62 protein-coding genes (1 of these 62 running past the window's edge) are annotated in these 54260 nt (G+C 71.1%); 39 read left to right on the top strand and 23 right to left on the bottom strand.

What is annotated here, in order from left to right; all coding sequences use genetic code 11:
• The 11 genes in view from F0L68_RS10315 to F0L68_RS10265 are tightly spaced (at most 58 nt apart) and all read left to right on the top strand, a layout consistent with a single transcriptional unit that may run on beyond the window.
• Positions 1–138 carry the end of an NADH-quinone oxidoreductase subunit A gene (locus F0L68_RS10315; protein WP_149849277.1) on the top strand. The gene continues 234 nt to the left of window position 1, outside the view, so only the last 138 of its 372 coding nucleotides appear in the window; its start codon lies off the left edge, out of view; it ends in the stop codon at positions 136–138.
• Positions 129–671: an NADH-quinone oxidoreductase subunit B gene (locus F0L68_RS10310; protein WP_438672265.1), complete on the top strand. Its 543-nt coding sequence runs from the start codon at positions 129–131 to the stop codon at positions 669–671. Before F0L68_RS10315 ends, F0L68_RS10310 begins: the two co-directional genes overlap by 10 nt.
• Positions 661–1242 (top strand): NADH-quinone oxidoreductase subunit C, encoded by a 582-nt coding sequence (locus F0L68_RS10305; protein WP_149849276.1) that lies wholly within the window; start codon positions 661–663, stop codon positions 1240–1242. Before F0L68_RS10310 ends, F0L68_RS10305 begins: the two co-directional genes overlap by 11 nt.
• Complete coding sequence (locus F0L68_RS10300) at positions 1239–2207, top strand: complex I subunit 1/NuoH family protein (RefSeq protein ID WP_149849275.1); 969 nt, start codon at positions 1239–1241, stop codon at positions 2205–2207. Before F0L68_RS10305 ends, F0L68_RS10300 begins: the two co-directional genes overlap by 4 nt.
• On the top strand, positions 2204–2725 hold the full coding sequence (locus F0L68_RS10295; RefSeq protein ID WP_223198658.1) for a NuoI/complex I 23 kDa subunit family protein: 522 nt from the start codon (positions 2204–2206) through the stop codon (positions 2723–2725). The genes F0L68_RS10300 and F0L68_RS10295 overlap by 4 nt, the downstream gene beginning before the upstream one ends.
• Positions 2722–3252: an NADH-quinone oxidoreductase subunit J family protein gene (locus F0L68_RS10290; RefSeq protein ID WP_149849274.1), complete on the top strand. Its 531-nt coding sequence runs from the start codon at positions 2722–2724 to the stop codon at positions 3250–3252. The genes F0L68_RS10295 and F0L68_RS10290 overlap by 4 nt, the downstream gene beginning before the upstream one ends.
• Positions 3252–3614: an NADH-quinone oxidoreductase subunit NuoK gene (gene nuoK / locus F0L68_RS10285; RefSeq protein WP_149849273.1), complete on the top strand. Its 363-nt coding sequence runs from the start codon at positions 3252–3254 to the stop codon at positions 3612–3614. The genes F0L68_RS10290 and nuoK overlap by 1 nt, the downstream gene beginning before the upstream one ends.
• Positions 3611–5410 (top strand): NADH-quinone oxidoreductase subunit 5 family protein, encoded by a 1800-nt coding sequence (locus tag F0L68_RS10280; protein ID WP_149849272.1) that lies wholly within the window; start codon positions 3611–3613, stop codon positions 5408–5410. Before nuoK ends, F0L68_RS10280 begins: the two co-directional genes overlap by 4 nt.
• Positions 5411–5468: 58 nt before the next feature.
• Positions 5469–6953 (top strand): complex I subunit 4 family protein, encoded by a 1485-nt coding sequence (locus F0L68_RS10275; protein ID WP_149849271.1) that lies wholly within the window; start codon positions 5469–5471, stop codon positions 6951–6953.
• 3 nt (positions 6954–6956) lie between these two features.
• A complete protein-coding gene (locus F0L68_RS10270) occupies positions 6957–8462 on the top strand; it encodes an NADH-quinone oxidoreductase subunit N (protein WP_223198657.1) in 1506 nt (501 codons plus the stop codon).
• Positions 8459–8692 (top strand): pepsin/retropepsin-like aspartic protease family protein, encoded by a 234-nt coding sequence (locus F0L68_RS10265; RefSeq protein ID WP_223198656.1) that lies wholly within the window; start codon positions 8459–8461, stop codon positions 8690–8692. The genes F0L68_RS10270 and F0L68_RS10265 overlap by 4 nt, the downstream gene beginning before the upstream one ends.
• Positions 8693–8744: 52 nt before the next feature.
• On the opposite strand, the gene F0L68_RS10260 is transcribed toward F0L68_RS10265, so the two are convergent.
• From F0L68_RS10260 to F0L68_RS10230, 8 genes are all read right to left on the bottom strand, one after another.
• The gene (locus tag F0L68_RS10260) at positions 8745–9893 is read right to left on the bottom strand and encodes an NADH-quinone oxidoreductase subunit D (protein ID WP_149849270.1); all 1149 of its coding nucleotides are present in this window, start codon (positions 9891–9893) and stop codon (positions 8745–8747) included.
• A 124-nt stretch (positions 9894–10017) separates the two neighbouring features.
• Entirely contained in the window at positions 10018–10290 is a 273-nt protein-coding gene (locus F0L68_RS10255) for a hypothetical protein (protein ID WP_149849269.1), read from the bottom strand.
• Between the two features lies 1 nt (position 10291).
• Positions 10292–10396, bottom strand: coding sequence for a DUF6893 family small protein (locus F0L68_RS45505; RefSeq protein ID WP_438672264.1), 105 nt, complete (start codon positions 10394–10396; stop codon positions 10292–10294).
• Between the two features lie 24 nt (positions 10397–10420).
• Positions 10421–11062, bottom strand: coding sequence for a DUF6084 family protein (locus F0L68_RS10250; protein ID WP_149849268.1), 642 nt, complete (start codon positions 11060–11062; stop codon positions 10421–10423).
• Between the two features lie 2 nt (positions 11063–11064).
• A complete protein-coding gene (locus F0L68_RS10245) occupies positions 11065–11706 on the bottom strand; it encodes a DUF5947 family protein (RefSeq protein ID WP_149849267.1) in 642 nt (213 codons plus the stop codon).
• Complete coding sequence (locus F0L68_RS10240) at positions 11703–12581, bottom strand: NifU family protein (protein WP_149849266.1); 879 nt, start codon at positions 12579–12581, stop codon at positions 11703–11705. The genes F0L68_RS10245 and F0L68_RS10240 overlap by 4 nt, the downstream gene beginning before the upstream one ends.
• Before the next feature lie 51 nt (positions 12582–12632).
• The gene (locus F0L68_RS10235) at positions 12633–14399 is read right to left on the bottom strand and encodes a nickel-dependent hydrogenase large subunit (RefSeq protein ID WP_149849265.1); all 1767 of its coding nucleotides are present in this window, start codon (positions 14397–14399) and stop codon (positions 12633–12635) included.
• 19 nt (positions 14400–14418) lie between these two features.
• Positions 14419–15498 (bottom strand): NADH-quinone oxidoreductase subunit B family protein, encoded by a 1080-nt coding sequence (locus F0L68_RS10230; RefSeq protein WP_149849264.1) that lies wholly within the window; start codon positions 15496–15498, stop codon positions 14419–14421.
• 458 nt (positions 15499–15956) lie between these two features.
• Here F0L68_RS10230 and F0L68_RS43440 point away from each other — a divergent pair, with 458 nt between their 5' ends.
• From F0L68_RS43440 to hypF, 15 genes are all read left to right on the top strand, one after another.
• Positions 15957–16343: a helix-turn-helix domain-containing protein gene (locus tag F0L68_RS43440; protein WP_223198655.1), complete on the top strand. Its 387-nt coding sequence runs from the start codon at positions 15957–15959 to the stop codon at positions 16341–16343.
• 83 nt (positions 16344–16426) lie between these two features.
• Positions 16427–16984, top strand: coding sequence for a YceI family protein (locus F0L68_RS10220; protein WP_149849262.1), 558 nt, complete (start codon positions 16427–16429; stop codon positions 16982–16984).
• Positions 16981–17292, top strand: coding sequence for a muconolactone Delta-isomerase family protein (locus F0L68_RS10215; RefSeq protein ID WP_149849261.1), 312 nt, complete (start codon positions 16981–16983; stop codon positions 17290–17292). Before F0L68_RS10220 ends, F0L68_RS10215 begins: the two co-directional genes overlap by 4 nt.
• Positions 17293–17350: 58 nt before the next feature.
• Positions 17351–17785, top strand: a complete 435-nt coding sequence (locus tag F0L68_RS10210; protein WP_149849260.1) for a helix-turn-helix domain-containing protein — start codon at positions 17351–17353, stop codon at positions 17783–17785.
• Positions 17786–17822: 37 nt separating this feature from the next.
• On the top strand, positions 17823–18449 hold the full coding sequence (locus tag F0L68_RS10205; protein ID WP_149849259.1) for a D-sedoheptulose-7-phosphate isomerase: 627 nt from the start codon (positions 17823–17825) through the stop codon (positions 18447–18449).
• On the top strand, positions 18446–18664 hold the full coding sequence (locus F0L68_RS10200) for a hydrogenase assembly protein HupF (protein ID WP_149849258.1): 219 nt from the start codon (positions 18446–18448) through the stop codon (positions 18662–18664). The genes F0L68_RS10205 and F0L68_RS10200 overlap by 4 nt, the downstream gene beginning before the upstream one ends.
• Positions 18661–19356: a D-sedoheptulose-7-phosphate isomerase gene (locus F0L68_RS10195; RefSeq protein ID WP_149849257.1), complete on the top strand. Its 696-nt coding sequence runs from the start codon at positions 18661–18663 to the stop codon at positions 19354–19356. The genes F0L68_RS10200 and F0L68_RS10195 overlap by 4 nt, the downstream gene beginning before the upstream one ends.
• A complete protein-coding gene (locus F0L68_RS10190; protein ID WP_149849256.1) occupies positions 19353–20714 on the top strand; it encodes a hypothetical protein in 1362 nt (453 codons plus the stop codon). The genes F0L68_RS10195 and F0L68_RS10190 overlap by 4 nt, the downstream gene beginning before the upstream one ends.
• Entirely contained in the window at positions 20711–21283 is a 573-nt protein-coding gene (locus F0L68_RS10185; protein WP_149849255.1) for a hydrogenase maturation protease, read from the top strand. Before F0L68_RS10190 ends, F0L68_RS10185 begins: the two co-directional genes overlap by 4 nt.
• Position 21284: 1 nt before the next feature.
• Positions 21285–21557, top strand: coding sequence for a HypC/HybG/HupF family hydrogenase formation chaperone (locus tag F0L68_RS10180; protein ID WP_149849254.1), 273 nt, complete (start codon positions 21285–21287; stop codon positions 21555–21557).
• A gap of 12 nt (positions 21558–21569) precedes the next feature.
• Complete coding sequence (hypD, locus tag F0L68_RS10175) at positions 21570–22697, top strand: hydrogenase formation protein HypD (protein WP_149849285.1); 1128 nt, start codon at positions 21570–21572, stop codon at positions 22695–22697.
• A complete protein-coding gene (gene hypE, locus F0L68_RS10170; protein WP_149849253.1) occupies positions 22694–23812 on the top strand; it encodes a hydrogenase expression/formation protein HypE in 1119 nt (372 codons plus the stop codon). The genes hypD and hypE overlap by 4 nt, the downstream gene beginning before the upstream one ends.
• 11 nt (positions 23813–23823) lie before the next feature.
• Complete coding sequence (gene hypA, locus F0L68_RS10165) at positions 23824–24204, top strand: hydrogenase maturation nickel metallochaperone HypA (protein WP_149849252.1); 381 nt, start codon at positions 23824–23826, stop codon at positions 24202–24204.
• Positions 24159–24983, top strand: coding sequence for a hydrogenase nickel incorporation protein HypB (gene hypB, locus F0L68_RS10160; RefSeq protein ID WP_149849251.1), 825 nt, complete (start codon positions 24159–24161; stop codon positions 24981–24983). Before hypA ends, hypB begins: the two co-directional genes overlap by 46 nt.
• Positions 24980–27397, top strand: coding sequence for a carbamoyltransferase HypF (gene hypF / locus F0L68_RS10155; protein ID WP_223198654.1), 2418 nt, complete (start codon positions 24980–24982; stop codon positions 27395–27397). Before hypB ends, hypF begins: the two co-directional genes overlap by 4 nt.
• 36 nt (positions 27398–27433) lie before the next feature.
• On the opposite strand, the gene F0L68_RS10150 is transcribed toward hypF, so the two are convergent.
• Positions 27434–28561, bottom strand: coding sequence for a HesA/MoeB/ThiF family protein (locus tag F0L68_RS10150; protein ID WP_188316493.1), 1128 nt, complete (start codon positions 28559–28561; stop codon positions 27434–27436).
• 259 nt (positions 28562–28820) lie between these two features.
• On the opposite strand from F0L68_RS10150, the gene F0L68_RS10145 reads away from it, so the two are divergent.
• Together F0L68_RS10145 and F0L68_RS10140 are read left to right on the top strand one after the other, a co-directional pair.
• Positions 28821–32087, top strand: coding sequence for an AfsR/SARP family transcriptional regulator (locus F0L68_RS10145; RefSeq protein WP_149849249.1), 3267 nt, complete (start codon positions 28821–28823; stop codon positions 32085–32087).
• Positions 32084–32521 carry a VOC family protein gene (locus F0L68_RS10140; protein ID WP_149849248.1) on the top strand — a complete coding sequence of 146 codons (438 nt, stop codon included), beginning with the start codon at positions 32084–32086 and terminating at the stop codon, positions 32519–32521. Before F0L68_RS10145 ends, F0L68_RS10140 begins: the two co-directional genes overlap by 4 nt.
• 71 nt (positions 32522–32592) lie before the next feature.
• On the opposite strand, the gene F0L68_RS10135 is transcribed toward F0L68_RS10140, so the two are convergent.
• Together F0L68_RS10135 and F0L68_RS10130 are read right to left on the bottom strand one after the other, a co-directional pair.
• Positions 32593–33075, bottom strand: a complete 483-nt coding sequence (locus tag F0L68_RS10135) for a hypothetical protein (protein WP_149849247.1) — start codon at positions 33073–33075, stop codon at positions 32593–32595.
• 47 nt (positions 33076–33122) lie between these two features.
• On the bottom strand, positions 33123–33998 hold the full coding sequence (locus F0L68_RS10130) for an alpha/beta fold hydrolase (protein WP_149849246.1): 876 nt from the start codon (positions 33996–33998) through the stop codon (positions 33123–33125).
• A 243-nt stretch (positions 33999–34241) separates the two neighbouring features.
• On the opposite strand from F0L68_RS10130, the gene F0L68_RS10125 reads away from it, so the two are divergent.
• Positions 34242–35510: a hypothetical protein gene (locus F0L68_RS10125; protein ID WP_149849245.1), complete on the top strand. Its 1269-nt coding sequence runs from the start codon at positions 34242–34244 to the stop codon at positions 35508–35510.
• On the opposite strand, the gene F0L68_RS44525 is transcribed toward F0L68_RS10125, so the two are convergent.
• On the bottom strand, positions 35507–35689 hold the full coding sequence (locus tag F0L68_RS44525) for an alpha/beta fold hydrolase (RefSeq protein ID WP_276313843.1): 183 nt from the start codon (positions 35687–35689) through the stop codon (positions 35507–35509). The two genes, F0L68_RS10125 and F0L68_RS44525, sit on opposite strands and share 4 nt — an antisense overlap.
• Before the next feature lie 197 nt (positions 35690–35886).
• Positions 35887–36399 carry a PadR family transcriptional regulator gene (locus F0L68_RS10115; RefSeq protein ID WP_188316492.1) on the bottom strand — a complete coding sequence of 171 codons (513 nt, stop codon included), beginning with the start codon at positions 36397–36399 and terminating at the stop codon, positions 35887–35889.
• 90 nt (positions 36400–36489) lie between these two features.
• Between F0L68_RS10115 and F0L68_RS10110 the strand changes: the two genes are divergently transcribed.
• Positions 36490–36864, top strand: a complete 375-nt coding sequence (locus tag F0L68_RS10110; protein WP_188316491.1) for a hypothetical protein — start codon at positions 36490–36492, stop codon at positions 36862–36864.
• A gap of 152 nt (positions 36865–37016) precedes the next feature.
• On the opposite strand, the gene F0L68_RS10105 is transcribed toward F0L68_RS10110, so the two are convergent.
• The 3 genes from F0L68_RS10105 to F0L68_RS10095 form a co-directional block, all read right to left on the bottom strand.
• Complete coding sequence (locus F0L68_RS10105) at positions 37017–37925, bottom strand: DMT family transporter (RefSeq protein ID WP_149849283.1); 909 nt, start codon at positions 37923–37925, stop codon at positions 37017–37019.
• 193 nt (positions 37926–38118) lie between these two features.
• Complete coding sequence (locus F0L68_RS10100) at positions 38119–39357, bottom strand: MFS transporter (protein WP_149849242.1); 1239 nt, start codon at positions 39355–39357, stop codon at positions 38119–38121.
• A gap of 112 nt (positions 39358–39469) precedes the next feature.
• Entirely contained in the window at positions 39470–39958 is a 489-nt protein-coding gene (locus tag F0L68_RS10095) for a MarR family winged helix-turn-helix transcriptional regulator (protein ID WP_149849241.1), read from the bottom strand.
• Between the two features lie 115 nt (positions 39959–40073).
• Here F0L68_RS10095 and F0L68_RS10090 point away from each other — a divergent pair, with 115 nt between their 5' ends.
• Together F0L68_RS10090 and F0L68_RS10085 are read left to right on the top strand one after the other, a co-directional pair.
• On the top strand, positions 40074–40367 hold the full coding sequence (locus tag F0L68_RS10090) for a DUF1330 domain-containing protein (RefSeq protein WP_149849240.1): 294 nt from the start codon (positions 40074–40076) through the stop codon (positions 40365–40367).
• Positions 40368–40470: 103 nt separating this feature from the next.
• Positions 40471–41283: an ArsR/SmtB family transcription factor gene (locus tag F0L68_RS10085; RefSeq protein WP_149849282.1), complete on the top strand. Its 813-nt coding sequence runs from the start codon at positions 40471–40473 to the stop codon at positions 41281–41283.
• Positions 41284–41574: 291 nt separating this feature from the next.
• On the opposite strand, the gene F0L68_RS10080 is transcribed toward F0L68_RS10085, so the two are convergent.
• Both F0L68_RS10080 and F0L68_RS10075 read right to left on the bottom strand, forming a co-directional pair.
• Positions 41575–42012 (bottom strand): hypothetical protein, encoded by a 438-nt coding sequence (locus F0L68_RS10080; RefSeq protein WP_149849239.1) that lies wholly within the window; start codon positions 42010–42012, stop codon positions 41575–41577.
• Positions 42012–42326, bottom strand: a complete 315-nt coding sequence (locus tag F0L68_RS10075) for a hypothetical protein (protein ID WP_149849238.1) — start codon at positions 42324–42326, stop codon at positions 42012–42014. The genes F0L68_RS10080 and F0L68_RS10075 overlap by 1 nt, the downstream gene beginning before the upstream one ends.
• Between F0L68_RS10075 and F0L68_RS10070 the strand changes: the two genes are divergently transcribed.
• The gene (locus F0L68_RS10070) at positions 42298–43263 is read left to right on the top strand and encodes an SGNH/GDSL hydrolase family protein (protein ID WP_149849237.1); all 966 of its coding nucleotides are present in this window, start codon (positions 42298–42300) and stop codon (positions 43261–43263) included. The two genes, F0L68_RS10075 and F0L68_RS10070, sit on opposite strands and share 29 nt — an antisense overlap.
• A 117-nt stretch (positions 43264–43380) precedes the next feature.
• On the opposite strand, the gene pip is transcribed toward F0L68_RS10070, so the two are convergent.
• Positions 43381–44343: a prolyl aminopeptidase gene (pip, locus tag F0L68_RS10065; RefSeq protein WP_149849236.1), complete on the bottom strand. Its 963-nt coding sequence runs from the start codon at positions 44341–44343 to the stop codon at positions 43381–43383.
• Between the two features lie 166 nt (positions 44344–44509).
• Here pip and F0L68_RS10060 point away from each other — a divergent pair, with 166 nt between their 5' ends.
• On the top strand, positions 44510–45064 hold the full coding sequence (locus F0L68_RS10060) for a DUF6292 family protein (protein ID WP_149849235.1): 555 nt from the start codon (positions 44510–44512) through the stop codon (positions 45062–45064).
• On the opposite strand, the gene F0L68_RS10055 is transcribed toward F0L68_RS10060, so the two are convergent.
• On the bottom strand, positions 45036–46025 hold the full coding sequence (locus F0L68_RS10055) for a PHP domain-containing protein (RefSeq protein WP_149849234.1): 990 nt from the start codon (positions 46023–46025) through the stop codon (positions 45036–45038). The genes F0L68_RS10060 and F0L68_RS10055 overlap by 29 nt on opposite strands.
• 79 nt (positions 46026–46104) lie before the next feature.
• On the opposite strand from F0L68_RS10055, the gene F0L68_RS10050 reads away from it, so the two are divergent.
• Positions 46105–46911 carry an N-formylglutamate amidohydrolase gene (locus tag F0L68_RS10050; protein WP_223198653.1) on the top strand — a complete coding sequence of 269 codons (807 nt, stop codon included), beginning with the start codon at positions 46105–46107 and terminating at the stop codon, positions 46909–46911.
• A 41-nt stretch (positions 46912–46952) separates the two neighbouring features.
• On the opposite strand, the gene ligD is transcribed toward F0L68_RS10050, so the two are convergent.
• The 3 genes from ligD to F0L68_RS10035 form a co-directional block, all read right to left on the bottom strand.
• Entirely contained in the window at positions 46953–47978 is a 1026-nt protein-coding gene (ligD, locus tag F0L68_RS10045; protein ID WP_149849232.1) for a non-homologous end-joining DNA ligase, read from the bottom strand.
• Entirely contained in the window at positions 47975–49078 is a 1104-nt protein-coding gene (locus F0L68_RS10040) for an ATP-dependent DNA ligase (RefSeq protein WP_188316490.1), read from the bottom strand. Before F0L68_RS10040 ends, ligD begins: the two co-directional genes overlap by 4 nt.
• A gap of 88 nt (positions 49079–49166) precedes the next feature.
• Positions 49167–49772 carry a TetR/AcrR family transcriptional regulator gene (locus tag F0L68_RS10035; protein WP_149849231.1) on the bottom strand — a complete coding sequence of 202 codons (606 nt, stop codon included), beginning with the start codon at positions 49770–49772 and terminating at the stop codon, positions 49167–49169.
• Positions 49773–49846: 74 nt separating this feature from the next.
• Here F0L68_RS10035 and F0L68_RS10030 point away from each other — a divergent pair, with 74 nt between their 5' ends.
• The 4 genes from F0L68_RS10030 (at position 49847) to F0L68_RS10015 (ending at position 54211) form a co-directional block, all read left to right on the top strand.
• Positions 49847–50257 (top strand): DUF4345 domain-containing protein, encoded by a 411-nt coding sequence (locus F0L68_RS10030; protein WP_223198652.1) that lies wholly within the window; start codon positions 49847–49849, stop codon positions 50255–50257.
• 94 nt (positions 50258–50351) lie between these two features.
• Positions 50352–51146 carry a PIG-L family deacetylase gene (locus F0L68_RS10025; protein WP_149849230.1) on the top strand — a complete coding sequence of 265 codons (795 nt, stop codon included), beginning with the start codon at positions 50352–50354 and terminating at the stop codon, positions 51144–51146.
• Positions 51147–51629: 483 nt separating this feature from the next.
• Complete coding sequence (locus F0L68_RS10020) at positions 51630–52766, top strand: hypothetical protein (RefSeq protein ID WP_149849229.1); 1137 nt, start codon at positions 51630–51632, stop codon at positions 52764–52766.
• A 35-nt stretch (positions 52767–52801) separates the two neighbouring features.
• The gene (locus F0L68_RS10015) at positions 52802–54211 is read left to right on the top strand and encodes an acyl-CoA synthetase family protein (RefSeq protein WP_149849228.1); all 1410 of its coding nucleotides are present in this window, start codon (positions 52802–52804) and stop codon (positions 54209–54211) included.
• Positions 54212–54260: the final 49 nt, after the last annotated feature.

Genomic DNA, 54260 nt, shown 5'->3' with positions numbered 1-54260 from the left:
TTCCTCTTTCCGTGGGCCACCGTGTTCGACGCGCCGGGCTTCGGCCTCGCCACCCTCGTGGAGATGTTCGTGTTCCTCGGCTTCGTCGCGGTCGGCATCCTCTACGCGTGGCGCAAGGGGGTGCTGTCGTGGGTGTGATCGACCTGCCGGATCCGAGCGTCGGGCTGCTGACCCAGGTGCCCAAGCCGATGAAGTTCGTGCTGGACTGGGGTCGGCGCTATTCGTTGTGGGTCTTCAACTTCGGGCTGGCGTGCTGCGCGATCGAGTTCATCGCCACCTCGATGAGCAAGCACGACTTCATCCGGCTCGGCGTGATCCCGTTCGCGCCGAGCCCGCGCCAGGCCGACCTGATGGTGGTGTCCGGCACCGTGACCGACAAGATGGCGCCCGCAGTGCAACGGCTCTACGAGCAGATGCCGGAGCCGAAGTACGTGATCTCCTTCGGGGCCTGCTCCAACTGCGGCGGCCCGTACTGGGACTCCTACTGCGTCACCAAGGGCGTCGACCAGCTCGTGCCGGTGGACGTCTACGTGCCGGGCTGCCCGCCCCGCCCCGAGGCCCTCCTGCACGGCATCATGCGACTCCAGGACCGGATCGCCGCAGACGAGCAACCGGCCAGCCGCGAGACCGCGCGCTTTCCCCTGCTGCGCAGGCAGACCGATGACTCCTGAGCAGCTGCGCGAGGACCTGCTCGGCTGGTTCGGGCCGGCCGCGACCGCCGAGATCGGGCACGGCCAGCTCACCGTCGACGTCGAGCCCGACGCGTGGCTCGACGCCCTGACCCACGCCCGCGACGCGCTCGACTGCGCGTTCTTCGACTGGCTGACCGCGGTCGACGAGCTCGACGCCGGCATCCGGATCGTCGCGCACGTGTACTCGCCGAGCCGACGACACGGGCTGCTGCTGCGCACCATGCTGCCGGCGGCCGACCCTGCCCTGCCCAGCGCGGTGGGTGTCTACCTCGGCGCGAACTGGCACGAGCGGGAGACGCACGAGATGTTCGGCGTGCGGTTCGACGGCCACCCGAACCTGATCCCGTTGCTGCTGCCGGACTCCTTCGACGGCAACCCGCTGCGCAAGGACTTCGTGCTCGCCTCAAGGGTGGCCAAACAGTGGCCGGGGGAGGTCGACCCCGGCCAGTCCGTCGGCGACCTCCGGCCCAAGCGCAGGCGCAACCTGCCGCCGGGCGTGCCGGACCCGGCCACCTGGGGGCCCGACGCGTCGTCGGCGTCCGGGCCATGACCGTCGCCGGGGTGCTCGACGTCGTGCTGCGGCTGGTCCTGGTGGTCGGCGCGTTCCTGCTGCTGCCGCTGCTGGTCGGCCAGCTGGAGCACAAGGCCATGGCGCACATGCAGTCGAGGGTCGGCCCGATGTACGCGGGCGGGTTCCACGGGTGGGCGCAGCTCGTCGCGGACGGCGTGAAGTTCGTGCAGAAGGAACACGTCGTGCCGACCGCCGCCGACCGCACGGTGTTCTCGCTCGCGCCCGCCGTCGCGCTGCTGCCGTACCTGCTGGTGCTCGCCGCCGTGCCGGTCGGCCCCGGCCTGGTCGCCGTCGACCTGCCGGCCGGGCTGTTCTTCGCCTTGGCCGTGCTGAGCGTCAGCGTGCTCGGCTCGATCATGGCCGGCTGGTCCAGCGCCAACAAGTACGCCCTGCTCGGCGGTATGCGCACGGCCGCGCAGTTGCTCGCCTACGAACTCCCCCTGGTGCTGGCCGGATCCTCGGTCGTGATGGCGGCCGGCACGCTGTCGCTGTCCGGCATCGTGCTGGCCTGGCGGCCCTGGTGGCTGGTCTGGCAGGCCGCCGCCGCCGTGGTGTTCTTCGTGTCGGGCCTCGCCGAGCTGGCCCGGCCGCCGTTCGACATGCCGCTGGCGGACTCGGAGATCGTGCTCGGGCCCCTCACCGAGTACACCGGCCTGCGGTTCGCGCTGTTCATGCTGGCCGAGTACGCCGGCATCGTCGTGCTCTGCGCGCTGACCGCCGTGCTGTTCCTCGGCGGCTGGCGCGGGCCGTTCGGCGACGCGTCGCTCGGCCCGATCTGGTTGCTGGCCAAGATCTTCCTGCTCGCGTTCGTGGTCATCTGGGTGCGGGTGAGCACGCCGAGGCTGCGGTCCGACCAGCTCCAGCGGCTCGCCTGGCTGGTCCTCGTGCCGATGTCGCTCGGCCAGCTCGCCCTGACCGGCGTGGTGAAGGTGGTGACGAGTTGAGGTTCTACGGCAAGGGAATTCTCACCGGGCTCGCCGTGACGTTGCGGGCGATGACCCGACGCGCGGTCACCAGGCAGTACCCCGAGGTACGGCCGGACCTGCCGCCGCGCAGCCGCGGCGTCATCGCGCTGCTCGAGGAGAACTGCACCTCCTGCATGCTGTGCGCGCGCGAGTGCCCCGACTGGTGCATCTACATCGAGTCGCACAAGGAGACGCTGCCGCCCGCGACCGAGGGCGGCAGGGAACGCAGCCGCAACGTCCTCGACCGGTTCGCCATCGACTTCTCGCTGTGCATGTACTGCGGGATCTGTATAGAGGTGTGCCCGTTCGACGCGCTGTTCTGGACGCCGGAGTTCGAGTACGCCGAGCACGACATCGCCGAACTCACCCACGAACGCGACGTGCTGCGCGAGTGGATGTGGACGGTCCCGCCCCCGCCCGCGCTGGATCCCGGAGCCGAGCGCCCGAAGGAGGTCGTGGACGCGCTGCGAGCCGCGGCGGAGGGTCGACCGGCATGACCGGCGCCGAGCTCGTCTTCGTGCCGCTCGGCGCGGTCGCGCTCGGCTCCTCGGTGCTGGTCGTGACCACCGACCAGCTCGTGCGGGCCGCGCTGTGGCTGGTGGTCGCGCTCGGCGCGCTCGCCGGCTGCTTCCTGTTGCTCGCTGCGGAGTTGGTGGCCTGGGTCCAAGTGCTGATCTACGTCGGCGCGGTGGTGGTGCTGCTGTTGTTCGGGATCATGCTGACCCGCGCGCCGATCGGCAGGTCGGTCGACCTGGACAGCGGGAACCGCGTCGCGGCGCTGGTCGTCGCGCTCGGCACCGCCGGCACGCTGGTGACCGTCGTCGTCGGCGGGTTCCGCACCGCGAGCATCGACCTCGGCGACGGCTCGGCGGGCTCGGCCGGCACCGTCGGGGCCGGCCTGTTCCGGTACTGGGTGCTGCCCTTCGAACTGCTGTCCGTGCTGCTGCTGGCCGCGCTGGTCGGCGCGATCGTGTTGTCCCGCAGGGACATCGGGCCGCGAGCACGGGACGGCGGCGAGGACTGATGCACGTCGTCTACCCGGTCGTGCTCGCCGCGCTGCTGTTCTCCGTCGGCGTGTACGGCGTGCTGGCCAGGCGCAACGCGATCCTGGTGCTGATGTCGGTCGAGCTGATGCTCAACGCCGTCAACCTCAACCTGGTCACCTTCGACGCCTGGCTGAAGGACACGCTCGCATCGGGGCAGGCGCTCACCCTGTTCGTGATCGCCATCGCGGCCGCCGAGGTCGGGCTCGGCCTGGCGATCGTCCTGCTGGTGTTCCGCAACCGGTCCAGCATCGCCGTGGACCAGCTGCGCGACCTGGCCGACCGGGACGCGCCGTCGGCGGTCCCCGGCGAGACCGTGGCGGAGCGGGAGGCGGCCCGGTGACCGCGGCGCTCGCCGTGCCGGTGGTGCTGGCCCCGTTCCTCGCGGCGGCGGTCGGGCTGCCGCTGGGCCGCCGGCTGCCGCCCGGCATCGTCGCGATCGCCGGCACCGCGGTGAGCGCCGTCCTCGCGATCGCCGTTGCGGTGTCCTCGCGGCCGGCGGAGACATTGGCTCGGCTCACGCCGACCGGCGGCATCGCGGTCACCGTTGGAGTGCGGGTCGGCGGCCTGTCGGCGACGGTCGCGGTGATGGTCACCCTCGTCGCGCTCGCCGTGCAGGTGTACTCGGTCGGCTACCTGCGCGGCGATCCAAGGTATCCGTCCTACGCGGCGCTGGTGTCGCTGTTCACGGCGGCGATGCTCACCGTGGTGCTCTCCGCCGACCTGCTGCTGACCTACGCGGGCTGGGAGGTCATGGGCGTCTGCTCGTACTTCCTGATCGGCCACCACTGGGAGCGGCCGGCCGCCTCCTCGGCCGCGGTGAAGTCGTTCCTGATGACGAGGTTCGGCGATGTCGGCTTCCTGTTCGGCGTCTTCGTGCTCGGCACGGCGGCGGGCTCGTTCCGGATCACCGACGTGTTGGCCGCGGTGCCGACCATGTCGCACACCACGGTGCTCGCCGCCGCCCTGCTGATGGTCGTCGGCGTGGTCGGCAAGTCGGCCCAGTTCCCGTTGCACAGCTGGCTGCCGGACGCCATGGCTGGCCCGGCTCCGGTCAGCGCGCTGATCCACGCCGCCACCATGGTCGCCGCCGGCGTGTACCTGGTGGCGCTGCTGTTCCCGGTGTTCCTGGCTGCGCCGCTGGCGCTCGACGTGCTCGCGGTGCTGGCCGTCGTGTCCATGCTCGGCGCCGCGTTGGCCGCGTTCGCGTCGGCCGACCTCAAACGCGTGCTGGCGTACTCGACGATCAGCCAGCTGAGCCTGATGTTCGCCGCACTCGCGGTCGGCGGCCGCACCGCGGCGATCGCGCACCTGGTGTCGCACGCGGCGTTCAAGGCGCTGCTGTTCCTGTGCGCAGGCGCGGTGATCACGGCCGTTGGTGGCGGCCTGCTGACCGACCTCGGCGGCCTGCGCCGCGCCATGCCCGTGACGTTCGCGACCATGACCGTCGGCTTCGCCGCCCTCGCCGGCTTCCCGCCGACCAGCGGGTTCTTCAGCAAGGACCTGGTCGTCGCGGCGGCGGGCCACGCGGCGAGCGGCGAGGCGGCCCTGGTCACCGTTGCCGTCGCGTGGCTGGTCGCCGTCGCGGTGCTGCTCACGGCGGGGGTGACGGCCGCCTACGCCACCAGGGCGTGGCTGCTGACCTTCTTCGGCACCGAGCGGCCCGCGCGAGAGGCGGGCCCGGTGCTGACCGGTCCGCTGCTGGCGCTGGCCGCGCCCGCGCTGCTGCTCGGCCTGGCCGCGCTGCGCTGGCCGGAGCTGCGTCCCGAGTGGGGGAGTGCGTTGGCGTCCGTCGCCGTCGTCGTCCTCGGCGCGGGTGTCGTGCTGGCGCGCTGGCGGGCCGCGCCCGGCCGAGACCCCGCCGACCTCCTCGGCCGGGCACGTCCGCTGCTCGCCAGCGCCTGGCACACCGACGATCTCTACGAACGCACCGTGGCGAGAGCGGTGACGGGCCTCGCCGAACGGGTGGTGGCGGTGGACGACCGAGTGGTCGGCCGCGCGGTGACCGGCTCCGGCCGCAACGCCGGCCGGCTCGGCGGGCTGATCAGGTTGTCGCAGAACGGGAATCCACAGCTCTACCTCACCGGGCTGCTCGCGGGAGTCCTGCTGATCGCGGTCGGGGTGGTGGTGTTGGCGTGACTGGGTCGTTGGTGGTCGTGCCGCTGCTCGGTCGTGTGGTCGCAGTCGGGGTGATGGCATGACCGTGCTGCTGCTCGTCCTGCCGCTGCTCGGCTGCCTCGCCGTCCTCGGCCTGCCACCGAAGCGCGCGGCGGCGTTCGGCGTCGCCGTCACCTCCGCGACGCTGGCGACCGCGCTCCTGATGGCCGCGACCTTCGACTACCACCGCTCCGGCTTCGCCCAGTTCTCCGTGAACGCGCCGTGGATCCCGCTCATCGACCTGCGCATCCACCTCGGCGTCGACGGCATCTCGCTGCCGCTGGTCGTGCTGACCGCCCTGCTGTGCGCGCTGTGCGCCGGATACCTGGCCCGCCCGTCCGGCCAGCCCGAGCGGCCGCGAGCCCTCGTCGCGCTGCTGCTGCTCACCGAGGTGGGCATGCTCGGCACCTTCGTGGCGCTGAACCTCCTGCTGTTCTTCGTGTTCTTCGAGGTCGTGCTCGTCCCCATGTACGCGGTCATCGCCGGCTGGGGCGGCCAGCGCCGGGCGGCGGCGGCCCGCCAGTTCATCCTCTACACGCTGCTCGGCTCCGGGGTGCTGCTGGTCGGCCTGCTGCTGCTCTACAGTCGAACGTCCACAATGGACATGGTGGTCCTCGTCGGTCGGGCGGGCACCGGGCTGAGCCACGGCGTCCAGGTGCTCGGCTTCCTGCTGATCGCTGGCGGTCTCGCCGTCAAGGTGCCGGTCTGGCCGCTGCACTCGTGGCTGCCGGACGCGCACACCCAGGCCCCAACGGTCGGCTCTGTCCTGTTGGCCGGCGTGCTGCTCAAGATGGGCACCTACGGCATGGTGCGGATCGCCGTGCCGATGCTGCCGGAGGGCGCCGTCGCGCTCGCGCCCGCGCTCGGCGCGCTCGGGGTGGCCGGCATCGTCTACGCGGCGCTGGCCTGCCTCGCGCAACGCGACCTCAAGCGGCTCATCGCCTTCTCCAGCGTGGGACACATGGGATTCGTGCTGCTCGGCATCGCCACCCTCACCCCGGTGGGCATCAACGCGGCCCTGCTCGGCAACATCGCGCACGGCCTGATCACCGGCCTGTTGTTCTTCCTGGTCGGCGGGATCGCGCAGCGGTACGGCAGCACCGACATCGACCGGATCGGCGGCGGCCTGCTGGCCAAGGCGCCCCGGCTCGGCTCGCTGCTGGTGTTCGCCGCGGTGGCCAGCCTTGGGCTGCCCGGGCTCGCCGGCTTCTGGGGCGAGATGCTGGCCATGCTCTCGGCGTTCCGGCCGGCCGGCGGCCTGAATCCCGCCCTGTATCTGGTCTTTCTCGCGGTGGCGGGGCTCGGGACGGTGCTCACGGCCGCCTACTTCCTGGTGATGCTCCGCCGGGTCGCGCAGGGCGTCGTGCCGCCAAGGTGGACCGCCGAGCGCTTCGGCGACGTCACCGCGCGCGAGTGGGTGGCGTGGACCCCGCTGCTGGTGTTGGTGCTCGCGATCGGCCTGTGGCCGAGGATCGTGCTCGGCGTGACCGACGGCGCGGTGCGCGTCCTGCTGCGAGGTGGGTGAGCCGTGCAGACGATCCAGAGCGTGGACTACCTCGCCGTCGCACCCCCGCTGATGTTGGCGCTGACCGCCGTCGGCGTGCTCGTAGCGGACGCCTTCCTGCCGGCCCGCCGTTCGCCGTGGATCGGGGGTGCCGCGCTCACCGGAGTGCTGCTCGCGCTGGCGGCCGACCTCGTCCTGGCGGTCGGCGTGCTGCCGCAAGACCGGCCGCGCGGCACGTTCTGCGTCGGCGCGTCCTGCTCCTACTCCGTCGACCGGTTCACCCTGCTGTTCCAGGCGGTGCTGCTCGTCGCGGGCACTGTCGTGCTGCTGCTGGCGAACGGCGAGGTGCGGCGAGCCGGGCTCCCGGCGGGCGAGTTCCACTTCCTGCTGCTCACCGCGCTGGCCGGCGCGCTGACCATCGCGGCCGGCCGGGACCTGGTGATTCTGGTTGTCGGGCTGGAGGTCGTCTCGCTGCCGGTGTTCGCCCTGGTGGCGCTGCGCCGCTACGACGGCCGATCGGCGGAGGCCGGGCTGACGATGTTCCTCGTCTCGGTCACCTCGACGGCCGTCATGCTGTTCGGCGTCAGCCTGGTCTACGGGGCCACCGGGTCGATGTTGCTCGACACCATCTCCGCGGCGCTGCGTCGACCGGGCACCCCGCACACCGTGGCGGCGACCGGGGTCGTGCTGGTGCTGGTCGGCTTCGGCTTCAAGGTATCGGCCGTGCCGTTCCACTTCTGGGCGCCCGACACCTACCAGGGCGCGCCGATCGCGGTGGCGGCCTTCCTGTCCGTCGTGTCCAAGGCCGCGGGATTCGCCGGCCTGGTGCTGGTGCTGACCGTAGGGTTCGGGTCCTACGCCGGGGTGTGGGGCCCGCTCGTCGCGGTGCTCGCCGCCGCGTCGATGACCGTCGGCAACCTGGTCGCGCTGCGCCAGCGCGCCGCGATCCGGCTGCTCGCCTGGTCCTCGATCGCGCAGGCCGGGTACATGCTCGCGCCGCTCGGCGCGGCGGCCGGGCTGGTCGGCGAGCCGAGGGTGTTGGGGGTGCTGGCCGCCGCCACGGTCGGCTACGTGGCCATCTACGCGGTGATGAACCTCGGCGTGTTCGCGGTGCTGTCCTTCGTCGGCTGGATCGACGGCCTCGGCGGGGGACGCCTCGACGACTATCGCGGCATGGCCCGCTCGCACCCCGCGCTGGCGCTCGCGCTGGCCTTCTGCCTGGCCTGCCTCGCCGGGCTGCCGCCGGGGCTCGCCGGCCTGTTCGCCAAGATCGTCGTGTTCCGAGGGGTGCTGACCGGCGGCTACGGCTGGCTCGCCGTGCTCATGGCGGTGAACACGGTACTCGGCCTCGCCTACTACCTCGCCTGGGCCAGCCGACTGTTCGCGCCGGGCCCGTCGGAGAGCACCGCGGCCTTCGGCCCGGTGCCCCGGCACGTGGCGATCGCCGTCGGGTTGGCCGTTGCCGGCACCGCGCTGATGTCCGTGCTGCCCCAACTCGTGCTCGGCGTCGCGCCGACCCTGGGCGGGTGATGGCCGTGCCGGACGTGCAGGGGACCGTCGCGACCTTCGCCAGGGACACGGGCGGCGGCACGGTGCTGCTGGACAGCGGGGCCGAGTTGTCCTTCGACGGCAACGCCTTCGCGCGCAGCGGGCTGCGCATGCTGCGGCTCGGTCAGCGCGTGCTGCTCAGGGTGGTGGACGGCCGCGTCACGGCGATCACGCACATCTCGTTCCCGCTGCCCCAAGACCCGCTGCCCTGAGACCCGTTGCCCTGAACCGTTTCCCGGTGCGGCGGCCGGGCGAGGCGCGCCGTCACTTGTCGATGTCGCCGACCACGAAGAACATCGAGCCGAGGATCGCGATCATGTCGGCGACCAGCGCGCCGCGCATCAGGTCGGGAGCAACCTGGATGTTGTTGAACGACGCCGACCGCAGCTTCAACCGCCACGGCGTGCGCTCGCCGCGCGAGACCAGGTAGTAGCCGTTGACGCCGAGCGGGTTCTCGGTCCACGCGTAGGTGTGTCCCTCGGGCACCTTGAGGTTCTTGGGCGTGCGCACGGAGATCGGGCCGGGCGGCAGCGCCGCGAGCCGGTCGGCGCAGGTCTCCGCGAGGTTCAGCGAGACGCCGACCTGGTCGAGCAGGCACTCGAACCGGGCGAGGCAGTCGCCAGCGGTCCTGGTCACCACCGGCACGTCCAGCTCGTCGTAGGCGAGGTAGGGTTCGTCCCGCCGCAGGTCGAAGTCGAGACCGCTGGCCCGCGCGATGGGTCCCGACACGCCGTACTGGGCCGCGACCGAGGCCGCGAGTACGCCGACCCCGCGCGTCCTGGCGTGGAAGATCTCGTTGCCACGGATCAGGTTCTCGATCTGCGCGGTGCCGGCGCGGACCTCGGCGACGGCGCGCCGGACGCGGTCGAGCCAGCCAGCCGGCAGGTCGTCCCTGAGCCCGCCAACGCGGTTGAACATGTAGTGCATCCGGCCCCCGGTGGCCTCCTCCATCACCTGTTGCAGCGCCTCGCGCTCGCGGAAGGCGTAGAAGATCGGGGTGATCGCGCCGAGTTCGATCGGGTAGGAGCCGAGGAACATCAGGTGGTTGAGCACGCGGTTCAGCTCCGCGAGCAGCATCCGGGTCCACACGGCCCGCACCGGGACCTCGATGTCGAGCAGCCGTTCGACCGCGAGCACGACACCGAGTTCGTTGGCGAAGGCCGACAGCCAGTCGTGTCGGTTGGCCAGCACGAGGATCTGGCGGTAGTCGCGCACCTCGAACAACTTCTCCGCGCCGCGGTGCATGTAGCCGACGATCGGCTCCACCTCGGTGATCCGCTCGCCGTCGAGGGTGAGCCGCAACCGCAGCACGCCATGCGTTGCCGGGTGCTGCGGACCGATGTTGAGCACCATGTCCTCGGTGGCCAGCTCCGCGGCGCCGGAGCCGATCGCGACGGTCCGTTCGGTCGTCATGTCGATCCCGCCCTCGTGAGGCTCGGCGCCCGGTCGGCGCCCCGCACGCGGGACGGACCGCCGACCGGTGGGCTTCTGCCGCCGGACGGGATGCCTGCTGTCGGCCTGGCCGCGCCGACCAAGCCTACGCCGCTCGCCGCCTCTCGGGGTCCGACGACGTCGTCTCGGCCGCCCTGCGCGCGAACGCCTCCACCGCGTCGTGCAGCATCGCGCCTGCGCCGCCGTTCATGACCCGCTTCGCCGCCGTGCCCGCCACCGACACCCCGGCGCGCACCAGCTGCCGCACCTCGTCGGAGTTCCTGATCGCCTCGATCGAGTCGAGCGTCTTCTTCACGCCGTTGCGCCCGTGGCTCGTGCCGAGCAGATAGCCGACGACGAAGCCGATTAGTGTCTGCATCTCACATCTCGCGAATCTCTAGGTAGCGCTTGATGTCGGGCAGCGACTGGATGATCGCGGCAACGGCCACCGCGAGCACCACTGCTTTGACCAGTCGTGTCAGCATGATGTTCCCTTCGTTCGTCGATGGTCAGGCCTGTCGCTCCTCGATCCGGTCGAGTAACGCGGTGAGCGTGCTGTCCCAGGTGGTCAGCGCGTTGCTGGACTTGAAGCGCTGCAACGCGTCCAGCGTCTCCCGGTGCACGGACAGCCAGGCGCGGTTGGGGAAGTGCAGGTCGACGGTCTCGCGCCACACGCTCACCGGTAGTCCGAAGGACGCCTCCTTGCTCCACGGCACCTGCTGCACGTTCAGGCGGCCGTCGCGGGTGCCGAAGACCGTTCCGCTGAACAACAGCAGCAGCGGGATCACGCCGTCGGTCAACCCGTTGAAGTACTTCGTGGACGCGATCTCCAGGTCGTAGGTGCAGGGCACCGGAAGCTCCTGGGTGACGCTTCCGGTGAACCCGGGCACCATCGCGGTGAGCATGGTGAACTGCAACGGTTTCAGCGTGTCGGCCCATCGGTCGGTGTCGCCGAAAAGGTCGTGCAGGCGTTCGGCCTCCTGTGCCGAGTAGCGACGCCGGTGCGGCTCGACCCGGATCTGGCAGCGCAGCGCGATCGCGTCGATCCGCTCGCCGCTGGTCTCGGTGATCCGCAGCCGCAGGGCGAACCCCGGCACGACGGCATAGCGATCCGCCACCGCGTCGACGCAGTCGAAGACCAGTTCGGCCACTGTCACTCCTCGGGATACAACGGCCGCGCCCTGGCGCGGAGGTCGGCAAAGAACTCGTCGATGTGCTCGTGCGCCTCCTGGCCTCCGTCGAAACCCTTCCAGTACAGGCGGACCGTGCCGACGAGCTGGTAGCAGGAGTCGATCGGCACCAGATAGGTCTCGACGGCGCCGTCGACCTCGCGGACCAGGATCGCCTCGACCTCGGGCTGTGCCTCGGCGAGCAGTGGGTGCTGCTCGCCGAGTCTCGCCCACGCCGCCAGGTCGAGCAGGCACTCGGTCGCCCCGGCCGGGCTCGGATAGAAGGCCGCGAGCCCGCTGTCGCCGCGCAGGAAGAAGGCCGAGTTGACCGGGACGCCGAGCCCCGTCCACGCGGCCGGCGACAGCGGACGCGTTGGGTCGTGCAGCACCCGCTCCGGCACCGCCCGGTACCTGCCGCCTGCCGCGTCCGGCCGGGTGAACAGCAGGAAGCACGCCCGGCAGGCGCACATCAGCGAGCGGTGCTCGATGTCGACGACGTGGCCGTGCCGCGCGCCGACCTCGGTGCCGCACATCTCGCACTTCTCTGCCGAGGGCTGCTCCCGCACCGGGGCGAGCGCCTGCTCGGGTGTGCCGACGAACCGCCGCAGGCCGACGCCCCCGGTCACGACGCCACCGCTCTTGGCACCGCCACCCGGACGCCCTGGCTGTCCGAGAGCAGCGGCAGCGGATCGAGGCACCGGTCGGATCCGTCCAGGCCCCTGCCGGCGAGGCGCACGTCGAACCGCGCCCCGCATTCGGCGCAGCTGAGCACCTCTGTGTCCACAGTGGACTCAGCGAGGCTGGCGCCGCACGCGGCGCACGCGTCCCGGTAGGCGTACAGCGTGCCGCGCACCGAGCACAGCAGCACCTCGACCCCCTCGACCACCACCCGCACCGGCCGCCTGGTCGGCGGGCCGAGGTCGGGCAGGGTGCTCCAGGTCGACTGGCCGGTGGCGGACGGCGCAGGATCCACGCGCCAGCCTGGTGGCGGTCCCATGCCGACCTGGAGCAGTTGGGTGGCGGGAGCGGGCTCGGTAACTCCGGCCACCTCGACGCCGGTGATCTCCGGTGCCGCCTCCTGGATCGCGCCCTCGATCGCGAGCCGGACGGTCAGCGTCGAGGAGGGGCAGCCGTGGCAGCTGCCCTCCAAGCGCAGCTGCGCAACGCCCGCGTCGTCGACACCGAGGTACTCGACGCCACCGGCGTGCGAGCCGAGATACGGGCGCACGCCGTCGAGGGCGCGCTGGATCCTGGCGTCCACGTCGAGCGGGTGCAGGTCGTGCAGCACCAGCAGGCTCGCCACGAGGCCGTCCTCGGCGAGCCGGTCCAACAGGCCGGGATCGCGTTCGCGCACCAGCGCCACCACCCGCTCCAGGCCCCCGCCGTACATCTCCACGAGCAGGCGGACCAGTTCCTCTGCCGTCTCCTTGTCCCGGCCGGCCCGCAGGCCGGCGAGCAGCTCCTCGATGCGGTCGCCGACGGTACGTGCGTTGCGCCCCATTGCTCACAACCCCTCACGGCCCCCGGTGCGCGCCGGGGGCCGTCATCGGCGTCAGTACTCCGCGTTGAACGCGTGAGGCGTGTGCAGCTTCCTGAGCACCGTGCCGGTGCCGAGCGACATGTGCACGCCGCAGGGCAGGCAGGGGTCGAAGCTGCGCACCGCGCGCATGATGTCGATGCCCTTGAAGTTCTCCGGGGAGTTCTCCTCGAAGATCGGCGTGTTCTGCACCGCGTCCTCGTACGGGCCGGGGGTGCCGTAGCTGTCCCGGACGCTGCCGTTCCACGGCGTAGGCGGGTACGGGTGGTAGTTGGCGATCCTGCCGCCCCTGATCACCATGTGGTGGGACAGCACGCCGCGGACCGCCTCGGTGAAGCCGCAGCTGACACCCTCGTCGGGCACCGTGAACGGCTCCCACGTCCTGGTGTTGCCGCCGCGGATCTCGCCGAGCGCCTTCTCGCAGAAGTGCAGGGCCAGCCCGGCCGCGTACGCCTGGAAGTACGTCCTGGCGCGGTTTCGCTCGATGGCGTTGCTCCACTGTGGAATCTTCCACTCGAAGCTGACCGCGGGCTTGAGTGCCGTGCGCGGCAGGCTGATCTGCACGCTGTGTCCGGTCGACTTCACGTAGTCGGTGTCGACCAGGCCGGCGAGCGCCGTCGTCCACAGCCGGGCGATGGGGCCGCCGCCGGTGTCCAGCGGCAGGTGGTCCTTGCCGTCGAACCAGCGCGGCGACATCGTCCACGAGTACTTGTCGTCGAAGTCGCGCTTGGCCGGCCGGGGAATCGTGTGCTGGTTCCAGGGGTGCCGCCGGTCCACCGGGTTGCCGAGCGGATCGCGGGTCACGAACATCTCCTGGTCCTCCCAGTCCTCGTAGAACGAGGAACCGAGCAGGATCCTGATGCCAAGGTTGATGTCCACCAGGCTGGTGGTGACGAGCTTGCCGTCCACCACCACCCCGGGGGTGACGAACATCTTCCTTCCCCAGTTCTCCATGTTCTCGTAGGTGAAGTCGCAGTGCTCCGGGTCGTTGAGGCTTCCCCAGCATCCCAACAGGATCCGCCGCTGGCCGACCTTCTCGTAACCAGGCAGCGCCTCGTAGAAGAAGTCGAAGAGGTCGTCGTGCATCGGCACGACCTTCTTCATGAACTCCACGTAGCGCATCAGCCTGGTGAGGTAGTCGGTGAACAGCTGCACGGTGGCGACCGTGCCGACGCCGCCCGGGTACAGGGTGGACGGGTGCACGTGCCTGCCCTCCATCAGGCAGAACATCTCCCTGGTGTAGCGGGAAACGTGCAGCGCCTCGCGGTAGAACTCGCCCTCCAGCGGGTTGAGCGACCGCATGATGTCGCCGATGGTCTTGAAGCCGTGCTCGCCGGCGTGCGGCGACTCGGTCCGGTTGGCCAGCTCCAGCACGCCGGGATTGGTCTCGGCGACCATCTTCTCGCAGTAGTCGACGCCGACCAGGTTCTCCTGGAAGATGTTGTGGTCGAACATGTACTCGGCGGCCTCGCCCAGATTGATGATCCACTCGCCGAGGTGCGGCGGCCGGACGCCGTAGGCCATGTTCTGCGCGTACACCGAGCAGGTGGCGTGGTTGTCGCCGCAGATCCCGCAGATCCGGCTCGTGATGAAGTGCGCGTCGCGGGGATCCTTGCCCTTCATGAAGATGCTGTAGCCGCGGAAGATCGACGAGGTGCTGTGACACTCGACGACTTCCTTCCTGGCGAAGTCGATCTTCGTGTAGATGCCGAGACTGCCGACGATCCTGGTGATCGGGTCCCAGGCCATCTCGACGAGGTCGGCGTCCTTGGACGTGGTCATCGTTGCGCCCTCCGCTCGTTCACCAGGTGGCCTTGTATCCGGTCAGCAACGCGTCGCCCTTCTTCCGCCACTTGGGCTCCTCGTCGACGCTCTTCATGGTGAAGTTCCGCAGCGCGCGGATCACGGTGCCGTACATGCCGCTCGCGGCGGCCGACACGCGCGCGCCCGGCGGCTCGTCCATGAAGGGCATGAACTTGTCCGGGAAGCCCGGCATCGTGCAGGCGATGCAGATGCCTCCGACGTTGGGGCAGCCGCCGACCCCGTTGATCCAGCCACGCTTGGGCACGTTGCACTTGACCACCGGACCCCAGCAGCCCAGTTTCACCAGGCACTTGGGGGAGCCGTACTCCTTGGCGAACTGGCCCTGCTCGTAGTAGCCCGCGCGGTCGCACCCCTCGTGGACGGTCGCGCCGAACAGCCACGTCGGACGGAGTGCCTCGTCCAACGGGATCATCGGCGCCTGGCCGGCGGCCTGGTAGAGCAGGTAGAGCAGCGTCTCGGACAGGTTGTCGGGATGGGTCGGGCAGCCTGGCACGCACACGATCGGGATGCCGGCCTTGGAACGCCAGTCCCAGCCGAGGTAGTCGGGCACGCCCATCGCGCCGGTCGGGTTGCCGGCCATGGCGTGGATGCCGCCGTAGGTCGCGCAGGTGCCGACCGCGACGACGACCAATGCCTTGGGCGCCAACCGGTCCAGCCATTCGCTGGTGGTCATCGGCTGGCCGGTTGCCGGGTTGTTGCCGAAGCCGCACCAGTAGCCCTCGGACTTGATCGCCTCGTTGGGGATCGATCCCTCGACCACGAGCACGAACGGATCCAGCTCGCCCCGGTCGGCCTTGTGCCACCACTCGATGAACGTGTCCGCGCCCTGTTCCGGGCCGCACTCGAAGTCGATCAGCGGCCAGTGCACCGCGACCTTGGGCAGGCCGGGCAGCGCGCCGAGCGCGATCTCCTCGATGCTGGGCTGGGTGGCGGCGGTGAGCGCAACCGAGTCGCCGTCACAACCAAGGCCGCCGTTCATCCACAGCAGGTGGACCACCGGTTCGGAATCGGTTGACTCGGCTGTCGAGGCTTCGCCGGTCTTGTCGGCCGTCGTCATTGATGACCACCTCCTCGCGGCCGAACCGGCCGCATGTGAAGCCGACAACTCGCCAACGGAAGCGGAGTGCACCGCCCTGCGTTGGTCGGAATGTCATACGGGTCATGGGACTTCAACGGAAAGTGTGTTCCGTGAAGTCCGGCCGAGGCCACGGTAGACCCGTCCCGCGTTACCGGCAAGACTGGGCGACACATAGGTCGGACACAACTGTCCTTGCTGTGGTCGAAGCGAGTGTGGGGCGGATATCCCCTGGACAGGTACGCTGTGCAGACCGGGAAGGGGGCTGGATTCGAGTGAGCGAGTCGGGCAGTCAGCCGCCGGAAGAGTCCATCGAAGTGCTTCCCGTCGTGGTGCTGTCGAAGACATTTCCGGCCCGTCCTTCGTCGATTCCGGAAATCCGAGATTTCGTCCGCCACTGCCTTTCGGACTCGCCGCTGACCGACGAGGACAACCAACAGGTGCGCCAGACGGTCTTCCGTGCCCTGCTCGACGCGGCCGGCCCGACGGGGACGATCCAGATCTCCTTCCGGATCTTTCCCGAGCACGTCGAGGTGGACGTGCTGCACTCGCACTCCGGGCTGCCGGGCGAGCCGACGCTGGCGCAGCTCAGCGGGGTAAGACCGGCGCCAGCGACCGCGGAGCCGCCGCAGTCGCCCCCGCCCGCCACGTTCGCGGCGTGGATGTCCGAGGTGCTGCGGAAGGCGGGGCTCACGCACGAGGCCGCCGCGCGGCAGCTCGGCGTCTCGGTGAAGACCGTCAGCCGGTGGGTCGGCGGCGAGACCGAGCCGAGGCTGCGCGACCTGCGGCGCATCCAGGAGCGGTTCGGCGACCACCCGCTGTCCTGACCGGATCCGCCGCGCCGGCACCGAATCCGCGATATCGACACAGTGCTTTACGGCCGTGCGCGGCGCGTCCTACGGTGCCAAACATGGCGACAGAGGCGCGAACGTACCGGATCGGACCGGACAACGGCAGGCTCGTCCTGCACACCAGACGTGCCGGACTCGCCTCGGTCCTGGGCCACGACCTCACCATCGAGGTGGATCGCTGGTCAGGGGAGATCACGGTGGCGGAGAACCCGGCCGACAGCACGCTGCTGGTCACCGTCGAGACCGGTGCGCTTCGCATCATCGCGGCCACCGGCGGGGCCAAGCCGTTGTCCGAGCGGGACAAACGGGAGATTCTCCAGCAGGCGCGGAAGATCCTTGACTCGGACCGGACGCCGACGGCGACGTACGCCTCGACCGCGGTCGCCGCGGACGGCGCGTCGGGCGGGACCGTCGACGGCACGTTCACCCTGCTCGGCCGGGGCCTCGGCCTCCGGCTGAAGGTCACCGGATCGGGGGACGGCCGCTACCTGGCCACCGGCGAGGTGGTTCAGTCGGACTACGGCATCAAGCCGTACTCCGCCATGTTCGGCGCGCTCAAGCTCGCCGATTCGGTCGGGATCCAGGCCGAAGTCGACCTTTCGGGAGACGCCGGGTGAAATTCCTCGTGCTGTGGCGCATGGAACTGTCGCTGCTGTCCAGCGAGATGGCGGCGGCGGTCGCCAGAATGCCCCGCTACGCCAACCCGCTCGAACAGCGCGGGATCGTGATCGCGCGCTATCACCTGGTCGGCCAGCACGGCGGCGCGTGGATCTACGAGGTCGGCTCGAACGAGGAGCTGGAACATTTGCTCGCCATGTCCCCGGTCTACAACTTCGCCCGTTACGAGGTGCATCCGCTGGCCGAGATGCCGGACCCGCTCGCGGCTGATCCACTCGCATCCGAGGAGCGTCAACCGAATCCCTGATTGACTGACCGCGAAAACGCGCGAACACTTGTGTCGATTCTCGGGACAGAGGTGTCCGATGAGCACACCGAAGCCGAACCCGTCTCGCGAACGGCACTGGGTCTGCGCCCAGCGACTGCGCGAACGCCGACTGGCACTGGGCCTGACCCAGCGCGAGGTGGTCGCGCGGCTCCAGCAGCGGGGCAACCTGACCACCAACCGGGCGCTGAGCGCCATGGAGAACGGGCGGGGCCTCGACCTCGGACTGCTGCCCGAGCTGGCGCACTCGCTCTGCTGCACGGTCACCTACCTGCTCGGGCTGACCGCCGATCCGCACGCGTGGCAGCCCGAGGGAACCACTCATCGCGTTGAGCCCGCCCAGGACCCGGTGTGGCACGCGGCGGGGATCCTCGGCCCGGAACTGCCCGCGGGCTTCGCCGCGCCGGGCAGGGTCCGCCGCCGCAACGGATCCGCCGGCTCGGCCAACGGATCGCTCAGTGAACACATGGCCTAGCGAACGGACCGAAGTACCAGCACGGAAGGCATGGATCGTGACAAGGACGTCGCGTCCCGGCGGTGTCGATGTCGTCGGCGAACTGTCGCACCGCCGCACCGCACCGTTGACCGATCTCGCCGAGCACGCCGAGGATGTCGCGCTGACCTGTCACGCGATGGCCCGCCGATTCCACCGGGGCGGGAAGCTCGTCGTGTTCGGCAACGGCGGACCGAGCACGGACGCCCAGCACGTCGCGGTCGAGTTCGTGCACCCGGTGATCGTCGGCAAGCGCGCGCTGCCGGCCATCTCGCTGACCTCCGACGTCGCCACGCTCACCGGCGTCGCGAACCGGGTCGGGCTCGCCGAGGCGTTCGCGCACCAGATCCAGTTCCTCGGCGAGCCCGCCGACATCGCGCTCGGACTGTCCACGGACGGCCAGTGCCGCAACGTCCTGCGTGGACTCCGGCAGGCGCGCGACCTCGGGCTGCTCACCGTCGCGCTGGTCGGCGGCGACGGCGGCCAGATCGCGGCGGACCGGGCCGCCGACCACGTGCTCGTGGCCAGGTCGACGGATCCCCGCGTGGTCAAGGAGGTCCACGTGACGATGTATCACGTGCTGTGGGAACTGGTGCACGTCTTCTTCGAACAGCCTGGGGCACTCGATCCGGGGATGGTCACATGAGCACGCCCGAATGCCATGACGAGGTCTGCGTCACCTGCTCGGACGCGGCGACGCGGGTGACCGTGCTTCGCCTGCTGGACAACGAACTCGCGGTGGTGCGCACCGAGCGCGGCGAGGAGGAGGTGAGCGTCGCGCTGGTCGCGGCCGGGGTCGGCGACACGATCCTGGTGCACGCCAGCGAGGCCATTGCCGTCGTGGCGGGCGGCGCGTCGTGAAACCGGGCGACGGGTCGTCCGCGCCGGCCGTCGACGTGCAGTCGTTGTACCCGTTTCTGTACGCGCAGGAGTCCAATGTGGACTCCGTGATCGAGCAGGTGCGCAGTTCCACCGTGGACAAGGCGATGGAGATCATCGAGCTGCGCACCAGGGTGCTGGACCGGGAGGGGCCGAGGCTGCTGGAGTGCGCGGCCGCGATGGCCGAGCGGTTCGCCGCGCGCGGCCGGCTGCTGGCCTTCGGCAACGGCGGCAGCGCGACCGACGCCCAGGACCTGGCCAGCCTCTTCCTCAGCCCGGCGGGCGGCGGCGGGCCGCTGCCGGCGTTCGGGTTGACCAACGACATAGCGGTGATCACCGCGCTGTGCAACGACATCGGCTTCGAGGTCGTGTTCGCCAGGCAGATCGCCGCGTTCGGCCGGGCCGGCGACATCGCGGTCGGGCTGTCCACCAGCGGCAACTCGGCGAACCTGCTGCGCGCCTTCGACGAGGCCGCGCGGCGCGGCCTGTTCACCGTCGGCATCGCGGGCTACGACGGCGGCAGGATGGCAGAACTGGACAGCATCGACTACCTGTTCGTCGTGCCGTCGCCGTCGGTGCACCGGATCCAGGAGGCGCAGACCACCCTCTACCACGCGCTGTGGGAGCTCACCCTGCTCGCGCTCGGCGACGCGGCGGAGCGGGTGGATCGATGACCGCCGCGATGGACCGGGCCCGCGCCGTCGCCGACGCGGTCCTCTACGAGGGCTACCTGCTCTACCCGTACCGCGCGTCGGCGGCGAAGAACGCGGTGCGCTGGCAGTGGGGCGTGCTGATGCCGCCCGCGTTCGCCGACGGCGGCACCGGCGAGCACGCGTGGTCGCGCAGCGAGCTGCTGGTCGAGCCCCGCGACGGCGCCAGCCTGCACGTCCGGCTGCGGTTTCTCCAGCTACAGGCCAGGATCGTCGAGGGCGTCGACGGCGACGGGCACCGGCCGGTGCCCTTGGTCACCATCGACGGCCGCGAGCACATCACCTGGGACGAGGCCGTCGAGCGCGAGGTCGACGCGGTGCTGCGGTTCGCCGACCTGGTCGGCGGCGACGGCCGCGTGCCGTTCGAGGTGGCCGGCGGCACGGACGTGGAACCCATACCCGGCACGGACTCCGCGCGGCTGGTGCGGCGGCGCGAACCGTTGCGCGGCGCGCTGCGGCTGCGGGCGGCGGCGCTGTCGGGGCCGTTCGGCGGGCTGAAGCTGACCGTGCGGGTGGAGAACACCTCGCCGTGGCCGGCGCACCGCGGCGCGACCAGGGCCGACGCGTTACGGCACGCGCTGATCGCCGCGCACACCCTGCTGTCCGTGCCGGGCGGCGAATTCCTCTCCCTGGTCGATCCCCCGGAGTGGGCCAGCGTCGCGACCGGGGAATGCGTCAACGAGCGGACCTGGCCGGTGCTGGTCGGCGAGGAGAACCAACGCGACACCGTGCTGTGCTCCCCGATCATCCTCTACGACCACCCAAGGATCGCCGAGCAGAGCGCGGGAAATCTCTTCGACGGCACCGAGATCGACGAGATCCTGACCCTGCGCACCATGACGCTCACCGACGAGGAGAAGCGCGCGGCGCGCGCCACGGACGAGCGCGCTGCCGACCTGATCGACCGAGTCGAGAACCTGCCGCCCGAGGTGCTCGACCGGCTGCACGGCACGGTGCGCTATCTGCGCGCCATGACCGGCCGGCCGGACCGAGGGCAGGAGCGGGCCGACGTGACCGCGCGCCCGGACGTCCCCTGGTGGGATCCCGGAGCGGACGCGTCGATGTCCCCGTCGACCGACAGCGTGCTGATCGCCGGCGTGTCGGTCGCCAGGGGCTCCAGGGTGCGGCTGCGGCCGGCCAAGCGGGCCGACGCGCACGACATGTTCCTGGCCGGGCGCACCGCGGTCGTGCAGGCGGTGCTGCTCGACGTCGATGACGTGTGGCACCTCGCGGTCACCCTGGAGGACGACCCCGGCGCCGACCTCAACCTCGCGCACGGGCGGTATCGCTACTTCGGCGCCGACGAGGTCGAGCCGTTGTGAGGCCCACGGTGCTCGTCGCGGGCGTCGGCAACATCTTCCTCGGCGACGACGGATTCGGCGTCGAGGTCGCCCGGCGACTGTCCGAAGTGGACATGCCGGACTGGGTGCGGGTGGCCGACTACGGCATCCGTGGCCTGCACCTGGCCTACGACCTGGTCGGCGGCGAGTACGACCTGACCATCCTGGCGGACGCGACCTCGCGCGACGAGCCGCCGGGCACCGTCTACGTGGTCGAGCTGGACACCCCGGCGCAGGCAAATCCGCCAGCCGGAGAGGAGACCGCCGCCGCGGCGAGGTTCCTTGACGCGCACGGCATGCAGCCGGACGTGGTGCTGAACCTCGTCGCGATGCTCGGCGGCGAACCCGGCCAGGTCCTGCTGGTCGGCTGCGAGCCCGCCGCGCTCGAACACCGGATGAGCCTGAGCCCCGTGGTCGAACGGGCGGTCGACGTGGCGGTGCGTGCCGTCCTCGACCTGCTCGACGAGCACGGGCCGCCGAGCGAGACGCACCCCGTCATAGAGACACACTCCGTCATCGAGAGACACTCCGGCATAGGGAACAGGTGGTGACATGTGCCTTGGGATTCCAGGGGAAGTGATCGAGATCCTGACCGATCGACCCGACCTGGCAAGGGTCGACGTGAGCGGCGTGAAGCGCGCGATCAACATTGGGTTGCTCACCGAGGAGAACCTCAGGCCCGGTGACTGGGTGCTCATCCACGTCGGCTTCGCGCTGTCCAAGATCGACGAGGACGAGGCGAAGGCGGCGATGGACTTCCTCGAAGGCATCGGCAAGGCCTACGACGACGAGATCACGGCCCTTCGGGATTCCCAGATCGTATAGGAGTTGAGCGGCATGCGTTTCGTCGACGAGTTCCGGGACGCGGACAAGGCGAAGGCGTTGTCCGCCAAGATCGCCGGCCTGTGCGAACCGGGCCGCCAGTACAAGTTCATGGAGGTCTGCGGCGGTCACACCCACACCATCTACAAGCACGGCCTCGAGGACTACCTGCCCGAGGCCGTCAGCCTCGTGCACGGGCCCGGGTGCCCGGTGTGCGTGATCCCGATGGGGCGCATCGACGACGCGATCCACATCGCCCGTCAGCCCGGGGTGCTGATGACCTCCTTCGGTGACATGATGCGAGTGCCGGGCAGCGCGGGGAACTTCTTCGACTCCAACGCCGAGGGCACCAACATCCGGATGGTCTACTCGCCGCTCGACTCCCTCAAGATCGCCCGCCAGAACCCGGACCAGCAGGTCGTGTTCATGGCGATCGGATTCGAGACCACCGCTCCATCCACCGCCATGACCATGCTGCGGGCCGCGCAGGAGGGCATCGAGAACTTCTCGATCTTCTGCAACCACATCACGATCATCCCCGCGATCAAGGCGATCCTCGACTCGCCGGACCTGCGGCTGGACGGCTTCATCGGGCCGGGGCACGTGTCCACGGTCATCGGCTGCCGCCCGTATGAGTTCATCGCCGAGGAGTACCACAAGCCGATCGTGGTCGCCGGCTTCGAGCCGCTGGACATCCTCCAGTCGATCTACCTGCTGATGCGGCAACTGTCCGAGGGCCGCTCGGACGTGGAGAACCAGTACTCCAGGGTGGTGCCGTGGGAGGGCAACCTCACCGCACTGCGCGCCATCGGCGAGGTGATGGAGCTGCGCCCCTACTTCGAGTGGCGCGGCCTCGGGTTCATCTCCCACTCGGCGTTGCAGGTCCGCGCCAAGTACGCCAGGTTCGACGCCGAGCTGGCCTACGACGTGCCGGGCGTGCGGGTGGCCGACCCGAAGGCGTGCCAGTGCGGCGAGGTGCTCAAGGGCGTGCTCAAACCGTGGGAGTGCAAGGTGTTCGGCACCGCCTGCACGCCGGAGACCCCGATCGGCACCTGCATGGTGTCGCCGGAGGGCGCCTGCGCGGCCTACTACAACTTCGGCCGGTTCACCCGCACCCGAGTCAGGGAGGCGAGCACGACATGACCACCCACCAGGACGTCCCGGCCAGGTCGGCGCCGGGCACGCCGTCCGAGCGGGAGCAGCAGGTGCTCGACCGGATCGAGCGGGCCCGGCGCCGCAGGGCGAAGGTCAAGGAGGAACGGATCACCCTCGCGCACGGGTCGGGCGGCAAGGCCACCCAGACCCTGATCGAGGCGATCTTCCTTGAGGCGTTCCGCAACCCGCTGCTCGAACCGTTGGAGGACGCGGCCGAGCTGACCATGAACGGCACCCGGCTGGCGCTGACTACCGACTCGTTCGTGGTGTCCCCGCTGTTCTTCCCCGGCGGGAACATCGGCGACCTCGCGATCAACGGGACCGTCAACGATCTCGCGGTGTCCGGCGCTACCCCTCGGTTCCTGACCGCCGGGTTCATCCTGGAGGAGGGCTTTCCCGTCGCGGACCTGACCAGGATCGTGGACTCGATGCGCGCGGCGGCCGAGGCCGCAGGCGTCTCCGTGGTCACCGGCGACACCAAGGTGGTGCAGCGCGGCAAGGCCGACGGCTGCTACATCAACACCGCGGGCGTCGGGCTGATCGAGTACCCGGGCACGCTGGGTGTCGCGACCGCGCGGCCCGGCGACGCGGTGCTGGTGTCCGGCCCCATCGGCGAGCACGGCGTCACCGTGCTGCTCGCCAGGGGAGAGCTGGACATCGAGGCGGACCTGGTCTCCGACACCGCGCCGGTGCATGGGCTGGTCGCCGAGCTGCTGGCGAGCACCTCCGGCGTGCGCGCGATGCGGGACGCCACGCGCGGCGGCGTTGCCACGATCCTCAACGAGGTGGCCAGGGCCGCCGACGTCGCCGTGGTGGTGGACGAGGACGCCGTGCCGGTCGGCACCGAGGTGCGCGGCGCCTCGGAGCTGCTCGGCATCGACCCGCTCTACGTCGCCTGCGAGGGGCGCATCGTGGTCATCGTGGACGGCGCCGAGGCCGACACCGCGCTCGCCGCGCTGCGCCGGCACCCGCTCGGCGAGCAGGCCGCGGTGATCGGCCGGATCAAGGAGGACCCGCCGGGACTGGTGTTGCTCAACACCGTGTTCGGCGGCACGCGGATCTGCGACCTGCTCGTTGGCGACCCGCTGCCCAGGATCTGCTGAGGCGGGGCGGCATGCACGAGCTGTCCATCACTCAGTCGATCGTCGACGCCATCGTGGAGCGCATGGGGGACAGGCGGATCAGCGCCGTGCGGATCGAGATCGGCGCGCTGTCGGGCGTGGTGGCCGACTCGGTGCGGTTCTGCTTCGAGATCGTCGCCGAGGAGACCACGCTGGCCGGCGCGCGGCTGGACATCGACGAGCCGCCGGGGCTCGGGCGGTGTCGTTGCTGCGCAACGGAGTTCGAGGTGGCCGACCCGATCCTGCTGTGCCCGGACTGCGGCAGCGCCGACGTCCTGGTGCTGGCCGGGCGGGACCTGCGGATCAAGTCGGTGGAGGTGACTTCGGCATGTGCGCCACCTGTGGGTGCTCCGACGACGGCGGAGCGCGGGTGATCGACCCGTCGCGAGACCACGAGCACAACCACAACCACGAACACGGCGAGGCCCAGCTGCACGACCCGAGCGGAGAGCACCACGAGCACGATCCCGGTGCGGGACGCGACCGCGCCGACGCCGACCGCACGGTGCTGCTGGAGCAGCGCGTCCTGGCGCACAACGACTCCATCGCCGCCCGCAACCGAACCTGGCTCGGCGACCTGGACATCCTCGCGGTGAACCTGATGAGTTCGCCCGGCTCGGGCAAGACGACCCTGCTGGAGCGCACGATCCGCGCGCTGGGCGGCGAGTCGCCCGTGTCGGTGATCGAGGGCGACCAGGAGACCGTGTTCGACGCCGAGCGGATCCGCGCGACCGGCTGCCGGGTCGTGCAGGTCAACACCGGCGCCGGCTGCCACCTGGACGCGGCCATGCTGGACAGGGCCCTGCGCGCGCTCGACCCGCCGGCCAGCTCGACCGTGTTCGTCGAGAACGTCGGCAACCTCGTGTGCCCGGCGCTGTTCGACCTCGGCGAGGCGCTGCGGGTGGTGATCATGTCGGTCACCGAGGGCGCGGACAAACCGCTGAAGTACCCGCACATGTTCCGCGCCGCGGACCTGGTGCTGCTCAACAAGATCGACCTGCTGCCGTACCTCGACTTCGACGTCGACGCGTTTCGCGCGTACCTCGGCCAAGTGAACCAGGAGGCCGAGCTGCTCCAGCTCTCGGCGACCAGGGGCGACGGCGCCGAGGACTGGTACGCCTGGCTGCGCGCGAGAGCGGGCAGCCTGGTGTGAGTGAACGGTTGGCAGACCCGGGCGAACACTCGCTGTTCCGCGCGACGGACCGGGATGCGCGCCGCCGACTGCGCTGCACGGTCACCGGTGTGGTGCAGGGCGTGGGATTCCGCCCGTTCGTGCACCGGCTGGCCACCGAACTCGCCCTGACCGGCTTCGTCGGCAACGACGCGCTCGCCGTGTTCGTCGAGGTGCAGGGGAGCGGGGACGCGGTGGCCGCGTTTGAGCGCAGGCTCACCGCCGAGGCCCCGCCGCTGTCCGCCATCGCGGCGGTCGTCGCCACGGACCTGCCGACCGCGGACGAGACGGGCTTCGCGATCGTCGCCAGCACAGGTGGATCCGGCGCGCGGACCCTGGTGCCCCCGGACGTGGCGACCTGCGGCAACTGCCTCGCCGAGCTGGCCGACCCGGCCGACCGCCGCTACCGGCACCCGTTCATCACCTGCACCGACTGCGGGCCACGCTTCACCATCATCCGCGACCTGCCCTACGACCGGCCGGCCACCACCATGACGGACTTCCCGATGTGTGCCGCCTGCGCCGGCGAGTACGAGGACCCGGCCGACCGCCGCTTCCACGCGCAACCCGTCGCCTGTCCAGACTGCGGCCCGGTGCTGTGGTTCACCGAGGGCGGCGCACGGGTCGACGGCGCGGACGCGGCGATCGCGGCGGCGCAACGCGCGCTGCTGGACGGCAGGATCGTGGCGGTCAAGGGCATCGGCGGCTACCACCTCGCCTGCCGCGCGGACAGTGACGCGGCGATCGCGCGGCTGCGCGAACGCAAGGCCCGCGACCAGAAGCCGTTCGCGCTGCTCGCGCGCGACCTCGCCGTCGCGCGCGGGCTCGCCAGGATCGACGCGGCCGAGGAACACGTGCTGACGTGTCCCGCGCGGCCCATCGTGTTGCTGCGGCGCCGTTTCGGCGCACCGGTCGCCGAGGCGGTCGCGCCAGGCAACCCGCTGCTCGGCGTGCTGCTGCCCTACACACCGGTGCACCACCTGCTGTTCGCGCCGGTGCCTGGCTCGACCGCGGTCCCACCCGAGCTGCTCGTCATGACGAGTGCGAACCTCAGCGACGAGCCGCTGTGCTTCGACGACCTGGACGCGGCGGCGCGGCTGCCCCGCCTGGCCGACGCGGTCCTCACCCACGACCGCCCGATCCACGTGCCCTGCGACGACAGCGTGGTGCGCGTGGTCGACGGCGCGGAACTGCCGATCCGCCGCTCACGGGGCTACGCGCCGCTGCCGGTCGCCCTCGGGCGCGAGCTGCCGCCGACGCTCGCGGTCGGCGGGGAGCTGAAGAACACCTGCTGCCTGGTCGACGGCCGCAACGCGTTCTGCTCCGCGCACATCGGGGACATGGGCAACGCCGAGACGACCAGGGCGTTCGAGCGCGCGGTCGACCAGCTGACCACGCTGCACCGGCTCCGGCCCGAGGTGCTGGCGGCGGACGCGCATCCCGCGTACCTGACCAGGGCGTGGGCGGAACGGCACGCGGGCGAGCCGGGCGAGCCGGCGCTTCGGTTCGTGCAGCACCACCACGCGCACGTGGTGTCGCTGCTCGCCGAGCACGGTCGGATCGGCGAACCGGTGATCGGCGTCGCCTTCGACGGCACCGGGTTCGGTGCCGACGCCGCCGTCTGGGGCGGCGAGATCCTGGTGCTGGGCAACGACACCGCGCGCTACCGGCGGGCCGGTCACCTGCTGCCCGTCAGCCTGCCTGGCGGCGACGCGGCCGTCCGCAACCCGTGCCGCATGGCGCTCGCGTACCTCGACGCGGCCGGGGTGCCCTTGGCCGAGGACCTGCCGCCGGTCGCCGCGTGCGGCCGCGCCGAATTCGCCGGCGTGCGGTCCCTGCTGGCGTCCGGGGTCGGCACGGTGTCGTGCACCAGCATGGGCCGCCTGTTCGACGCCGTGGCCGCGCTGCTCGGTGTGCGCCAACGGATCGGCTACGAGGCGCAGGCGGCGATCGAACTGGAAATCCGGGCACAGCAGGCACAATCCATCGAACCGGACGGCGTCGAGCCGCTCCGCTTCGCGGTGCGCGACGGCGTGCTCGACCATCGCCCGGTGATCCGCGGGTTGGTCGCCGGCCTGCGGGCGGGCGAGGATCCCGGTGTCGCCGCGTACCGTTTCCATCTGGCGATCGCCGACGCGGTGGCCGACTGCGTCGGTCGGATCGCTCGCGACACAGGCATCCGGTCGGTCGGGCTGACCGGGGGCGTGTTCCAGAACGTCCTGCTCGCCGGGGCCTGCCGGGACCGGCTCGAACAGCGAGGCCTCACCGTGCTGACCCATCATCTGGTGCCGCCCAACGACGGCGGCCTGGCGCTCGGGCAGGCGGTGGTCGCGGCGCTGGCCGAGGGCGGGAGCCGAGCGGACACCCCGACCGCACCGCCGCTCGGGCGCTCGTGAATCTCGGACGTTCCTGAATCGAGGTCGGCGGGCTCGTCACGCGTGCCCGGCCGCCGCCTGGTTCACCGCGCGACGCCCGCACACCGCGCAGTCCGCGTCGAGCCTCGGTTCGACGAAGTAGCTGAACGACAGGTCGGTGAGGCTCAGGTGGAACATCCGCCCCACCGCCGTCGGCGTCAGCCCGACCAGGTGGTTGACGACCTGGAGCGCGGCCACGTGCCCGGTGAGGTTGGCGGTCGGCGCGAGCACCGCGTGCCCCTGCCCCGGATACGCCGTCTCGATCTGCGGGGAGCCTTGCCGCCGCTCGAAGTGCCGCGCCTGGGTCGGCAGGCAGTCGAAGCAGCCGTCGACACCCGGCACGAACAGGCCGCTCATCAGCGTCGGACCCGCGTACAGGCCGGCCTGCCACGGCGTTCCCGTCGCCAGCGACGCGGCGCTCGCCCAGGTGTTGATCACCCCGTGCGGCTGGTCGGCGCACAGCACGAGGACGTCCGTGTCCCGCATCAGGCGCTCCAGGTCGGCCGACGAGGTGAGTTCGAGCTCCTCGCCGGTGACCCGCACGTTGGAGTTCATCCGGCTCAGCCTCGCCACGACGGCCTCGACCTTGGACGCGCCGATGTCGTCCTCGGTGAACAGCAGCTGGCGGGTCAGGCTCGACGGCTCGATCCGGTCGAAGTCGACGCAGTGCAGCGCGCCGACCCCGGCCGCGACCAGCGCCGCTGCGGCCGCGGAGCCTGCCCCGCCCATGCCGCAGACGGTGACGTGCTTGGACTTCAGCCGCGACTGGAGGTCGTAGCGGGACGCCCTCGGCGTGATGTCCACCCAGGAGAAGTAGTCCGCCGCCCCGGCGTACCTGTCGAGCTCGGCCTCGCTGAGGTTGGCGGGCGCCGGCGCGCCGGCGTCCTCGACGAACCCGGACTCGATCAGCGCGCCGATCGCCTCCCGGACGCGATCCGGGTCGAGGTGCGGGCGCTCCCAGGTCAGCTCGGCGACCACCGCGTCCTCGGTGCGGGAGCCGTCCATCAGCTGGATCAGCCGCCACAGGGTGCCCTCGTCGTCGTCGGTCAGCTCGGCGCCGCCGTCCCGCCGCGCCCCGCCGAGGTAGATCAACGTGGGGCTCAGGCGCATCGGGTTGTGCGCTTGCTTGATCTTCGGTCGCAGCATGCGGCCGGTCCTCCCTGTCCTGGCCATGGGCCCTGTCCTGGCCATGCGGCGGCCGACCGACCGCCGCACGGGTCGAAGCGTGACCGGTCCGGGCTACGCGCGGGCTACGCGTCAGCTACGCGGCGTTCACCGAAGGGCACGGCGCGGCCGGGTGCTGGTGTTACTCCAGCTGGGTCAACCTCGGCTGATCTCGACCTACAATTTGCATGCCTGAGGGGGGAGGCCACCGATCCGGTTCGCGATTCTCGGTCCGCTCGACGTGTCCCACGACGGGCGGCCGATCGCCGTGACCAGGCCGCAGCGTCGCGCGGTCCTGGCGTATTTGTTGTTGCACGCCACCCGAGGCGTGCGGATCAACGCGCTGATCGAGGCGATGTGGGCCGGCGCGGAACCGGCCACCGCGCGGACCCAGATCCACGCCGCGGTGTCCGGACTGCGGCGCGGCCTGCGCGAGTCGGGGACCGGCGACCTGATCGAGAGCACCCCGAGCGGCTACCTGCTGCGCGTCGCCGAGGACGACCTCGACCTGACCGCCTTCACCGGCCGGGTGCACCGCGCCGAGCAAGCCGAGGCCGGCGGGCGGCCCGAGGCGGCGGTCGCGCTGCTGCGCGAGGCGATGGGGCTGTGGCGGGGGCAGGCGCTCGCGGACATCCTCGCGCCCTTTGCCGACGCCGCGCGGACCCACCTCGACGAGCAGCGCGTCGCCGCGCTCGAACAGCTGGCGGAGCTGGAGCTCTCGCTGGGGCGCGGCGTCGACCTCGTGCCCGACCTGCTCCTGTTCAGCGAGACCCATCCCACCAGGGAACGGCTGGTCGCGCTGCTCATGCTCGCCCTCTACCGCGACGGCCGGCAGGTCGACGCGCTCGACCTGTACGCCCGCACGAAGACGCTGCTCGCCGCCGAGCAGGGGGTGGATCCCGGGCCGAGGCTGACCGAGCGCTACCTGGCGATCCTGCGCGCCGAACCAGCCCTGGACGCGCCCGCCGCCGCGCCGCCGGTCCGGCCCGCCGTCGAGCGGCCGAGCCGGGAACCCGAGACCGTGCCGGCGGAGCTGCCGCGCGGCGTGCCCGACTTCACCGGCAGGCTGGAACACCTGCGCGCGCTGGACCTGTTGGCCGCGCAGGACAACCAGCCCGCCGCAGTGGTCGCCGCGCTGTCCGGGTCCGGCGGCGTCGGCAAGACGGCGCTCGCGGTGCACTGGGGTCATCGGGCCAGTGCGAGGTTTCCCGACGGCCAGCTGTTCGTCGACCTGCACGGGCACTCACCATCCCGGCCGCTGCGGCCCGTCGACGCGCTGGCCAGGTTCCTGCGCGGCCTCGGCGTGCCGCAGGAACGGATCCCGGCCGAGGCGGAGGAAGCCTCGGCCCAGTTCCGCAGCCTGGTGGCCGGCCGGCGCGTCCTGGTGCTGCTGGACAACGCCAGCGACGCTGAGCAGGTGCGCCCGCTGCTGCCGGCCACCCCGGGCAGCATGGCCCTGGTCACTAGTCGGGAACGCCTCATCGGCCTGACCGCCCTTGACGGCGCGCGGCAGGTCGGCCTCGACGTCCTCGACCCTGCGGACGCCGTCCGGCTGCTCGGCGGGATCGTCGGGCCGCACCGGGTCGAGGCGGAACCCGAGGCCGCGCGCGACATCGCCGAGCTGTGCGCGTGCCTTCCGTTGGCGCTGCGGGTGTTCGGCGCGACGATCGCCAGCGAGCCCGAGCTCAGCCTCGCCGACCAGCGGGACCGGCTCAGGGAGAGCGACCGGATGGCGCTGCTGCGGATCGACGGCGACGAGCGGTCCGGCGTCCGGGCGTCGTTCGAGCTGTCCTACGCGGTGCTCAAACCGGAGTCCCGCAGGCTCTTCCGGCTGCTCGGCGTGTGCCCAGGCCACGATGTCGGCGTTGAGGCGGCCGCGGCGCTCGCCGACCTCGACGCGACGAAGGTGCGCCGCCTGCTGGACGTGTTGGTCGCGGCCAGGCTGGTGGACCGGCACCCTGGCGACCGGTTCACCAGCCACGACCTGCTCCGCGAGTACGCCGCCGAACTGGCCGGGGAGGAGGAGTCGCCGGAGTCCCGCGGCCAGGCGCTGGCTCGGCTGTCCGACTGGTACCTGCGCCGCTGCGCCGAGGCGGCCGACCAGCTCTACCCGAACACGCTGCGGCTGCCGGCGCCACCCGCCAGGGGCGTGGTCGCCGCGTTCGTCGACGCCGCGGCGGCCAGGCGGTGGCTCGACACCGAGCTGCCGGGCATGGTCGCCGTGATCGGGCACGCGGCGCGGCACGGGCCGGGGGAGCTGGCCTGGCGCCTTGCCGACGTCCTGCACGGCTACTTCCGCATCCGGCCGGGGACTGTCGAGTGGGCCAGGACGGTCGAGCTGGGCATGGCCGCGGCCACCGAGGCCGGCGATGCCGCCGCCAGCGCGGCGATGCGGCTGTCCGCGGGCGCGCTGCGCGTGCGGCTGGACCGGGAGTCCGACGCGCGGGCGCAGTTCGAGCAGGCCGCCGTCGACGCGCGGCGGGCGGGCTGGGGCGCGGCCGAGGTGGCCGCCATGCTGTCCCTTGGCCAGAGCTACTCCGGGGCAGGGGACCTGCGCACCGCCGCCGGCTACTACCAGCGCGCGGCGACGCTCAACGAGACGGTGGGCTGGTCCCAGGGCGCGGGGTTCATCCTGAACAGCCTCGGGGTGATCTACCGGGACCTCGGCGACCTGGACCGAGCGCTGTCCTGCTGCCTTGACGTGCTGCGGGTCTTCCGCGAGTTGGGGCGGGGCAGGCAGCTCGGCGTCTCGCTGGCCAACCTCGGGATGGTCCGCCACCAGCTCGGCGCGCTCGACCTCGCCATGGCGGACTTCGCGGCGGCCGAGGCGGCGTTCGACCGCAGCGGCGACCGGCTGCGGGGCGCGTGGCTGCTTCCGCACGTGGCCCTCGCCGAACTGGACCTCGGGCGGCGCGAGCAGGCGCGCGACCGGGCCCGGCGCGGCCTCGACCTGGCCCGCGAGATCGAGGAGCCGGGCTTCGAGAGCCTTGCGCTGCACGCCCTCGGCTCGGTGTGCCTGCGGGCCGACCGGCCGGAGGAGGCGGCAGGGCACTTCGGCGGGGCGCTCGACCTGGCGACGCGGGTGGGCTTCCTGGTGGCAAGGATGGACGCGATGCTCGGCCTCGCCGCCGCTGACGCGGCACGGGGCGAGGAGGCGGCGGCGCTGGACGGGCTCCGGCGACTGCTGGCGATGACCGCGGAATCCGGGCACCTGCTGCACGAGGGGCAGGCCCGCACCATCCTGGCCGGCATCCACCTGCGGGAGGACCGCGAGCGCGCCGCCGAGGAGGCCGAACGCGCGCTGCGGATCCATCGCGGAACCGGCCACCGACTCGGCGCGGCTCGCACCCTGGTGATCCTCGGCCACGCCTCGGCCGCCGAACCTCAGCGGGCGGCCGAGGCGTGGCGCGAGGCCCGCGACCTGTTCGCGGCGGCGGGTTCCCCCGAGGCCGACGACGTGGCACGACTGTTGACGGTGCCCACGAACCGAACGGAAAGGAACCGATGACGACCACCTGGGGCCTGACGGTCGACTGCGCGCGCCCCAAGGAGTTGGCGAAGTTCTGGGCCGTTGCGCTCGGCTACGTCGAGCCGCCGCCACCGGCCGGGTTCGCCAGCTGGCCGGACTGGTTCGCGGAGTTCGACGTGCCGGAGGACGAGTGGGACGACGCCGCGTACCTGGCCGACCCGGCCGGCGTCGGGCCCACCCTGTCGTTCCTCAAGGTGCCCGAGTCCAAGGTGGTGAAGAACCGGCTGCACCTGGATCTCAAGGTCGGCGGCGGTCGGCAGACGCCGTGGGAGGACCGGTGGCCGCGCGTGCTGGCCGCCGCCGAACGGCTGACCGCGATCGGAGCGAGGGTTGTCAGCGAGGAGGGATTGGCCGGCCAGCCCGACCACCTCGTGCTGGCGGACCCGGAGGGCAACGAGTTCTGCCTGGTGTGACGGCGTTTCCGCGCGCGACCGGGCTCAGCCGGTCCGCCAGCCGATCGGCGGTGGCCGCCAACCGCGCGCGGTCAGATGTAGTCGAAGAACCTGACGAACCACGTCCCCGGGCGGGCCAGGGTCAGGTCGGCGCGGCCGTCGTAGCGCTCGTGCAGCAGGTCCTCGGGCACGGTCACGTAGCCGAGATCGCTCAGCGCGCCCTCCACCCGGCGCCGGTCCTCGGCGGACAGCGCGCCGAGCTTGTCGGCGTCGGAGTGGCAGCCGACGTTCTCCGGCGAGTAGACCGCGAGGCCGCCGAAGTTGCTGACCCGCACGGAGATCCTCGGTCCACCGCCCGGTCGGTCGGCCGGCACCGTGATGTCGCCGTGGTGGCTGGCGTCCTGCACCCAACGGTCCACCGAGCAGCGGCAGCCGAACGCCGCGTCCAGCGACTCCGCGAGCAGGTCGAAGCGCGCCCTGGCCTCGCCGTGGTCGTAGCCCCTCGGGAACTCGAGGTGATCAGGGTCGTCCAAGGCCCGCAGCAGCTCCCACCAGGTCGTCGCGTCGCCGGGCATGGGCGTCACGCTACCGGCGGGAGCCGCTGCGGTGCCGTTGTGCCGCCTCAGCTCCAGACGCGGTCGAGGAGGTCGGCGATCAGCGGCGCGATCTCGGGCAGCCGCTCCTCGAGGGCGAAGTGACCGGTGTCCAGCACGTGCAGCTCGGCCTCGGGCAGGTCGCGCAGGTAGGCGTGCGCGCCGGGCTCGGGGAAGAACATGTCGTTGCGGCCCCAGACGATCAGCGCGGGCGGGGTGTGCTCGCGCAGCCACGCCTGCCACTGCGGGTACTCCGCCACGTTGCTGTGGTAGTCGAACGCGAGCGCGAGCTGAGCCTCCTTGCGGCCGGGCAGGTCGAGGAAGTGCTGGTCGAGCAGCCAGCTCTCGGGGGAGACGGCCTCGGGGTCGGCGGTGCCGCCCTCGTACTGCCCCCTGGTGCCCTCCAGCGTGAACAGGCCGCGGACGATGTCCTCGTCGCCGGGCGTCTCGGGGCGCAGCGAGATGAAGTGCCGCGCGCCGTCCGACAGGCCCTCCTCGTAGGCGTTGCCGTTCTGCACAACCAGGCCGGCGATCCACTCCGGGTGGCGGCCGGCGATCCGGAAGCCGACCGGGGCCCCGAAGTCGAAGACGTACATCACGAACCTGGTCAGGCCGAGGCGCTCGACGAAGCCCTCGGTGATGTCGGCGAGGCTGTCGAAGCTGTAGGTGAAGTCGGCGGGGGCCTCGGTGTTGCCGAACCCGGGGTAGTCCGGGGCGATCAGTCGGTACCGCGAGCCGAGCGCGTCGATCAGCCTGCGGAACTGGTGCGAGGCGGACGGGAACCCGTGCAGCAGCAGGAGAACCGGGGCGTCCGCGCGGTCCGGGACCGACTCGCGGTAGAAGACCCGAACGCCGTCGACCTCGACGTGGCGGTGGACCGTGCGGGGGATCGACGTGACCTGCATTTTCACATGCCTCCTTGACGAGCTGATGCATTAGTTCTAGTCGATCACGACCTAATGTGTCAAGCGTTCGGTGATGCATTAGGTGTCGCGATTGCCGTCGACCTCGGTCAGCCTAGAGGTCGGTATGGCCAATAGTTTCAGTGTTAACCGAAACAAGTCTCTCCGGCACAGCGCGTGACACCCGCCGAGACGGGCCGGCCGACAACGCGACGTCGTGTCGACGCTGACGTACGCTCGCCGACCGTGACCGGTCACCTCACCCTGCCCGACGCGCTCGGGTTGCTCGCCGCGCGCGGCGTCGCGGACGGCTTTCACGTCTGGTCGCCGAGCTATGGCCTGCCGCCGGGCGGTGTGGACGCCGGTTGGGAACTGACGGAGCTTGCCGGGTACGGGTGGGTGTTGCGCAGCCGGAACGGCGGTCGGGAGACCAGCTCGGCGGCGTTCACCACGGAGTCCGAGGCGTGTGCCGCGTTGCTGGCGAGACTGTTGGCGCCGGGCCGCGTCGGCGCGCCGGATCGGGAGGACCCGGCCGCGTTCGAGTCGCTGCTGGCGCGGTGGCGGCACATGCCGTGGCGGAGTTCGCCGTCCAGCCGCGACGAACTGCTGGCCGCGCTCGCCAGGCTCGGGGTTCCCGGCGACGCCTACGGCCTGTACGGCGGAGCGTTCGAGGGCAGGCTGTGCCTGGAGGAGCGGCCGAGCGGGTGGTGGGTCTTCCGGGTTCGGGACGGCCGCCGCGACGGCGAGGTGTCGTGTCGCGACGAGGCCGAGGCGTGCCGGGAGTTCTGGCGGCGCCTGGTCGACGACGAACTCCCGGCGATGCTCGCCGTCCGGCCGACGCCCGTCGAACCCCGTGCCGCAGAGCCGGAAACGGCGGGCGACGACCTCACCATCCCTGAGGTGCTGGCCGTCTGGGACCGGCGCGGGGGAGCCCGGCCCGTCGGCATCCAGTCGCACACCTATGGCCCGCGCACCGTCTCGCCGGTGTTCACGGACGACGTGACCAGCCTGCACGAGCTGCCCGACGGCCGATGGGAGCTGCGGTACTTCGAGCGCGGCGCGAGCACGGTGGTCGGCAGGTACGACCGCGAGGGAGACGCCTGCGCGGCGATCATCGGGGCGGCGGGTGCGTCCAGCATGGCGGTGTTCGCCAGCGCGACCGCCGACAAGGTCGCCAGCAGCTTCGCGGCGACGGCCTACGGGCAGCTGCTGTACTACTGGCGGCTGCGCCCGTGGCGGCACGCGCCTGCCGGTCGCGAGGAGTTGGCGATCCTGTTGCGGGACAACGGTTTTCCGATCGACAGCTACAACCTGACCGGCGGTCGGTCCGTCGACGTGCTGACCATCGAGGAACGATTGGACGGCTGGCGCGTCTACCGGGTCGAGGCGGGCAGGCGCGTCGGCGAGGCCAGGCACGCGACCGAGCGTGCCGCGTGCGCGGAGTTCTGGCGGCGCGCGGTCGACCAGGTGCTGCCGACGCTGGTCGCCGCGCCGGGAGTCGGGTGGCCGGCCTAGTCCGCGAGGAAGTCGAGCAGCGCCTTGTTGAACTCCCTGGCGTGCGAGGCGTTCAGGCCGTGCGGGCTGCCCTCGATCAGCACGAGCGTGCTGTTCGCGATCGCCTCGGCCGAGCGCTTACCGCTGACCTCGAAGGGCACGATGAGGTCGGAGTCGCCGTGGATCACCAGCGTCGGCACGGTGATCTTGGCCAGGTCGTCGCGGAAGTCGGTGCGGCTGAACGCGGCGATGCAGTCCAGGGTGCCCTTCGGGGAGGCGAACGCCGCGATGTCGCGGGCGTACTCCCGTTGCTGCTCGCTGACGTTCGTTGCCGGCGCTGAAGAAGCCGGTGATGGACCCGTCGAGGAAGGCGATGCGGTCGCCGGTCACCTCGGGGTCAGGACAGCGTCGTGCGGGCCTCGCCGATCCACGTAAGGTCCGCCTCGGCGCGGTTGATCGCGAACCGTGCGGTCAGGCTGCGGCCGGCGTGGTCCGCGTACTCGGCAAGGAGTTCCTGGCACAGCACGAGGGTGTTGCGCAGTTCCGCCTCCCACTGATCGAGCTGTCCGAGCAGGTGCTCGGCGCTGGTGTGCTGGGCGAAATGCATCTGGATCTGCAATGGTTGACGGGCCCGTTCGGAGACCGTGTTGAAGCCGTCTAGCCAGCCTCGGAAGGCGTGCAGGCCAGCGTCGGTTGCGGTATAGACCCGCTTGTCCGGCACCGCCTCCTGGACGACGTGCTGCACCGTGGCATGTCCGCGATCCACCAGTTTGGGCAGCTCGGCATAGATGTGCGATCGGGTGATCGGCCAGAAATAAGCCACCGCCCTGGACGCACGGGTGCCGAGCTCGTAGCCCGAAGCGGGACCGTCCAGCAGCAGGCCCAGTACGAGATAACCGCCGACTGACATGAGCACCATCCTAGTCCAGTCTTGACTATCCGCTAATAGCGGCCTACCGTCCAAGTCTATTCAAGTCTGGACTAGTCAGGGGTGGACATGATGGAACGACAACAGACGATCGCCGACTACGCAGCGGCGTGGAGTGGCAACGGTGCCGAGATTATCGTGGCGGCCTTCGCCCGCTGCTGGACCAAGGACAGCACCTACACCGACACGATGACCGACACAGTCGTGGGCGTCGAGGGCATGGTCCGGCTCGTCCTCGGCATGGCGGAACGGTATCCCGGCTTCATCCTCCGCCCCACCAGCGGCCTGGACACCCACCACGGCGTCGGCAGGTTCAGCTGGCTGATGACCGCGCCCGACCCCATCGTCGCCGCAGGCGTGTACTACGGCCGGGAACTGCCCGGACTCGACTTCGTCGAGTTCACCCCGGACAACCGGATCGCCCGGATCGTGGGCTTCTTCGGCTGAGCGAGCGGGATCAGCCCCAGTCGACGACCCAGGTCGTCTATTGCGCTCCAGGCGGTCATGGTGCCGGAGGTCAGCGCGGGTGGCCAGCGGCTGGGCGAGGATCGACCGCATTGACTCCAACACGGGCGCATGGCCGACGATTGAGTAGTCGCCTAAGAGACGTGCGATCGAGCGTGGCGCGGCTCGCCCTTCGGCTCACCCTTCGGCACAGACGCGGTGCGCCGCCGGCCGCGCGTCATGCCGACGCCGACGAGCACCACCGCCATGCCGGCGACGATCCTGGCGTTGAGCTGTTCGTGCAGCACGATCGCGCCCAGTGCCACCGACACCACCGGCAGCAGGTACCCGACGGTCGCGGCGCTGGTCGGGCCCTCGTCCGCGATCAGGCGATAGTTGAGGTAGAAGGTGATCCCGGTGCCGAAGATCCCCAGCACGACCACGGCGATCAGCGCGGTCGCATTGACGTGCGTGGCGACCGCGCCGCCGATGGGCAGGCCGAGCGCGCTCAGGCCGGTCGCCGTGCCGAGCTGAGCGGTGGACATGGCGATGGGCCCGGTGCCCCGGCCGACGAGTTTCCTTGCCATGTAGGCGAAGGCGACGGCGTAGCTGACCGCCGCGCCGAGGAGGGCGAGGGCTCCCCAGCTGGCCAGCCCGGCGCGCTGCCACGGCGCGAAGATCAGCAGCGTGCCGGTGAAGCCGAGCAGCAGCCCGCCGAGCCGGACCGGGCCGAGCCCGCGTTCCGTGCCGAGGGCGACGCCGATCAGCAGCGACCACAACGGGGTGGTCGCGTTCAGCGCGCCGGCCACGCCGGAGTCGACGGTCTGCTCGCCGATGGCGAACAGCGCGAACGGCAGGGCGTTGCAGAAGAACGCGGCGACCACGAGCCGGCGCCAGGTCGAGCGGTCGCGGGGCAGGCGCTGGCGCGCGCGGCGGCTGAGCGCGGCCAGCACCGCCGCGCCGAGCGCGCACCGCAGCACGGCGATCTGGGCCGGCGACAGGCCGGTCAACGCCAGCTTGATCCACAGGAAGCCAGAGCCCCACAGCAGGGCGAGCACGCCCATGCGCCACGCCGTCCCTCGTCCACCGCTGAGCACCGTTCGCCTCCCCGTTCTCGCCGTCGGGGAGTCACGCTGCCTCAGTCGATCCGACAGGACAATCGAAAAGTTCAGCACGCACCGTTAAGCTCGGCTACATCATCGACCGAGAGTGCACAGCGAGCGCGATCCGTTGCGGCGCAACGCGAATCGCGCGATCTCAGGCCGCAGGCGCGGTGTCGGGGAGGCGGGCCCGCCACATCGGCGAGCAGGCGAGCGCGACGGCCTGGCCGACGAGTCCCGTGACGGCGATCCACAGCGCGAGCCGGCTGCCGAGCGTGTCGGCGAGCACGCCGCCAAGGGGCGCGCCGAGGACGATCGCGCCCCGGTTGAGTGACCTGATCGTCGCGTTCATCCTGCCCTGTAAGTGATCCGGCGTGACCGACTGTCGGAAGCCCATTTCCACCGGGTTGCCAAGGCCGAGGCCGAACCCGAACACGAACTGGGCGCAGCACAGCAGCACCAACCCCGTGATTCCCGTGCCGGCCAACGGGATCAGCGCGTAGCCCAGCGGAGTCAGGCAGCATGCCGCGACGATGACCCTGCCGGCGCCGAACCGTCGGGTGGCGCGGCTGGACAGCAGCGCGCCGAGCACGCTGCCGGCGCCGCCGAGCGCGAAGGTGACGCCGAGCGCGAACGCGTCGAAGCCGAGGACCTTCAGCACGAAGAACGTCGAGACGGCGCCAACCATGCCGGTGCACAGGAACCAGACGTGCGAGGTGATGGCGGCCGGAGCGAGCTCCCGGTGTCGGTAGACCCAGGCCAGTCCTTCGCGCAGCTCGCGGCGCAGGTTGCGCGATGGGGCGGGTGTCGGAGTTTCGGTGGTGTGCAGCCTGGCGAGCACGAGCCCGGAGGCCAGGTAGGAGATCGCGTCGACGAGGATCGCCGCCGGGGCGCTGATCGCCTGCACCAGCCAGCCGGCGATCAGTGGGCCTGCCGTCTGTGCGACCGAGCTGGTCTGCTCCAGCCGCGCGTTGGCGTCGGTGAGCAGCGGGCCGGGCACGAGGCGGGGCAGGTAGGACTGGTGCGCCGCGTCGTAGACCAGGGACAGCGCCCCGAACACGATGACCAGCGCGATCAGCGCGGGCATGCCGAGCTGCCCGACGGCGGCCAGCAGCGGGATCAGCGCGAGCAGCACCGCCCTGGCGAGGTCGGCGCCGACCAGGATCGGTTTGCGGCGGCAGCGGTCCACCAGCACGCCGGCGATCAGCCCGAACAGCAGGTACGGCAGCCAGCGGGCGGCGCTGAGCAGGCCGAGCTCGGTCGCCGAGGCGTGCAGGGTGGCCACGGCCAGTACTTGGAGGGCCAGCGCGGTGACGTAGGTGCCGACCATCGACACGGTGTCGGCCGCCCAGAATCGGAGGAAGTCGGGATGGTCGCGCAGACGGGTCTGTGTCATCGGGCCGTGTGCCTCCCCTGGTCACGGTCTCGCCGGCGCGACCTCGCGCCGTGGACCCAGTGTCCCATTCGTGCCCGGCTGGTCGGCGGGTCCGTGCCGGAGGGCGGCGAGGTCAGTCGCCCAGCGACAGCAACAGCTTGCGCAGCAGGGCGGCGAGTTGTTGCTGCTCGTCCTCGGTGAGGGCGCCGATCAGGTCGCGTTCGTTGGCGAGGTGGCCCTCGATCAGTCCGTCGGCGAGTTCGCGGCCCCGGTCGGTGAGGGTGGTGCGGACGGTCCTGCGGTTCTCCGCGTCGGTGGCGCGGGTGACCAATCCCTTGGCGACCAGGCGGTCGATCCGGTTGGTCAGCGCACCCGCGGTGACCAGCGCGGCCCCGGCCAGGTCGCCCATCCGCAGGGAGCCGTCCTCGCCCGTGCGCAGCAGCGTCGCGAGGACGTCGTACTCCCAGGTCTCCAGGCCGTTGTCGTCGAAGTACTCCTTGAGCCCCTGCTCAAGCAGCCTGGCGGCGCGGAGGATCCGCACCACCACGCCGATCGGGGTCGTGTCGAGGGACGGCCGGACGTCGCCCCACTGCTCGATGACCTTGTCCGCCGCGTCGCTCATGTGACGAGCGTAGCAAAGCTTCAACGTTGAAGTGTTTGACATCGACGCGTCCGCGGGACTAGCGTCTGCGGAAGCTTCAACATTGAAATGTTGGACATTGAAACGAGGAGCGACAATGCACTACGTGGTGATCGTGCGTACCGACAGCACCCAGGACAGCGAGCTGGGGCACTACCTCGCCAACGTCGGCGCGACCCTGGAGCCCTTCGAGGGTCAGCTGCTGGCGTTCGCCGCCCCGGAGCGGCTGGAGGGCACCGTGGACTACACCAAGACGGCCGTGCTGGCCTTCCCGTCCGAACAGACGGCGCGCGGCTGGTACACCTCGCCCGCCTACCAGGATCTCGCGGCCTGGCGCGTCGCCACCATGGGGCACCCGGTCGAGCTGAGCCTGGTGCCGGGCTTCAACTGAGCAGCCGCCGTTCCTGCTCGGCGACCGCGAGCCGCGTTGACATGCAACCATCCGGCTGCCTATCTTTATGCAGCCGGATGGTTGCATGTTCGAGGATGGCGAGATGGACGAGGTGTTCCGGGCGTTGGCCGATGCCAACCGCCGCAGGCTGCTGGACAGCCTCAACGCCCGCAACGGGCAGAGCCTGCGCGAGCTGTGCGCCGGGCTCGACCTGACGCGGCAGTCGGTCAGCAAGCACCTCGCGGTGCTGGAGGCGGCCAACCTGGTCAGCGTCGTGTGGCGCGGCAGGGAGAAGCTGCACCACCTCAACGCCGAGCCGATCAACGCCATCGCCGAACGCTGGATCAACCGGTACGACCGGGCGCGGGTGCGCGCGCTCGCCGACCTCAAGACGGCATTGGAGCAGGAACCCATGAGCGACACCGAGTTCGTCTACACCACCTACATCAACACCACGCCGAAACGGCTCTGGCAGGCGCTGACCGACCCGGCGTTCACCAGCCGCTACTGGGGCGTCTCCTTCCAGTCGGACTGGACGAAGGGCTCGCCGATGACCTGGCAGGAGAACGGCGTGACGATCGCCGACCCGGCGCAGGTCGTCCTCGAAGCCGACCCCTACCGCAGGCTCGCCTACACCTGGCACACCTTCACGCCGGAGTTCGGTCGGGCCAACGGGTTCGACGACGCGCTGCTCGACACGATCGCGGCCGAGCGCCGCTCCACGGTGAGCTTCGACCTCGAACCGCTCGGCGAGGTCGTGAAGCTGACCGTGCTGCACAGCGGCTTCGAGCCGGGCAGCACCGTGCTCGAGCTGATCGGCGGCGGCTGGCCGCACCTTCTGTCGAGCCTCAAGACGCTGCTCGAGACCGGCGACACCCTGCCTGAGACCCCGGCCCCGGCGTCCGAGCTGGCCTGACCGGAATTCCGGCCGACCGGGGAAACTCGATGCCACGTTCGGTGTGAAAACGGCCAACGAACACCACTGCGACACAAGCGCGTAAACGGCTCGATTGTCTTCTGAATGCGTTTCCGGTGAATTCTTTGGGCTGAGTGGGCGCTTTTCGGTGCTCGCGGTCCTCCCTACCCTGTCAGTTATCAGGGTCATGGAGGAGTCGCCATGTCAGGAAACCCTTCCCGTCGTCAAACCAGAAGACATCGCCTGTTCACCTTCGGTACGGCAGGTGTTGTCGCGGCTCTCGTCGCCGCTTCACTCGTCCTGTTGGGGCACAACGGATTGACCGCTCGCGCAGCAGGTCCGAGCGGGCCGTCCGCCGACGAGGTGGCCGCCGGAGCCGTCGCCTTCGGTCAGAGTTATCCCGGCGGCCTGTCGGCGCTGTTGAATCTGTTCGACACCGGCGAGTGCGCTGGTGTGCAATCGAACCAGAATGCGTCGCAGCAGTGTCAGTCGATATTGAACCAGATTGCCGCACTCGGCTCGGGTCAGCAGTTTCCGGGAGGTGTTGAGGACTTGGCAGGCAATACCGACCAGACTGTGCCGGCCGATCAGCCGCCCGATTCCAGCGACCAGCTCACGCCGGAAATGATCGACGAGATGGCGGCGGCCGGCGCCCCGCCCGACCTGATCGCGGCGCTGCGGGCGGACCCGCCCGAACTGCCGCCCGCCTACAACACCCTGCCCGGCCATCAGGGCGGCTCGGCACAGCCCAGCGGCAGCTCGACGCCGTCGACGACCCTGGCCCCGCCCTCGACGACCAGCACGCCGCCGACCGGCCCGACCACCACGACGGCCGGCCCCACCACCACAACCAGCACGACAGTCACCACCACGCCAACGACGATCACGACAACGCCTACCACGTCGACCACAACACCAACGACCACCACGCCGACGACCACCACGCCGACGTCACCCACGACCACCACCACGACCACGCCGACCACGAGCACCACCGATCCGCCGCCCCCGCCCTTGCTCGTCGCGGTCGGCGACTCGGTCACCTCCGGCCACGAGGCGCGGGCCGGCGGGGTGTTGTGGCGCACCACCTGTGACGACCCCGGCACCGGCCCGGCGACACCGGGATCGAGCTGGGCGGGGAACCTGCGGGCACTGATCGGGGTCCCGTGGAACCGCTACTTCAACTTCGCGCACAGCGGGTCCGCGACCACCGACGTCCTCGCGACCTCGCCGTACACCAACCCGTGCGGCGTCGTCTCCCAGGCGGCGCGGACGCAGATCGCCGACGCGGTCCGGGTCCTCGCGGCCAACCCGAGCAGGCCGGGCGCGGCCAACGTCGCCGTCGTCACCGCCGGCATCAACGACACGAACTGGACGGCCGTGGCGACCCAGCTCGTCGCCCGCCGGATCGGCGGCATCATCGGCAGGTTGGCCGGCCAGGCGCCGGCCTGGGCCGTCGCCAACCCCGGCGCGTGCACCGACTGGGCCTTCGGTAACCCGAGGGGCAACCCCGGCGCACCGCCCGGAGCGGTTCTCCCTGCGTGGAACGGGGTCGCGGCCTCGGGCGGCATCGCGGCGGGGGCCGCGTCCATCGCGCTCAACCTCATCGCGGCCGACCCCGGCGCGCAGGTTCGCCACCTGCTCTACTACCGCTGGGTCGGCGATCCCAACCTGCCCAACGTGTGCAACCCGGCGGCGATCAGGGCGGCCACGATGATGAACGGGTGGATCAGCTTCGGCATCCTGGTCGCCAAGATCGTGTGGTGGTTCCTCGGTGGCAACCCGGCCCGCATCCAGGCGGTCTGTCAGCAGCTGTGGAACCCGGGGCCGGGCTTCATCCAGACCAGGCTGATCTCGTGGGGCATCGCGAACTGGGCGCTGATCCCCGGCTACCCGCACCCCAACGCGGCCGGCCGAGGTTCGCTCGCCGGGTGCGTGAACGGCACGTTGCCGAGGGCGGCCGGCGGCGGCATCGCCTGACCACGACCGCGTGCTGACCACGAACGCGTACCAACCGGGATGGCCGAGCCGGCGCCGTATGTCGAGGCGCCGGCCCGGCGGCATCCGCGCCGCGCGAAGAGCGGGGTCACCCCGGGCTCACTGCCGGGCGAAACCGTCGAGCGCGCTGCGGATCCGCGCCTGCATGGTGTCGCTTCCGTGGTGCCCGGAGTCGTCGATGACGGCGAGTTCCGCGTCCGGCCAGGCGCGGGCCAGTTCCCACGCGGTGTCCAGCGGGCTGCTCAGGTCGAGCCGGCCGTGGATCAGCACGCCGGGGATGCCGGCGAGGCGGCCGGCGTCGCGCAGCAGCGCGCCGTCCGGCAGCCAGGCGCCGTTGGCGAAGTAGTGCGAGCAGATCCGCACTAGCGCCAACCGGTCGGCCAGGGAGCGGCTGGCGAAGGCGCCCGGTGTCCCGTTTGGCTCAACCGAATCGAATGCGTCCTCCCAGGCGCACCAGGCGTTCGCGGCCGCGACGCGCACCTCGGGGTCGGGGTCCGCCATGAGGCGCGCGTAGGCCGCGACGAGGTCGCCGTCGCGGTCGGGCGCGGGGACGCCGTCGCGGAACTGGTGCCACTGCTCGGGAAAGAGCCGTCCGGCGTCCCGGTAGAGCCAGTCGATCTCCCTGCGGCTGCTGGTCGTGACACCCGCGATGACGATCTCCGACACCAGGTGCGGATGCCGCTGCGCGTAGGCAAGCAGCAGCGTGGAGCCCCAGGATCCGCCGTACAGCAACCACCGGTCCACGCCGAGGTGTTCGCGCAGCCGCTCCAGGTCGCCGAGCAGGTGCTCGGTGGTGTTGTGCCGCAGGTCCGTCGCGGGGTCGCTCGCGTGCGGGGTGCTGCGCCCGCAGCCGCGCTGGTCGAACAGGACGATGCGGTAGCGGTCAGGGTCGAAGCACCTGCGCCGGATCGGCAGGGCACCCCAGCCGGGGCCGCCATGCACGAACAGCGCCGGTTTGCCCTCGGGGTTGCCGCAGGCCTCCCAGTACACGCGGTTGCCGTCGCCGACGTCGAGCATCCCGTGCTCGTACGGCTCGATCGGCGGGTACAGCGGCTCGGTCATGTCCGGTGGCTCCTCACGTCGAAGAAGATGCAACAGCGCTGTTACATTAACGCGGGACGGCGATGGGCGCGACCCTCGTCACGTTTTGGGGCGAACCGGGTTTGATCGAGGTCGACGGCGGGTAGGCCACACGTCAGTCAGCCAACACCTGAGGTGGCAACGACCAATGGACCTGGAATACGAGGGCGCGCCTGCCCGAGGCCTGCGTCGCTACGTGCGGCTCGTGGCCGAGGCTCTCGGCCTGGACGGGGGCGGCTACTTCGTGCAGCTCGAGTCGCCGGCGCACGCCTACATCGCGCTGGAACGCAGACTTCCCGCACGGCCGGACCGGGACGTCGCGCTGACCTGGACGGAAGGACAGGGCTGGGCGCTGGCCAGCGAGTCCGCCGACGGCGACGAGCTGAGCGCGCACAGCGTCCTCGGCGGGGACGTGCTGCCCGCTCCTCGGGTGGTCGCGCAGTTCGTGCGCCGCGTCTGCGAAGGGGCCGCGCTCGGCGAGCCGGCCGCGCCACCCGTCGGCGCCGAGGAGCTGGCGAGCCGGCTGACCGCGTACGCCGGACCCGGTGCCAGCCATGGGTTGTCGCCCGACCCGGCGACCGCCGCGTCGAGCAGGCTCGCCGCGCCGACGCTCCCTGCCAGGGTCGACGTCGCGGAGCCGGGACTCGTCGAGAACCTCGAGACGGGCCGCCAGGTCAGCGGGCGGCCAGTTCGTCCGCGCTGAGGGCGTTGAGCACGCGGTCCGCGCCGATGCCGAACTCCTCGGCGCGGACGCAGCCGCCGCCGAGCCAGTCGAGCTGACCCGGCGCGTGGGCGTCGGTGTCGATGGCGAACACGCAGCCGAGTTCGACAGCGAGCGCCAGCAGCGGGTCGGGCGGATCCTGCCGCTCCGGCCGGCAGTTGAGCTCGACCGCGACGCCGTGCTCGCGGCAGGCCTCGAACACCGCCGCCGCGTCGAACTCCGACTCCGGCCGCCCCCGGCCGGTGATCAGCCGCCCGGTGCAGTGCCCGAGCACGTCCACGTGCGGATTGCGCACCGCGGCCAGCATCCTGGCGGTCATCGGCCCCGCCGGCATCCGCAGCTTCGAGTGCACGCTCGCGACGACCACGTCGAGCCGGTCGAGCAGGTCCGGCCGCTGGTCGAGCGAGCCGTCGTCGAGGATGTCCACCTCGATGCCCATGAGCACGCGGAACGGCGCCAGTTCGGCGTTGATGGTGTCGACGAGGTCCAGCTGGTCGGCCAGCCGCTGCGCGGACAGCCCGTTGGCCACGGTCAGCCGAGGCGAGTGGTCGGTCAGCGCGATCCACTCGTGGCCGAGGTCGCGCGCGGCCTCGGCCATCTCCCTCGGCGGGCTGCCGCCGTCCGACCAATCCGAGTGCGTGTGGCAGTCGCCGCGCAGCGCGGACCGCAGCGCGCTGGGCACCGAAGGCTGGGCCTGCTCGATGAGCGTGCTGAGGTAGTCCGGTTGGCCGCCGGCCGCGGCCTGCTCGATCACGGTGGCGGTGACCGCGCCGATGCCGGGCAGCGCGCCGAGCGTGCCCCTGCGCACGCGCTCCGCCAGCTCGCCAGGCGGCAGCGCGGCGACCACCTCGGCGGCCCTCCGGAACGCGCGCACGCGATAGGTCTGCGCGCCGGCTCGTTCGAGCTGGAACGCGATCAACCGCAACGCCCGCACAGGTTCCATGTGGTCATGGCATACCGCATTCGACGCGACCCCGCACGGCGGCCGGCGCTTCCCGCTCGCCGTCGATCACAATGAGCGGGTGCGCACCGAGGACACGTCAGGGCCGAGATTCCGCGTCACGCCAGGAGATGCCGGTTCGCCGGTGATCCTGCACGTGCCGCACGGCGCGCGGGCGATCCCGCCGTCCGCGCGCGAACGGATCGTGCTGGACGACGACGAGCTGTCGCGGGAGCTGGACCACCTGACCGACGCGCACACCGGCCTCATCGCCGCCCGCGCGGCCCACGCGGCGCGGACGGCGCCCTGGACGTTCGCGAACCTGTTGTCGCGCCTGGTGATCGACCCCGAGCGGTTCCCGGACGACCGGGAGGAGATGCGGTCGGTCGGGATGGGCGCGGTGTACCTGCGGACCTCGCACGGCGCGGTGCTGCGCGAGGACGACCCCGTGCACGTCGAGGACCTGCTGGCCAGGCACTACCGGCCCTACGCCGCCGCGATGACCGACCTGGTGCGGGCCAGGCTGGCCGAGGTGGGACACGTCGTGATCATCGACGTGCACTCCTACCCGAGCGCCGCACTGCCCTACGAGCTGCACGCGTCCGACAATCGACCGGCCGTCTGCCTCGGTGTGGATCCCTTCCACACGCCAGAACGGCTGCGCGACGCGGCGTTCGACGCGTTCGCCCGGTGCGGGGACCTGGACGTGAACACGCCCTTCGCCGGCTGCTACGTCCCGCTGGAGCACTACGGGACGGTCCGGGAGGTGTCGGCGCTGATGGTGGAGATCCGCCGGGACGGCTACCTGGTCGAGCCGGGCGGCGAGCCGACGGCCGGCATCGACACGGTCGTGCGCGCCCTCACGGCACTCGTCGACGCGATCTCCTGAGGACGCCTCCCTGGAGCGAAGCGGTTGGTCCTGCGAAGGCGCTAGCCGGCCTGGTCGTCCACCCGGTCGCGTTTGGCCCTGCTCGGCGCGACGCGCGGCGGTTCGTTGGGCTGCTTGGGATACACCGGCGGCCACGGCGCGTCCATGAGCCCACCGGCCAGGTCGTCGCGGGACATGTCCAGCAGCGGCTGGATCGACTGCGGGCGCTCGTTCATCCCGGCCCACGGGTCGCCCCGCTCGGCGACCAGCGCCGGCACGGTGGCGATCGTGAGCGTGTCGGGCTCGATCGTGGCCAACTCGTCCCAGCTGATCGGCGTCGACACCTGCGCGCCGACCCTCGGCCGCACGCACCACGCGCCGAACACCGTCTTGTGCGGGGCGTTCTGGTTGAAGTCCACGAACACCCTGCTGCCCCGCTCCTCCTTCCACCAGGCCGCGGTGATCAGCTCGGGGTGTCGGCGCTCCAGTTCCCGCGCCAGCGCCACCGCGGCCGCGCGCACCTGGTAGCCGTCCCAGCGCGGCAGCAGGCGCACGTAGATGTGCAGGCCGCGCGATCCGGTCGTCTTCACGTGCGGCCGGATGCCGAGTTCGCCGAGCAGCTCCCTGGTGGCCACGGCGGCGTCCCGAATCTGCGGGAACTTCACGCCGGGGGAGGGGTCGAGGTCGATCCGCAGCTCGTCGGTGATCTCCGGGGTGTCGGCGTGCACCGGCCACACGTGGAAGCCGAGGCAGCCCTGGTTCACCGCCCAGACGATGTGGGCGAGGTCGGCCGCGACGAGCGCGTCGCTCTGGGTGCCGTTCGGGGTCGCCACCACGGTGGTGGTGAGCCACGGCGGTGCCGACTTCGGCACCCGCTTCTGGAAGAACGACTTGCCGCTCGCGCCGTCCGGATACCGTTCGAGCAGCAGCGGGCGCCCGCGCGCGGTGGCCAGGAACGGCTCGGCCACCGCCTGGTAGTAGCGGACCAGGTCGAGCTTGGTCTCGCCGCGCTGGGTGAAGAACACCTTGTCCGGGTGGGACACCGTGACCTCGGTGCCCCCGACGTCGATCGTGACGCGGTCGGTCATGGCCTCGGCTCCCCTTCCGACCCGAACAGCGCAGCCCGCCCGAACAGCGCGGCCAGCTCGGCGGGCGCGACCTGGTCGAGCTGCGAGTAGGTGCACGACTCCGGCGTGCGGTCCGGCCGGAAGCGGACGAGCCGGCCGCCGTGCCGGAACCGACCCGACAGCACGTGCTCGTAGCGGACCTCGGCGACCAGCTCCGGCCGCAGCGGCTCCCAGGACATGTCCTTCTTGCCGCTCCAACGGCTCAGCCCGCCCGGCATCCGGCCGGTCGCCTCGGCCTGGGCCACCGCCCACTCCCGCCAGGGATGCGTCTCGAGCGCGTCCACCCGCAGCGGCGCGAGCTCGTCGACGAGTTCCGCGCGGCGGGCGGCGGTCATGCTGCTGGCCACGCCGACATGGTGCAGGGTGCCGGCGTCGTCGAACAGCCCGAGCAGCAGCGAGCCGACGCCCGCGCCGTCCTTGTGCCAGCGGAACCCGGCCACCACGCAGTCGGCGGTGCGCTCGTGTTTCACCTTCCACATCACGCGCTTGTCCTGCTCGTAGGGCAGGTCGGACCGCTTGGCCATCACGCCGTCGAAGCCGGCGCCCTCGAACCGGGTGAACCAGTCGACGGCGACGTCGGGGTCGGCGGTCACCGGGGTGATGTGGATCCTGGCCAGCTCCCCGCCGAGGATTCCCTCAAGCAGCGCGCGCCGGTCGGCGAACGGCTCGGCGGTGAGGTCGCGGTCGCCGAGCGCGAGCAGGTCGAAGGCCACGAAGCTGGCCGGCGTCTCGGCGGCGAGCTTGCGCACCCGCGATTCGGCCGGGTGCAGCCGGTTCTGGAGGGTGTCGAAGTCGAGGCCGCCGCCGGTGACGACCACGATCTCGCCGTCCACGACGCACCGGGGCGGCAGCGCCGCCGACAGCAGCTCGACGAGCTCGGGGAAGTAGCGGGTCAACGGCCGATCGTTGCGGGAGCCCAGTTCGAGCTCGTCGCCGTCCCGGAACACGATGCACCGGAACCCGTCCCATTTCGGCTCGTACACCAGTCCCGGTGCGCGCGGCACCTCGTGCACGGCCTTGGCCAGCATCGGCCGCACCGGTGGCATGACAGGCAGTTCCACAGCTGGACCTTAGGTCGGGCCGCGTCGTTTCGCCTGGTGAAGCCAAGTTTGCGGAACTCGATCCGCCTGGTTCGAGCGCTCAGTGCGGTCAGCCGGCGCCACCGGCGAGCAGGTCGAGGTCGACGACCGCGCCGAGCGCGCCCGTCAGCGCGCCGACGCACAGGTCGCGCAGCTCGATGCGGGAGAACGCCTCGTTGGTCAGCCAGTCGACGCACAGGACGCGGACGAACACCAACCAGCTCATCAGCACCGCCGACACGACCTCCCTGGCGTGGTCGGTGAGCCCGGTCGCGTCGAGCAGCCGTCCCTGTAGCACGGCCAGCTCGCTGGTGATCATGGCCTGGATCACCGGGTCGCCGGCGAGCACCCGGTTCGCGGCGAGCACGGTGTTCCGGTTCTCGACGTAGTAGTCGATGTGCAGGTCGAGGCCGGCGGTCAGGTACTCCACCATGGGCACGGCCGGGTCGACCTTCGTCGCCGCCAGCAGCCGGTCCGTGGCCCGCTGGAAGATCGCGGCGAAGAGGTCCCGCTTGTTCGGGAAGTAGCGGTAGAGCAGCGCGCGGGAGATGCCGGCCTGGTCGGCGACGTGCTCCATCAGCACGTCGTCGTAGGGCTTCGCCGCGAACAGCTGCGCGCCGACGTCGAGCAGCTGGCCGCGGCGCTCGGCGGGGTCGAGCCTGCGGCGGGTCGTCATGCTCGGATGGTACTTGACACGTGTCTACTAGCGGTCCTACGTTGCGCCTTAGTAGGCACATGTCTACTAAGGCGATGAGGGGGCGAGTGGTCATGGTCCGGCTTCTCAAGTGGCTCGTGCTGATCATGGGAGTCGTCAACGTGGCGATCGGCGCCGCCCACCTCGCCCTCGGCATCGACTCCGAACCGGGTCTGGGCGGGGCCGGCGTGACCGTCGACAGCCGGGAACGGTTCTACGGCGCGATCTTCCTCGGCTACGGGCTCGCCTGGGTCTGGGCGGCCCGGCAGTCGCCGATCCCGGCACGGGTGGTCCGCTGGCTCGCCGGCCTGCTGCTGCTCGGCGGGGTCGGCCGGGTCCTGTCCATCGCCATCTACGGGCCGCCGCATTGGTTCCAGCTCGTGCTGATGGCCCTCGAGCTTGCGCTGCCCCCGCTGTACCTCTGGCTCGCGCCTGCCGGCGAGCGCGCGGCGGCCCGAGCACGGTAGCGAGAGGCGCATCGTGAGTGGTCCGACGGCCAGGCGAGTCAGCGCTGACGCCGGTTGTGGCGGTTCTGTCGGTCGGGTCGCGTACCGTCGCGCCATGGCCACATTGGTTACCTTTCACGCCCATCCCGACGATGAGTGCATCGCCTGCGGCGGTGTCATGCGCAAGGCCGCCGAGGAGGGGCACCGCGTCGTGCTCGTGGTGGCCACCCGGGGCGAGCACGGCGAGGTGGACGACGGATTCCTCGACGACGGCGAGGAGCTGTGGCAGCGGCGCGTCGTGGAGACGCAGGCCGCGGCCGACATTCTTGGTGTGCAGCGGGTGGAGTTCCTCGGCTACGTGGACTCCGGGATGATCGGCACGCCGACCAACGACCTGCCGGGGTCGTTCTGGACGGCCGACGTCGAGGAGGCTGCGGAGAAGCTGGCCGCCATCCTCCGCGAGGAGAACGCCGACGTGCTCACCATCTACGACGACAACGGTGGCTACGGGCACCCCGACCACATCCAGGTGCACCGCGTCGGCACGCGCGCGGCCGAGCTGGCCGGCACGCCGAGGGTGTACCAGAACACGATGAACCGCGACCACATGGAGCGCGGCATGAAGGCGCTCGCCGACCAGGCCGCCGAGTCGGGCATGGAAATGCCCGACATGGACGGCGACCAGGAGTTCGGCAAGCCGGAGAGCGTGCTCACCGCGGCGGTCGACGTGACCGACTACATCGAGTACAAGCGGCGCGCCATGCGCGCGCACGCGAGCCAGATCAGCGAGCAGTCGTTCTTCCTCGCCATGCCGGACGAGGGTTTCCGGTACGCCTTCGGCACCGAGTGGTTCATCCGCGAGGGCCAGGGCCCCGGCATCACCGAGACCGACCTGCTGGCCGGGCTGTAGTCGGGAGCTGTTCTCGCCGCTGTGCCGGGATGTCGCGCATCCGGCGCAGCGGCGAGCACGGCACGAACAGGCCTTGAATGATCCCTTCATGACACCAGTCGGGCCGCGCCGATCAGGCCCGCTCTCCGCGCCGTCGCCAGCGTGCCGGCAGCCGCCGTTGTCATTGCACGGCACCAGATCCTGCTGCGCCGCCAGCTGAAAGCGGAACCCCAGGTCCGAAATGGCTGCGGCGCAAGGAGAACTCTTCTGCGGTGCGCGCCGGTCGCGACCATACCGGTGAGCCGCCCTCGTCGACATCGTCCGCGCTAACACTGTGGTGCCGGGCGCCTACCGTTGCGGTCGTGTGCCGCAGTTCTTGCGGTGTCGGACGCGACGGACATCCATACGCTCGGAACCGGCAACGGTCCCACCGTGCGAACTGGATATGTCCTCGACCGCCGACCCTGGGGTGCCAACGACATGCAAGGTGCGCAAGATTCCGCAGTGACATCGGGCGATCTGGAGCTGGAAGGGCGGCCGTTCCCGTTCTCCCGTCGGCCACTGGCGCTGACCGGCGACGAGTGGGCGGCGCTGACCGACTTCGCCGAGGGAGTATGGGACGCCACCCAGGCGGCGGTGAACCGGATCGTCGACGGCGTGACCGAGCGGCCCGCCTGGCTCGCGGACCGCTACGGCCCGCTGCTCGACCAGGCCCTGCGGCGCGGGCTGTACACCGGCGAGATCCCGATCATGCGCCTCGACCTGGCCTGGACCGGGGACGGCGAGCCGAGGGTCCTCGAGTTCAACACCGCCTGCCCCGGCGGATTCCTGTTCACCCCCAGGGTGGCGGAGAAGATGGGCGCCGACTCGTACGGCCGTTCGGTCGCACCGGCACGCACCCGGTTCGCCGAGTTCCTGATGCGGGAACTGGGGGAACGGGTCGCCATCGTCACGTGGGGCTCGGACTACGCCTTCGAGCTGGACACCCTCGCCGGGGAGATCCAGGAACTCGGCGGCGACGCGATCATCACCGATCCGCTGCGCGACGGCGGCGCGGCCATGGCCGACTACCGGCCGACCGGCCTGTACTGGAAGAGCGACCCGTTGCGGCTGCTGCTCGACCCCGACGCGGTCGCCAGGACCGTCGGCGACCTGCCGTCCTTCTCGCCGTTCGACGCGATGACCTTCGTGGAGGACAAGTCGTTCGTGGCGCACGTGTCCGAGACCAGTGTCACGCCGGTCGGGCCGGCCTCGATCGAGGTTACCGGCCGATCGGTCGCCGAGCTGCTCGCCTGGCGGTCGAGGGAGTCGGCCGTGCTGAAGCCGACAAACCTGACCAGGGGCGAGGGAATCGTGGTCGGCGCGCTGTGCGGCGACGCGGACTGGGCAGGCGCGGTCGACGCGGCGGTCCGCTCCGGGACGCCATGGCTGCTCCAGGATCGCCTGCAACTGCGGCACGACCCGGAGGCCGGGCTGTTCGGCGACCTCTCGGTGTTCCTGCTCGGCGGCGAGGTCGTCGGCGCGATGGCGCGGAAGTCCACCGAGCGCGTCATCAACATCGGCCGCACCGGCATGTTGCAGAGCGTGGTGATCGCCGACGACGACTCGGCCGCCGTCGAGCGCATTCGACTGTCCTGGTGACCCGCCGGTCCGGCGACAAGGGGGAAAGGACGCAGATGTCGAACGCGGAGCGGGACAACCGCCTGCTGTTGTGGGAGCACGAGGGCCTGGACGTGGAGCGGGTCGCCGAGCTGCCGGCGGACGAGCGCACCACCGTGCTGTGGGAGCACAGCACGAAGCACCTTTACAGCAGAAACCCGCACTACGCCGAGCTGTTGCACGCGGCGGGCGACCCGTCGTGGCGCGACCTCGGCGCCGTGCCGACCTTCGACCAGACACTGGACTGGGCCGGCGGCGGCCTGCTCGTCGACGAGTACCGCAGCGACGCCCTGTACTTCTCCGGCGGAACCACCGACCGGCACAAGGTGCTGCACAGCGACCTGCGCGAGGACGCCTACCTCAACGCCGTGCGCGCGCTCCAGTACGCGAAGACCCCTCGGCCCTACCGCGCGATCGCGCTGCGGCCGATCGACGTGACGCACGGCGCGCCGGCGCCGATCCCCGAGCTGCACCGACACGCGACGATCGCGCTCCCACTGGTCTCCGAGCAGGACTACGAGGAGGCCGCGCACCTGTTGCTGGACAACGGTTCCAGCAACGACGCGCAGCGGCTGATCTCGGTGCGGTCGCAGACACCGACGATCCTCGGCCTGACGTTCTTCCTGGCCGAACGCAAGGTGGACACGGCCCGCATCGCCGTCGAATCGGTGCTGCACGGCGGCTTCCACCTGTCGGCGTCGGACCGGAGGAAGGTGCGGGACTTCTGGCAGTGCGACATCGTGGACATGTACGGCTGCACCGAGTTCTACCAGAGCTACGGGATGCGCTGCCGGCACTGCGCCGCCTACCACTTCAACTGGACGATCCTCGTCGAGGTCACCGACCGGAACGGCCAGCGGGTCGATGAGGGCATCGGCGAGCTGACGCTGACCCACCTCGCCCCGTTCTCGCTGCGGCAGCCGCTGCTCCGGTATCGCACCGGCGACCTCGTGGAGATCGACGGGGTCTGCGACGCGACCGGCCGCGACCGTTACCTGTTCGGCGGCAGGCTGCGCGACGCGGTGCGGCTCACGCCGGAGTCGGCTGCCGTTGAGCGCGGCATCGAGCGCCACTACCTCACCCCGTTGCAGCTCAAAGACGCGGTCGACCCGCTGCCGTTCGTGCACCACGAGCGCGACCTCCAGCACGAGAAGGGCATCTACCTGGCCGAGGACAGCTCGACGCCGACCATGGACTGGGAGGCCACGACCGGCGCGGACGGCGTGCTGCGGATCGACGTGCTGATCGGGTTGCACTCGCGGCACCGGGACCGGCCGGTCGACCACGAGCACTTCGAGTCGTTGGCCCGCAAGGAGATCCTGGCCACCTCCGGCCCGCTGGCCGAGCTGGTCGCCGCCGGACGCGCCATGCTGACCTGCTCGATGGTCGCGCCCGAGATCCTCGACGCGACGGCGAGGGCCGTGTAGTGGGGCGCGGTCGACCGGTCGACGACCCGACTGCCGTGATCACCGATCG

Source organism: Solihabitans fulvus (assembly GCF_008386585.1).
GTDB lineage: Bacteria > Actinomycetota > Actinomycetes > Mycobacteriales > Pseudonocardiaceae > Solihabitans > Solihabitans fulvus.
This window is presented reverse-complemented; position numbering and strand designations above follow the sequence as displayed.

What these genes read in the sequence shown, in the direction of transcription:
- F0L68_RS10305 (WP_149849276.1), top strand. Translation starts at nt 661, where the DNA reads ATGACTCCTGAGCAGCTGCGCGAGGACCTGCTCGGCTGGTTCGGGCCG.
- F0L68_RS10300 (WP_149849275.1), top strand. Translation starts at nt 1,239, where the DNA reads ATGACCGTCGCCGGGGTGCTCGACGTCGTGCTGCGGCTGGTCCTGGTG.
- F0L68_RS10290 (WP_149849274.1), top strand. Translation starts at nt 2,722, where the DNA reads ATGACCGGCGCCGAGCTCGTCTTCGTGCCGCTCGGCGCGGTCGCGCTC.
- nuoK (WP_149849273.1), top strand. Translation starts at nt 3,252, where the DNA reads ATGCACGTCGTCTACCCGGTCGTGCTCGCCGCGCTGCTGTTCTCCGTC.
- F0L68_RS10275 (WP_149849271.1), top strand. Translation starts at nt 5,469, where the DNA reads ATGACCGTGCTGCTGCTCGTCCTGCCGCTGCTCGGCTGCCTCGCCGTC.
- F0L68_RS10260 (WP_149849270.1), bottom strand. Translation starts at nt 9,893, where the DNA reads ATGACGACCGAACGGACCGTCGCGATCGGCTCCGGCGCCGCGGAGCTG.
- F0L68_RS10255 (WP_149849269.1), bottom strand. Translation starts at nt 10,290, where the DNA reads ATGCAGACACTAATCGGCTTCGTCGTCGGCTATCTGCTCGGCACGAGC.
- F0L68_RS45505 (WP_438672264.1), bottom strand. Translation starts at nt 10,396, where the DNA reads ATGCTGACACGACTGGTCAAAGCAGTGGTGCTCGCGGTGGCCGTTGCC.
- F0L68_RS10240 (WP_149849266.1), bottom strand. Translation starts at nt 12,581, where the DNA reads ATGGGGCGCAACGCACGTACCGTCGGCGACCGCATCGAGGAGCTGCTC.
- F0L68_RS10235 (WP_149849265.1), bottom strand. Translation starts at nt 14,399, where the DNA reads ATGACCACGTCCAAGGACGCCGACCTCGTCGAGATGGCCTGGGACCCG.
- F0L68_RS10230 (WP_149849264.1), bottom strand. Translation starts at nt 15,498, where the DNA reads ATGACGACGGCCGACAAGACCGGCGAAGCCTCGACAGCCGAGTCAACC.
- F0L68_RS10220 (WP_149849262.1), top strand. Translation starts at nt 16,427, where the DNA reads ATGGCGACAGAGGCGCGAACGTACCGGATCGGACCGGACAACGGCAGG.
- F0L68_RS10210 (WP_149849260.1), top strand. Translation starts at nt 17,351, where the DNA reads ATGAGCACACCGAAGCCGAACCCGTCTCGCGAACGGCACTGGGTCTGC.
- F0L68_RS10200 (WP_149849258.1), top strand. Translation starts at nt 18,446, where the DNA reads ATGAGCACGCCCGAATGCCATGACGAGGTCTGCGTCACCTGCTCGGAC.
- F0L68_RS10190 (WP_149849256.1), top strand. Translation starts at nt 19,353, where the DNA reads ATGACCGCCGCGATGGACCGGGCCCGCGCCGTCGCCGACGCGGTCCTC.
- F0L68_RS10180 (WP_149849254.1), top strand. Translation starts at nt 21,285, where the DNA reads ATGTGCCTTGGGATTCCAGGGGAAGTGATCGAGATCCTGACCGATCGA.
- hypD (WP_149849285.1), top strand. Translation starts at nt 21,570, where the DNA reads ATGCGTTTCGTCGACGAGTTCCGGGACGCGGACAAGGCGAAGGCGTTG.
- hypE (WP_149849253.1), top strand. Translation starts at nt 22,694, where the DNA reads ATGACCACCCACCAGGACGTCCCGGCCAGGTCGGCGCCGGGCACGCCG.
- hypA (WP_149849252.1), top strand. Translation starts at nt 23,824, where the DNA reads ATGCACGAGCTGTCCATCACTCAGTCGATCGTCGACGCCATCGTGGAG.
- hypB (WP_149849251.1), top strand. Translation starts at nt 24,159, where the DNA reads ATGTGCGCCACCTGTGGGTGCTCCGACGACGGCGGAGCGCGGGTGATC.
- F0L68_RS10150 (WP_188316493.1), bottom strand. Translation starts at nt 28,561, where the DNA reads ATGCTGCGACCGAAGATCAAGCAAGCGCACAACCCGATGCGCCTGAGC.
- F0L68_RS10140 (WP_149849248.1), top strand. Translation starts at nt 32,084, where the DNA reads ATGACGACCACCTGGGGCCTGACGGTCGACTGCGCGCGCCCCAAGGAG.
- F0L68_RS10135 (WP_149849247.1), bottom strand. Translation starts at nt 33,075, where the DNA reads ATGCCCGGCGACGCGACGACCTGGTGGGAGCTGCTGCGGGCCTTGGAC.
- F0L68_RS10130 (WP_149849246.1), bottom strand. Translation starts at nt 33,998, where the DNA reads ATGCAGGTCACGTCGATCCCCCGCACGGTCCACCGCCACGTCGAGGTC.
- F0L68_RS10115 (WP_188316492.1), bottom strand. Translation starts at nt 36,399, where the DNA reads ATGTCAGTCGGCGGTTATCTCGTACTGGGCCTGCTGCTGGACGGTCCC.
- F0L68_RS10110 (WP_188316491.1), top strand. Translation starts at nt 36,490, where the DNA reads ATGGAACGACAACAGACGATCGCCGACTACGCAGCGGCGTGGAGTGGC.
- F0L68_RS10105 (WP_149849283.1), bottom strand. Translation starts at nt 37,925, where the DNA reads ATGGGCGTGCTCGCCCTGCTGTGGGGCTCTGGCTTCCTGTGGATCAAG.
- F0L68_RS10100 (WP_149849242.1), bottom strand. Translation starts at nt 39,357, where the DNA reads ATGACACAGACCCGTCTGCGCGACCATCCCGACTTCCTCCGATTCTGG.
- F0L68_RS10095 (WP_149849241.1), bottom strand. Translation starts at nt 39,958, where the DNA reads ATGAGCGACGCGGCGGACAAGGTCATCGAGCAGTGGGGCGACGTCCGG.
- F0L68_RS10090 (WP_149849240.1), top strand. Translation starts at nt 40,074, where the DNA reads ATGCACTACGTGGTGATCGTGCGTACCGACAGCACCCAGGACAGCGAG.
- F0L68_RS10085 (WP_149849282.1), top strand. Translation starts at nt 40,471, where the DNA reads ATGGACGAGGTGTTCCGGGCGTTGGCCGATGCCAACCGCCGCAGGCTG.
- F0L68_RS10080 (WP_149849239.1), bottom strand. Translation starts at nt 42,012, where the DNA reads ATGGCCGGGCAGGGTGTTGTAGGCGGGCGGCAGTTCGGGCGGGTCCGC.
- pip (WP_149849236.1), bottom strand. Translation starts at nt 44,343, where the DNA reads ATGACCGAGCCGCTGTACCCGCCGATCGAGCCGTACGAGCACGGGATG.
- F0L68_RS10060 (WP_149849235.1), top strand. Translation starts at nt 44,510, where the DNA reads ATGGACCTGGAATACGAGGGCGCGCCTGCCCGAGGCCTGCGTCGCTAC.
- F0L68_RS10055 (WP_149849234.1), bottom strand. Translation starts at nt 46,025, where the DNA reads ATGGAACCTGTGCGGGCGTTGCGGTTGATCGCGTTCCAGCTCGAACGA.
- ligD (WP_149849232.1), bottom strand. Translation starts at nt 47,978, where the DNA reads ATGACCGACCGCGTCACGATCGACGTCGGGGGCACCGAGGTCACGGTG.
- F0L68_RS10035 (WP_149849231.1), bottom strand. Translation starts at nt 49,772, where the DNA reads ATGACGACCCGCCGCAGGCTCGACCCCGCCGAGCGCCGCGGCCAGCTG.
- F0L68_RS10030 (WP_223198652.1), top strand. Translation starts at nt 49,847, where the DNA reads ATGAGGGGGCGAGTGGTCATGGTCCGGCTTCTCAAGTGGCTCGTGCTG.
- F0L68_RS10025 (WP_149849230.1), top strand. Translation starts at nt 50,352, where the DNA reads ATGGCCACATTGGTTACCTTTCACGCCCATCCCGACGATGAGTGCATC.
- F0L68_RS10015 (WP_149849228.1), top strand. Translation starts at nt 52,802, where the DNA reads ATGTCGAACGCGGAGCGGGACAACCGCCTGCTGTTGTGGGAGCACGAG.